This window comes from Vibrio sp. 970 (genome assembly GCF_033339075.1).
The window spans coordinates 115,344-173,014 of record NZ_JAWOTW010000008.1; the positions used below are offsets into that span (position 1 = coordinate 115,344).

The window sequence follows — 57,671 nt, forward strand, 5'->3', positions numbered from 1 at the left end:
CAGAGCAGTCTTACAAAATCATGGAAACACTGGTTGAGTCTGGCGCAGATGCCCTTGAACTTGGTATTCCATTTTCAGATCCGCTAGCCGATGGCCCAACCATCCAAGGCGCTAACATTCGCGCGTTAGATTCAGGTGCAACACCAGATATCTGCTTCGAGCAAATCGGTAAGATCCGAGCTAAGTACCCAGAGTTGCCTATTGGCCTTCTGATGTACGCGAACCTTGTTTACTCTCGTGGTATCGAGAACTTCTATGAGCGTTGTGCAAAAGCAGGCATCGATTCTGTTTTGATTGCAGACGTACCAACTAATGAAAGTGCTGAATTTGTTGCTGCTGCAGAAAAGTTTGGTATTCACCCAATCTTCATCGCACCACCAACGGCAAGTGATGAAACACTGAAGCAAGTATCAGAGTTGGGTGGCGGATACACTTACCTACTCTCTCGTGCAGGTGTTACTGGCGCAGAAACCAAAGCAAACATGCCTGTAGGTCATATGCTCGATAGACTGAACCAATTTGATGCACCACCAGCGCTACTTGGTTTTGGCATCTCTGAGCCTGCACAGGTGAAACAAGCACTAGAATCTGGTGCGGCTGGTGCAATTTCTGGTTCAGCCGTGGTAAAAATCATTGAAGCGAACGTTGAGCAGCCACAAATTATGCTCGACAAGCTAGGTGAATTCGTTTCTGCAATGAAAGCTGCCACTCAAAAATAATTTCAGTTTGATATGACACAACAACGCCCGCTTAACATTATGTTTAGTGGGCGTTTTCTTACTATCGCGTTTATACCACGTCATTTTTTGTTCAACGCCCGCACTTTCCAAATCTATCTCAAGCAGAGCACTCAAAGAGTGTTAAGCTTGGGTAACTTAACTAACTCAATAAAGCAATGTGCAGTAAGGTTGCTACATGGAAGAAGTCAAAACACTGCTAGCCAAATGTCCTGTACTATCAGGGCTGCCAGATAAAGGGCTTAGTGAAGCAGCGCAAATGACTAAGGTTCGCTGCTTCGACGAAAAAGCACTGATTTGCAATAAAGGTGCGCTTCAATCTTCTCTTATGGTCATAGCTCAAGGTGCAGTGAGAGTGAACTCAATTAGTTCAAAAGGCAAAGAAGTCACACTGATGATTTTCGAAGCTGGTGGCTGGTTTGGAGACAATGTTTTTTCTCCCGGCATGCCTCGTATTTTTGGTGCGACCGCGCATTCGGACGTGACTGTAATGGAGCTTCCTGGAGATAAATTTCGCCAATTACTCGCCAAATACCCTCAAAGTTACCCCACTATACTCGACTTACTTAGCCGCCGCTTGTGGTCTGCTATTTCTGTTATCGAAGATGACGCGATTAGAGGAATTGAAGAACGAGTCGCCAAAAGGTTGCTGCTACTTGCTGAATACCAACTTAATCAAGCGATCGATACTCGACCATGCGTTGTCAGGGTAACAAGAGAACATATCGCTAACATGATGGGGCTAACTCGTCAGAGTGTACACAAGATACTAAAACGATTAGAAAGTATCGGGATGCTAGAGCTAAACTATGGCTCAGTAACCATTACCAATCCGAAGCGCTTAGAAGAATACTTTAAAGAACTCGAGTAATAGATCCATTCAACAAACGGTAAGTATTGTCTAACGATAGCTAAAAACCTTATGCATCTAATTGGTCAAGAGCACAACACCATTTGCGCTTAGGCAAGTGGCGCTGTGACACAAAGACCATTGAATTGACTAAGCTATATTCAATTCAGATTTCAACTCACGTTTCAAAATCTTTCCTGTCGCACTCATCGGGAGGTGCTCACGAATTTCGACATAACGAGGATATTTAAACGAGGCTAATTGCTCTTTACCCCACTTTTGTAATGAATCGGCGTCAATGTATTCTTTTGGTTTAAGTATAACGTAGACTTTTATCTCTTCGCCATACTCTTCATTTGGAATCCCTATCACCGCGACCATTGAAACTGCAGGATGAGTCATGAAAACTTCTTCAATTTCTCTGGGATAAACATTAAATCCACCTCGAATGATCAGATCTTTCATTCTATCGACAATAAATAAATTACCTGAACTGTCAAAGCGGCCCACATCACCAGTATGGAACCAACCATTTTGTAGCGCAGATTCAGTAACTTCTGGGCGGTCAAGATATCCCTTCATAACATTATGACCACGCACAACAATCTCACCTTCTTCGCCTATCGGTAGTGCATTACCTTCAATATCGATAACTTTTACTTCGACACCTTGAACCGGTTGACCTACCGAGCCTGGTATGCGCTCCTGATCCAAATGATTAAAACATGCAATAGGACTTGTCTCCGATAACCCGTATCCTTCTAAGATCGGCACATTAAATGTTTCTTCAAAGGTTCGAAAGATTTCGGTTGGCAATGGCGCACCACCGCTTACTGCAACACGCAATGACGAGGTATCAAATTGATGCTGCACATGAAGCAGACCGATGTACATCGTTGGCACACCAGCAAATATCGTCACCCTATGTTTTTCCACCAGCTCAAGAACATGTTTAGGCTCAAACCTAGGCACTAACACCAATGTTGCCCCGCCCAAAACACTAGCATTTAAGTGGACGGTTTGACCAAATGTATGAAATAAAGGCAAAGTTACTAAGTGAATATCATCGGCCTGGCTGCCCATAATATTTTGTGCCACCAGAGCGTTCATTATGATGTTCTGCTGGGTCAGCTCAGCGCCTTTTGGTAAGCCTGTCGTCCCTGATGTATACAAAACCACACAAGTATCATCCGCATTACGCGGTATATAATCCGGCAACGGTTGGACATCGGCTATAAACGCATTGAGAGTTATTACACCATTCCAATAGCTTTGATCTTGAGATTGAGTCAGTACGACTATGCCTTCGCATGTATCGACTTGTTCAAAGGCTTTGACGCCCTCTTTTGCCATTGGCAGTTCTTTCGTCCCTTCAAAGCAGAAATAAAACTTCGCTTTTGAATCTTCTAAGTGATACTTAATTTCTCGCGCTTTCAAAAGCACATTTAATGGGACTGCAACCGCGCCAGCTTTTTGTATTGCATAATAAACAAACGCGAAAAAAGGAATGTTTGGGCATGAAATCGCAACGCGGTCACCTGGCTTTACGCCTTTATTGATTAAAGACGCTGCGATCTTGCCGGCGATCGCATTAAACTGCGCATAATTTATCTTTTCAGCGCCACATATCAACGCCGTTTTATCTGGTTTACTCGCAGCATTTCTTTGTAACGCAGCAGCAAGATTCATCATAGTCTCTTCACCTCTTACTTGTCTTTCTCGTCTAATCAGCTCAGGAGCATTAACTAAGCAAGTTATCCTTAACACTGGATCGTCAGCATTTGATTCTCACCAGTCATTACCATTTAACATTATGTTTACAACGCAATCAGGACTAAGAATGTAAAGCAATTAACATTTCAGAAGGCAAATTAATAAAAGTGTGAGCTTGAAAGAGATGAATTGTTATAAATATCACCCCAAGTCACTAAAAACTCTGACTGCAATAGCAAATACAAAAGCGGTTAAAATTAACAAAAAGAAAACAAATAAAGAAAAATAAACTTGAACAATCCCAAGCGTAACCCTTATAAGAAAAATCAATAGCAAACGTTTGCTACTGAACAAAACTTTATCGTTCGTCAATAAAATATCGATTAATCCATCAATAATACCTTGCTGCATATTGCCAATTGTAAACGATAAGTGTAAAAAGCAAGGCGAGATAATTATCCGTAAATCCATTTATGGTTAGTGGGTAATTTTAGGATTTTACATTTTATTAGCACAGAGGTTATGGAAGTGTTAAAAGAAAAGAGTTTGCTAAACAACATTGGCGTACAAGTCGTAATCGCCATGATCGTGGGCACAGCCGTTGGTGCCATGATGGGTCATGATGCGACAGTGTTCGCTCCTTTAGGTGCTATCTTTATCAACTTAATCAAAATGTTGGTTATTCCTTTGGTCGCTGTAGCCTTGATTTCTGGCGCCGCTGGTCTTGGGAACAGCCAGTCAGCAGGTAAAGTTGGTATCGTCACTCTAGGTTATTTTGGTTTAACATCCGCCCTAGCCGTTGCGCTTGCACTATTTATGGGTGAAGTATTCCAACCAGGCATGGGTATCGACGTCTCTGGCGTTGAAGGCATGTTCTCAGCAGAATACGCTTCAAAAGGTGAACTACCTACTTTCTGGGCAACCATCACTGGTATGATCCCAACCAACGTTTTCCAATCACTAAATGAAGCAAACATCCTACAGATCCTCGTTTTCTGTATGTTCTTTGGTATTGCGATTTCTAAGCAAGCAAAAGAACGTCGTGAACCAATCATCAATGGTGTTAACTGCATCGTTGACGCAATGGTTTGGATGATCAACAAAGTAATGATCATTGCACCTATCGGTGTATTTGGTCTGATGGCAGAAGCCGTCGGTACGTTCGGTTTTGGTGCGCTAATGGTGGTGTTTAAACTGTTCGTTGTTTACGTTGCCGCCATCCTAATCTTCGGTTTCGTTGTTTACCCAGCAATGGTGCATGTTTTCACGAAGACATCTGCGAAGAAATTCCTGTCTTCAATGAAGAAACCGCAAGCAGTTGCGCTTTCAACAGCGTCTTCTATGGCAACACTGCCTGTCACAATGGACACCTGTGAAAAAGAGCTGGGCGTAAAAAATTCAACTGCATCATTTGTTCTGCCTCTAGGCGCAACGATCAACATGTCAGGTAATGCGATTTACTATGGCTTGGTTGCTATCTTCTTTGCTCAACTGTTCAATATCGATCTAGGCATGGGCGCTTACATTGCAATTATCGTAACGTCTACATTGGGTGCGGTTGGTCAAGCGGGTGTTCCTGGCCCTTCTTTCCTAGTGGTTGCCGTGCTTCTTGCCGCTGGCATTCCAATTGAAGGTCTACCGCTGCTATTCGCTCTTGACCGTATTTTCGATATGATTCGTACAGCACTGAACATCACAGGTGATGCTGCATGTGCAGTTATCGTTGATGCGCTAATTGAAGAAGAAACGGCAGAAGCTGAGCTAAAAAAGCAAGAAGCCTAACCCTTTCTTGAATAGACCAAAAACCGCTCATAATGAGCGGTTTTTTTGTCTTTTCTTGCATTACGTAACTATACAAATAGAAACCGATGGCATAAATTTTTCAAAATGATATAAACCATTACAAAATATAACAAAACGTTAGAACTAGGTTATATCATGAGTCTTGAGCAATCTTTGGAATATCTCACCAAAACAAATTTGCCGATCGAATCAAAGCAGCAGGCACTGGTTGACTCAGTTATTCTTACCCTAACGAAACAAAAACGAGATGCTCTTTTTCAACAGGTTGCTCTGTATCGAATAAAACTGCTTAAATCTCTCTTTCCTAAACACGCATCAAAAAGTCTTTCTGCACTATTTGAGTTAATGGATTATCGAGATTTAGTGCAACAGTATCCGACAGGTTTCTCCAAAGAGATTCATTTACTTGAACAACTTGCCGCAGATTGTTACCCGCATTGGATGGTTTTCTGGTGTCAATGCGAGATCGAAGCAATCAAGCAAAAATATCCTTCAAACGAAGCTGCGATTCCTACTCCGCTTCCGTTTGACGACCACAGCTATACTAGCGTGTTAATTGAAGATATCGCAGATTGCGATCTTGAGGTAATGCTGCCAAATCATGCAGCGTTAATGCCGATTTCCGAAGCGATCACACTGAGTAATCTTGAGCTTTTCGTCCAAACTGAACAATGGTTTGAAATCTTGCCTCTTTTATCACTCTCGCAAAAAGGGCAGCACTTTGCGCTCTTGCTCAAATCGTCATCTTCACCAATCATGGTCTCCTCCGCTTTAGTGCAAAGCTGGCATCAACGAAATAACTGGCTCAGTTACTCACCACAGTTTAGTAACGAACAATGGCAGTTTTGCTTTCCTAATCATGGGTACAGTGTTCTCAATCAACTGGGTATTTTGGGGTGTCGTGCTCTAACTCATGAGCACACTCTTATTGAGTTTGATGCTCAGTTTCAATCTCGTGTAAAGAACACTGAAGCGGTTTGCGAAGTGCTGCGCCTTACGGTGGGAGGCAACATCCAACAAAAGCTGTATTTTTTGTATCTGGCGCAAAAAACAATGATGAGTGAGCTTTATAAAACAGGCTATAAGCTCGGCTTTACCATTATTGAGCAAGTATTTATGTTAAATTTCTATCAATCTATTGATTTAAGTGCCTACTTTCACTCAGGATACCGCGACATTAACGGTGACGGTACCAAGACATACCGCGGTTTCTGGAATTTAGGTATGATGGTTGAAGCATTTCAAGACATACAATTTCGCGACTACAAACATTGCGTACGAACAAAAAGAATGGATAAAAAGGTGAATGAGCATGCTTGATGTTCATTTGCATGGTCTCTTTTACCCAAAAGCAATGGCATTGTACGCGACTGTACTAATAGTATTCGCTTGGCTACTGTATTACTGCTATCGCCTAAAACAGAAGAGTGAATCAATCTTAGGCTCGCATCACGCGCCTTACATCGCTTATTCCAGCTGTGTCATTGTTTGGATAAGCAGCAACGCCTATTTCCATACCGATTTATTGCCAGAATTAGGCTCTGTTGGTGGTATTTTTATGGCTAAGTTAGCGAACTTAGCGTCTTTTTTCGCCTTTGCGTTTGCATTCTATTTTTCTTGCCAGTTAACCGCAGATGTTAAAAAAACAGCGGTCAAAGTCTGGCAAAAAGTCGTCTTTGTCGCACTAGCAACGTATTCACTGTACATCAACTTAGTGCCGAATCTTACTGTCGAAAATGTCACCATTAGTGGTCCAAGCCAGTTCGTCATTGAATTTGGCCCACATACCTCATATTTTTTCATTAGTTTGCTAGCTTTCGTGGTACTAACGCTGCTTAACTTGATTGCCATGCGCGCTAACAGCAGCAAGCTCACGCTAGCAAAAAGCAACTATATGATCGCTGGCATTTTGGTATTCATGTTATCTACGGCAGTGATACACCTTGGAATGACGTATTTCCTTGGCGACTTCTCCCTAACTTGGTTACCACCAGCACTTTCAATCAGCGAAATGTTGTTTGTGGGCTATGCCCTACTTACCTCCCGCTTCTACAGCGCTAAATATCTCACGTACTTAACGGTAAGCGCGCTCTTAGTCTGCGCCATTTTTGTTCTGCCGCTAGGGGCGATATTTATTCCTATCTCTGAAGATAACCAATGGCTTGTTGCGGTACCTTTATGCGCGCTTATCGGTATCAGTTGGCACTTGCTTTTTAAGCGAGTCAGTCGTTTCGCTTCATACTTTATTTATGGGAAACGACACACTCCCGTTCAGCAAATCCTTGGGTTAGAGGAAGAGTTTAAACGCTCAATAGATGATGCTATGCGTCAGTTGGCATCGTTACTTAACATACCAAACAACAAGCTACAGCTAGTCACTAGCAATTACACAGAAACGTTTTACGAAGAGTACCTGCCGTCAAGCAAGTCAGTTCTCGTGCTTGATGAGTTGTCTGAAGAAATTGATTATGCCTCCTCTTCTAAAGGGTCGATGAGAAAGCTCTACGAGCGTATGCGCTCAAGCAATACTGCGCTCGTTATGCCTCTCTTCGGTCGTGGAAAATCTGTTACTCACTTGCTGATTTCTTCACATAAAATAGATAATAAGCTGTTTTCTAATGAAGAAATCTCAGCTCTGCAAACGTTATTAGTTCGCATCCAGAGCACCATTGAAGCCGATAGAAAGGTACGCCAAAGCCGTGCGCTGGCTAACTCCATTGCACATGAAATGCGTAACCCTCTCGCTCAAGTACAATTACAATTTGAAGCTTTAAAACAGCATATAGAGTCAAACGCCTCACTGGATATGCTAAAAAGAGAAATTGATAAAGGTGAAGCCGCTATACAACGCGGTCGACAACTTATCGATATTATTTTACGAGAAGTTAGCGACAGCTCACCAGAGCATGAGCCTTTAGCTCTCACTTCCATACATAAAGCCATCGACCAAGCAGTAAGCCGTTATGGTTTTGAAAACGATCAAATAATTGAGAGAATTAACCTGCCACAGGCACACGATTTTGTCGCGAAGTTAAATGAGACCCTGTTTAACTTTGTCATTTTCAATTTGATTCGTAACGCTATCTACTATTTTGATTCTTATCCCGACAGTCAAATTGAGATTCGTACCCAGACGGGGGCTTACGAAAACATTCTGATCTTCCGAGATAGTGGGCCAGGTATAGATCGCAGTATCTTACACAAGATATTTGATGACTTTTTCTCGTATCAAAAAAGCGGAGGCAGTGGCTTAGGTTTGGGCTATTGCCAACGTGTTATGCGCTCCTTCGGAGGACGAATAGAGTGCCAGTCTGAATTGAGCGAGTTCACAGAATTCTACTTGTATTTCCCAGTCGTACCAAACGCACCAAAACCAGAGACATTGAGAGCACCGGACTTTGATAACTGGAAAGCAACTCCATCACATTCTGAAAATCATTCAGCTCAACACGTACAAGTATGTAAAGATGCACCAACAGTGCTCATTGTTGATGACAAAGAGGTGCAACGCACCTTGGTACAGATGTATTTAAAAAGATTGGGAGTCAACAGCTTACAAGCAAATAATGGAGCCTCTGCGGTAGAACTATTCCACTCTCACAAGATTGATCTCGTTCTTATGGATGTCCAAATGCCGGTAATGAATGGATTTGACGCAAGCCAACGGATTAAGCAAATCACATCCTCCGTTCCAATCATTGCCTTATCTGGTGAGTCTGGAGCTAGAGAGTTGGAGCTAATTTCGAAACTCATGGATGACAGACTCGAAAAGCCCACCACGTTAAATGCACTTCAAGTCGTCATCCAAAGATGGTTACAGAACGAGAATTTTGCACCTTCCAACACTTTTTAATTTGCAAATATAGAATTGGCACTAGATGTGCATTATTGGAGTAAATCGAATTATCCAGAAGGTCAAGCAGGCTGCAAAAGAGTAGCGTATGAGCTTGATAAGGAGATCGCCATGTTACTTCATCGACATACATACTACGGCCTGATTCATCACGGAATCAAAACACTGTTACTTGATCGCTTAGGCCACTATACAGAAGAAGAGTATCATCAATATCTGAGCCTGATGACTGGTAAATCCACTTGCTTCACGATGTCTCTCGAAGAGCTAGAAGCAACGGTCGATAACTTACTACGGGAAGGCTATTTAGAAGATGTAAAAACGCTTATTTCCCAATATCAACGTGTGGCTTAAGGTTTAAAACTCTCAACTTTATTGCCGCCTCATCGCGGCAATTTTTATTCCTTCCATATGCTGTTTCGACATGGAAGAAGCTTGCGGGCTGTACGATATACTAAGCGTTACTATTCTTACCTTAACTTCCTCAGTATTCACATCTTGTCAGATTCCGTTAGACTGTCTTCAATTCAACAATTAGGTAGATTTTGCCATCATGAAGCAGATCCTAGACTTTATACCACTCATCATTTTCTTCGCTTTATACAAGCTGTACGACATCTACGTGGCGACAGGTGCACTGATCGTAGCAACAGCCATTCAGCTTGTCGTCACCTACGCGCTGTATAAGAAAGTCGAAAAGATGCAACTAATAACATTTGTTATCGTTACTATCTTCGGTGGCATGACCCTTTTCTTCCACGACGACAATTTTATAAAGTGGAAAGTCACCATCATTTACGCGATTCTGGCGATTGGCTTAGCAGTGAGCCACGCATTGGGAAAATCAGCCATCAAAGGTATGCTAGGCAAGGAAATTACGTTACCTGACGCTGTTTGGGCAAAGATTAACTGGGCTTGGGTTGGCTTCTTCTCATTCTTCGCTGGCCTAAATATTTATATTGCTTACGAATTGCCATTGGATGTTTGGGTTAACTTCAAAGTATTTGGAATGTTGATCGCGACATTTGCCTACATGATTGTGACTGGCTTTTACATTTATAAACACATGCCAAAAGAACAAAAAAATAACTCATCCGATGTGTCCACTGATGATTAAAAACTCAGTTTTGCTATAATCCGCGACTTCACAGCGACCTTAGGGTCGCTGTTTTGCTCCATGTATCAGTAAACCGCTCAAACAACGTACCGTTTTCAGACCATTCTTGCTGCTGTAAACCAACTTTCTCTGGTCCGGTATCTGCGGTTTTTTAAGGACCTTTGGTTCTAGGTATTTACTATGTTGGCGCTTAGTTTGAGCGCCTTTAAGATTTAGGATGTCACAATGAGTCAAGAAATTAGCTCTCCGAAAGGTCAAATGCTGCTTCGTACCCTTGCAATGCCTGCAGATACAAACGCCAATGGCGATATTTTTGGCGGTTGGATAATGTCACAGCTCGACTTAGCAGGCGCGATTCTGGCAAAAGAGATCTCTTGTGGTCGCGTTGTCACCGTTTCGGTATCAAGCATTACGTTCAAAAAACCTGTTGGTGTGGGCGATGTCGTATGCTGCTACGGCGAATGCACTAAGATCGGCCGCACATCCATGAGTGTCGATTTGGAAGTATGGGTCAAACCCGTCAAAGCTCACGGTGTTGGCGAACGCTTCATGGTTTGTGATGCGACCTTCAACTACGTAGCCATTGACAGTGAAGGTAAACCGCGTCCGGTTCAGAATTAGTCAACCTACAACGCTAACAGTTAGAAAGGATCTCACATTTTCTGTTGTTCACTTGTGAGAGACACAAAAAAGGCGTTAAATTAACACTTTACCCTACCAATTAAGGAACTATGCTATGTGGTATGTCATCTTTTCACAGGACGTTGAGAACTCGTTGGAAAAACGCATGAGCGTTCGCCCACAACACTTGGATCGCTTACAAAAGCTACAAGACGAAGGCCGCCTTCTTACAGCTGGTCCGATGCCTGCGATAGATTCTGACAATCCTGGTGAAGCTGGATTTACGGGCTCAACTGTCATCGCTGAATTCGCTTCTCTAGAGGATGCTAAAGCGTGGGCAGAAGCCGATCCTTATGTAGCGGCTGGTGTTTACGATCATGTAATCGTGAAACCGTTCAAAAAAGTGTTTTAATTTATGAAAAAATTACTGTGTCTTTTCTTGGTATTTGGTGCTCTGGCTGGCTGTTCATCAACCGATGATAATCAGCGCCAACTTGAGCTTATGGCATCAAACCGAGCAGGAGTCTTGTCTGCGGGTCTCCCTTTAGAGTACGGTCCACTGCAAATAATGCGTGTCTCATCCAACAAAAATGTTGTAGAGATGATGATGATTTATAACGATGGCGCACTCGGTGCAAAGCCGTTAAATCAAGTACTGAATACCAGTATCTATACCTACTGCAGCAACCCAGAAGTTCGCAAGCAAATTGATATGGGCTTGATGTATCGTATTAAGGTACGTAATTCTCGCGGTCAGTTGATGGCAGATGAGTTGGTTTCCGCACAGACTTGTACTCAGGTGAAGTAGCTACAGTAATTTTTGTTGCTTTCGGCATGAGACGATGATTCGCTATTATTGGATAATCTGAAAACGAAAGTTAACAATTAAGAATAGAAAAACGGAGACCACAGTCTCCGTTTTTATTTGCTGCAACGATGTGTTACGCCAGCTCAGCACGGAGCTTCTTCGCCGCTGAAACCAGATTTGCCAATGCGGCTTCTGTCTCCTTCCAGTTTCGTGTTTTCAGACCACAATCTGGGTTTACCCACAAATGTTGAGCCGGAATTTTTTCTGCCGCTTTCTTGATTAAACCTTCAATCCATTCTTCCGTAGGAATGTTTGGTGAGTGAATGTCATAAACACCAGGGCCAATTTCGTTCGGGTAATTGAACTCTTCAAATGCTTTCAGCAGCTCCATATTTGAGCGAGATGTTTCAATGGTAATGACGTCCGCATCGAGTGCCGCAACCGAATCAATGATTTCATTGAACTCGCTGTAACACATATGAGTGTGAATCTGAGTTTCTGGTTTTGCACTTGCCGCAGAGACCTTAAACGCATTTACGGCCCATTCTAAGTACGCTTTGTGATCGCGTTTTTTGAGTGGTAAACCTTCTCGAATGGCTGGCTCATCAATTTGAATGATATTGATGCCTGCATCTTGCAGGTCAGACACCTCATCACGTAGTGCCAAAGCAAGTTGCTGCGCAATTTCTTGACGTGTGATGTCTTCACGTGGGAACGTCCAACATAAAATCGTTACTGGTCCAGTCAACATGCCTTTCATCTGTTTGCTGGTTAGCGATTGTGCGTACGTCGACCATTCAACTGTGATCGGTTTTTCACGTTCAATGTCAGCAACTACAATGGCAGGTTTCACACAGCGAGAACCATAACTCTGTACCCAACCAAATTTGGTCGTTTGAAAACCCGCCAAGTTCTCAGCGAAGTATTCCACCATGTCGTTACGCTCTGCTTCACCATGAACTAGCACATCTAGGTCGAGCGCCTCTTGACGTTTTACTGCGTCAGCAATATGTCCTTTAAGTGCTTGGATATATTCAGACTCAGATAATTGACCTGTACGATAAGCGCTGCGCTGCACCCGGATTTCATCCGTTTGAGGAAAAGAGCCGATTGTCGTTGTTGGCAACAAAGGCAAGCCCAATACTTCAGCTTGATGCGCAGCACGCTCCGCGTAAGGTGCGCTGCGCTCGGCAAGTGACGCAGTAATACTGTTTAAACGTGCTTGAACTTGTGGCTTATTCACATGCGTTGCCGTTTTACGTGCTTTGATTGGCTGGCTGTAGGTATCACAAGCGAGAATCGCATCTTGATCACCATCGAGTGCGCGGCCAAGCAAGGCGACTTCTGTTACTTTTTGTTTTGCGAACGCAAACCAGCTTTTCACTTCCTCACTGAGTTCTGTTTCCTGTTCCAGATCAACCGGGCTATGTAGCAAAGAGCATGAGCTCGCAACCCAAAGGTTGTCGCCCAGTTTTTCTTTTACTGGCTGTAGACGTTCAAGTTGCGCACTCAAATCCGAGCGCCACACGTTACGACCGTTGACCACGCCAGCAGACAGCACCCACCCCTCCGGTAGTTTGGCAACCACGTCGTCAAGCTGCTGAGGCGCGGCAGATAAATCGATATGTAAACCATCCACTGGTAGCTTTACAATTTTGTCTAGCGTATCGCTTATAGAGTCAAAGTACGTCGTTAGCAGCACTTTTACATCGCTTCGAATCACTTGGTACGCTAGCTTGAACGCATCAGCCCATTTGCTTTCTAGCTCCAGTGACAAAATTGGCTCATCAATCTGAACCCACTCAACACCTTGACTTGCGAGCTTTGCCAAAATAGCTTGGTAAGCCGTAAGCAATCGTGGCAGTAGCGTCAGGCGATCGAACCCTTCTTCTACCTCTTTACCTAAGTAAAGATAACTGACTGGACCAAGCAAAACTGGCTTCACTTTATGCCCAGCTTGGGTTGCTTCGTTGACTTCTTCAAACAGTTGAGGCCAACTCACTTCAAATGTATCGTCCTTGCTAAATTCAGGTACGATGTAGTGGTAGTTTGTGTTGAACCATTTAGTCATATCCGATGCTGCAGCGCCCGCACAGCCGCAACCCGCTTGAGATTGACCGCGACCCACTTTGAATAGCGTATCCAAATCAGGGAAACCGTCTGCGTGACGTTTTGGCACGTGACCCAGTAACAACGTGGTCGTCAGTACATGATCGTACCAAGCAAAATCGCCAGCGGTGGTAAAACTCAAGCCAGCATCTGTTTGCGTTTGCCAGTTTTTAGCGCGCAGATCTGCTCCAACCTTTTTAAGCTCTGCTTGATCAATTTCTCCGCGCCAGTATTTTTCCTGAACGAATTTTAATTCTCGTTTTTCACCGATGCGTGGATAACCTAGTACGTGCGTTGTTGTAGCCATGTCCCTATTCCTTTTTCAATCTTGTTTAATTTGTTTGGGTCAGAGTATCTTTCGTCATGAAAGATGTCTGGATGGCTAAACTATCGCTCTCATCTGCGGTTTGAACAACGTCCATTTATTCAACTTGTTTATTAAAAAAATTCATCATGAGGCGACATGATTCGCAAATAAACACAACAAATAGACGTCTAGACGTTTACATATCCATTTTTTGTCGTTAAGTTATTTACACGATTGCTATTCTGTTCATAGCGAGCAACAAAGGATGAAAGGAATTCATGATAGAGCTAAAACATTTGCGGACACTCACTTCGCTTCGAGACACTGGCTCTCTAACGGCAACAGCGACCGCTTTACATCTCACTCAGTCGGCACTGTCTCATCAGATCAAAGATTTGGAGGCGCGAATTGGAGGGCAACTGTTCCTGAGAAAGACTCGTCCGGTGAAGTTCACTTCAGAGGGAGAAATCCTATTGCGTCTTGCAGAAGATATCCTTCCGAAACTCGCAAGAGCAGAAAATGATTTAGCGAGCTTGAAAGAGGACGTCAATGGCCGATTACATATGGCCATTGAATGTCACTCTTGCTTCCAATGGCTAATGCCTGCACTTAGGGAGTACCAACTTGCTTGGCCTAGCGTAACATTGGACTTTTCCTCTGGTTTTGGCTTTGAACCACTCCCAGCTCTATTGGCAGGCGAACTCGATCTCGTTATTACTTCCGATATCCAACCTCGATCTGAAGTCCACTACGAGCCTCTATTCGACTTTGAAATGCGTTTAATTACCGCAACCAACCACCCATTGGCGGAAAAAGACATTATTGATCCGCAAGATCTCGCAGATCAAACCATGCTCTCTTATCCGGTTCAAAAACAAAGGCTAGACGTCGTAAAACACTTTCTTCAGCCAGCAGGAATAGAACCTGCGAAATGGAAGCAAGCCGACAACACTCTCATGTTAGTTCAGATGGTCTCTGCTGGATTGGGGGTGGCCGCACTACCCAATTGGGCGATTTCTGAATTTTCTCGCCAAGGTCTTATTACCAGTAAACCTTTCGGCCAAGGCTTATGGCGTCGCTTGTTTGCAGCAACGCGTCACTCAGAGAAAGAGAAGCGTTACTTACAAGCTTTTTTCGCAACCGCGAGGCTACAATGTAAAAGCCACCTTGACGGAATCAAGGTGGCTTAAAAGATTTGGATTATGAAAGGCTTAGCGTTGATATGCTTTAAATTGGTTAGTCAATGGATCGTACTGATAACCGAGCATATCAAGCTTGCCGACTACAGACTCTACATCCATCTCATACACTGATACTAACTCGTCAAAACTGTCGCACTCTAAACGTAGCTTTTCGTTGACGATACCTAGCAAAATAGTGCTGTCCAGATTACCTACATTGCTTAAATCCATCGCGACTCTCCTCTTCGACAAGGTATATAAACAAGCGTAGTAGTAATCACGCGAATTTAAAGTGAGTGCGATCTAAAACGTGATCACCTTATACCCAAGCACCAAGAAAGCACTTGGATATAAGCTGTCTAGCTTTGTCTTTAGAATAGAGGTTAAGCCGCGAGAGAGAATAAACCTTGCAGGCTCGTCATCGACGCGAGTGCTAGAAACAAGGCAACGCTCAGTTGCACCTTTTCTGGTTTCTTATGCGTAAAAATATGCCAACACCACACAATAATTGAAGAAATTAGCATAGCTAAAGACAGCAAGATTGGCTGTGTTGCAGCGTTCAGTGCAGCTTCATTTAACTGGTAAGAAGCAAACAACGTTGCGATGACTAATAGCATTCCAGACACAATGCCCGTAACTGGTAAAATACGGTGAAATGCCTGTAATCTGCTGCGAGCTATCGTAAGCAGCAATTGAGAAAATGACGCCCCAAGGAAAAATATCATTAGCGCCATCGCTATCGATGCTGGCCAGCTTGATTGCTCAAATACTTGAATACTCACATACGCAAAGGCCAAACCATTCGCTAAATGCATCGCCCATAGTGGCCCTTTTTCACGCGTTTTCTTGGTTTGAACCTGAGAATAGAAGTAGAAAATAGCAAACACGATCATAAATGCTTCAATGCGAAGTGACGCAACAGCGAGCCACAATACAGCTACTGCAGGCAACATTTTATGAAGACGTCCTCGCTGACCAGGACAAATATCGCCCTTGATTAGAAGCAAAGTCAGTAGCGCTTGTGCGCCAAATAGCATCGGAGGGAAAGTAACCAGCAATTGTTGAATCATGTTGAATGCACGCTAAAAAGTCATTTTGGGGGGCGATAATATCAAATCAACTATCGCCAAACCACCGAAAGTCGGCCCCCAAATGAGCTAAAACGGTAAGACAATTTTATTCACAGAGAAGCAAGATACTTCAACGCGTCTTCCTGCGTTAAAACTCCACGGTACTCTTCTTTGGTATTACACAATACCCAAGGGAAACGAATGCCGGTTTTAACCAACTCTCGAATAACAGAGACAGGTAAATCCTCATCAACCAACACAAATTCGGTGCTCATTATCTGATTAACAGGACGTTTCCAAATTCGGCTTTCTCGTTCAGTTTCTCGCTCTGTGCCCATCGAGGGCGTTAGGTGTAAATTCACCGTCTCTTTCGTAATTAACCCAACACAACGATTTTCATTGAGAACAACTAAAGGCAAGCTTGGATTCAAATTCATGTACTCCACTGCCAAGGAGAGCGGTTCTCCAGGGTCCATAGACCTGACTTGTTCATGGCTCAAAGATTGCAACACATCACTTTGCTTAGACTCAATCGCGATGTCAGAGAACAGATGCTCATAACTGTCCGCTTTATCCATCAAATCGACAGGCACGGCAGCAGAAAATAGAAAGCCCTGCATGTAATCGACACCGATTTCTGCCAATACTTGAAGTTCTTGCTTAGATTCCACGCCTTCAGCAACCACTTTTACATTCATTTGCTGTGCAAGCTCGGTGACCATTTTCACAATGTTATAGCTGGTGCTCCCTTTATGAATGTTCTTGATGAATTTTCGGTCTATTTTCAGTAAATCAAACTGCCCTTTTTCTAGATAAGAAAAAGAAGAATACCCAGTACCGAAGTCATCAATCGCGATCTCAATGCCCTCTTTCCGCACTTCCTCTAGAGCTCGAGTATGCTCCTCATCTTGTTCAAAATACGCGGTTTCTGTTAGCTCGATAGTTACTCGCTTAGGGTCTACACCACTGGCTTTAATCAAATCATGCGACCGCTGAAGGATCTGAAGAGAATCCAATTTCGTATTGAGGGAGCGATTGATGGTCACGCCCACTTCCTCGCCATAAATTTCTTGTAAGCGCGGAAAGTGCTTCAACGCAGCTTGGCAGACCACATCATCAAGTGCCGCTATGAGTTCTAGATCTTCAATAATAGCGATCATCTTTTGCGTGCAATACGCATCATTTTCATCATAGAAGCGTGCGAGAGCCTCGAACTTAACCACGCTTCCGGTTTGAACGTCGATAATCGGTTGAAAGTAAACGTCCACTAGCCCACTCTCTATTTGCGCCTCCAAAAACGCCTCGAGATGTTGGCGCTTCACTAATTCAGAGTGAAGTTCACTGTCGTAAAAGTTGAAATAGCTACCTTCACCGGAAATAGAGGACAACATTGCTTGCGCTGCATGTGCTAGCGCTTGTCTTGGTCGGTTCGTATCATAGCCAAGGATTGACACACCAGTTTGGCCTTTAACGATAGTGGCATGCATTTTTGTGCCCATTTCATTTCTAAGCTCATTAAAGAACCCTTTCATGGCAATTTGGATCAAACGAACCGGGCTCAACCATTGACAATGAGGGGTCTGCAAGCATACGACAAACACATCCCGAGATAACTGCCCCGCAATACTGGTGTAGCGACTTCGCATAATAAAATCTGCAAAACCTAATTGCTGTTCAAGCAAGTATCTCTCCGAAAACTTGGGTCTTAGTGTCATAACAATGTTGAGTTCTTTATTTCTGCTTTCATTCGCTAAGGTAGCTAATTGGAGTTCAAATTCTTTCCTCGTCGGTAAAAAGGCAGCCCAATCATGCTGTTGTTCACAACGATTTTTCATCCACAACAACGAAGCAGAAATATCCGTAGAAAATCCGAGATAAAGAATTCGTCCAGAGTGAAACGTAAGTCGGTAAATACAAAGATGATGAGCTTGGTTGCTACCGTTTGCTGTTTTGCTCAGCAAGTTACCACACCAACATCCTTCATCATTAATTTGCTGCCACAGCTGATCATAAAACGCTTGGCTATGGTGAGAGGTACTGAAAATATGAGTTTTAAGCCCAACCAGATCTCGGTTTTGATAACCCATTTGTAACTCAAAGGCACGGTTACAACCTAAGATGCGCGTATCTTCATCGGCAACTAAAACTCCTACATTCGGCAAATCAAAAATCGTTTCGAGGATTGTCGCTAACTCCTCGCAACCAGTGATTGTTAATTGTGGAATGATAGTGCCTTGGATAATGCGCTTATTGAGCCTTTCAAAACTAATAGTAACGTGCACTAAGTTAACGTTTTTTAGCATCATGCAACAAGAAAGCCGCCCCCGTCCGCCAAAGAGTTCCACTTCTAGAATTCGTTGTTTTAGCGTTTCTTGTTGCCCCATCAGCATATGATCAAACAAGTTATTTAGGCTAGTTACTGGCGTACTTATCCCAAATGCCTTTGCCATTCCTTGCTGATCACATTCGAACTCGCGAGTATCAATATCGTAAGACCACTCTATAACAGGAGTTAGACTGGAAGTCGTTTGCATTTTTGGATGCACTGTTGTCGTAGATTCACTCATACCCTAGCCCCTTTTTTTGTAATTAGCCCAAGGCTCAAAATTCACAGTCAATTCGCGACATTCCAATTGGGACCTGCCGATCCTCTTTATAGATGGATTGTGTCAACGATAAGCCTATCGACTTAGAACTATTTCCAGAGCAGCTCAGCCTTTTGCATTTAATATGCACCAATTTGATTATAGGCTTTACCCCATATAAGCACACCATTGCTTATGCTTTGTATTAAGATTGCGACATTTTTCATGAACCGATCTATAACCATGAGGCTTTCAAGGTGAAATTAGACAGAAAATCGCCGATAGAGCATTGATATTTTTACAAACCAAATAAAACTCGATGAACTAAGCTTGAATAGATGAGTTTGTTATAGATACCTGATAATCAAATCGCTATAATTCGCGCTCCCTGGAACAGAGAGCAAAATATGACCAATAACATCACTCCTATTCATGAGTACAAAAAATACTGGGCAGAGTGTTTTGGTACGGCACCTTTCTTGCCGACCAGTCGCAAAGAAATGGATGCCCTAGGATGGGATAGCTGTGACATTATCATTGTAACCGGTGACGCTTATGTGGATCACCCAAGCTTTGGTATGGCTATCATTGGCCGCCTGCTAGAAGCACAAGGTTTCCGTGTCGGTATCATTGCTCAACCAGAATGGCAAAATAAAGATGCGTTCATGCAACTTGGTAAGCCAAATCTGTTCTTCGGGATCACTGCGGGTAACATGGACTCCATGATCAACCGTTACACCGCGGATAAAAAGCTTCGTCACGATGACGCGTACACACCGAATAACGAAGGTGGTAAACGCCCAGACCGAGCAACGTTGGTTTACTCTCAACGTTGTCGTGAGGCATACAAAGAAGTACCTATTGTTTTAGGTGGTATCGAAGCTAGCCTACGCCGTGTGGCACACTACGATTACTGGTCAGATAAAGTTCGCCGTTCTGTACTGTTTGATGCAAAAGCAGACATCCTACTTTTTGGTAACGCAGAGCGCGCACTTGTCGAAGTAGCACATCGCATCGCAAACGGCGAAGACATCAGCACCATGACCAATATTCGTGGTACTGCCGTGAACTTGCCAGCGGCGCCAGAAGGCTACACGGTTATTGATTCTTCTCGCATTGAAAAACCTCGTAAAGAAGCGTTCGTACCAAAGAACCCATACGAAGTAGAAACTCAGTGTGAAACTAAAAAAGACGAGCCAGTTGCACAACCAATCACAATTCGCCCATCACGCCACGATGCTGCGACGACTGCGGTCCGTTTACCTTCGTTTGAAAAGCTAAGAAACGATCGCATTCTTTATGCGCATGCAAGCCGTGTACTGCATTTAGAAACGAACCCGTACTCTGGTCGAGCGTTACTTCAAAGCCATGGTGATCGTGAACTTTGGGTAAACCAAGCTCCAATTCCATTGACGACCGAAGAGATGGACTTTGTGTTTGGCCTGCCTTACGCGCGTGTTCCTCATCCTATGTACGGCAAAGCAAAAATTCCTGCGTACGACATGATCAAGACGTCTGTGAACATCATGCGTGGTTGCTTTGGTGGCTGTTCTTTCTGTTCGATTACCGAGCATGAAGGTCGAATCATTCAAAACCGTTCGAAAGAGTCTATCATCAACGAGATTGAAGAAATTCGCGACAAAGTTCCGGGCTTTACCGGCACAATTTCCGATCTTGGTGGCCCGACTGCAAACATGTACCGCCTGGGCTGTAAAGATCCAAAAGCGGAAGCGAACTGTCGTCGTCCTTCTTGTGTATTCCCGGGCATCTGTAACAAGCTAAACACAGACCACAAACACACGATCGATTTATACCGCGAAGCGCGTAAAGTTGAAGGCGTGAAGAAAGTGATGGTTGCATCTGGCGTACGTTACGACCTTGCGATTGAATCACCAGAATACGTGAAAGAGCTCGTGACTCACCACGTAGGCGGTTACTTGAAGATTGCACCGGAACATACAGAGAAAGGTCCTCTTGATCTAATGATGAAGCCAGGCATGGGTACGTACGATCGCTTTAAAGAGATGTTCGAGAAATACAGTGCAGAAGCAGGCAAGAAGCAGTACTTAATCCCTTATTTTATCTCTGCGCACCCAGGCACAGAAGACGAAGACATGCTGAACCTTGCTCTGTGGCTGAAAAAGAACAACTTCGAATGTGACCAAGTACAAAACTTCTACCCTTCGCCAATGTGTAACGCAACGTCGATGTACTACTCAGAGACAAACCCTCTGAAACGCGTGAAGTACAAAAAACGTGAAGATGTACCTGTAGCAAAAGGTGAACGTCAACGTCGCCTACATAAAGCGCTGTTGCGTTACCACGATCCAGCAAACTGGCCAATGATCCGTGAAGCCCTAGTCAGTATGGGTAAAAAACATTTGATTGGTGACAAACAAGGCTGTCTCGTTCCTGCAGAAGACATTGAAGCACAAACACCTGCGCAACGTCGTAAATCTGGTCGTCACGGGGCAAACCGCTTTGCAACCAAACATACCAAAAATCAACCAGGCTTCGGTGGTCATTTGAACAAACGCTCTGAAAGCGGTTCAAAAGATGGTAAGCCATCTGGTAACCGTAACGGTTCTGGCAAAGCTACAGGTGGTCAACGCCCTGCAAGCAACGGCCAACGTCCTAGCGGCAACGGTGCAAACCGCCCGGCAGGTAGCAAGCCGCAAGGCCAAGGTCGCCCGCAAGGACAAGGCAAACCAGCTGGTCAACGTAAACCAAAGCGTCGCTAATTATTTAGAGCTTAAATACTAGAAAGGGCTCCAGAGTTAACTCTGGAGCCCTTTTGTTTTGTCGGCTCATTGAGGCATCACTCACAACTCAAACTTTGATTCAATCAATACAAAAAATGGTAAACACCAACCAACTTATTGGAAAAACAAACAATTATTTGATTGAAGCAAAACCATAAAAATCTAACTCATTGATTTTTAATTGCTTTATTTTGGTGCGATATTTGCGTAATAGAATAAAACTCTTAAACATGGGCTAACGATGAATAATCCACTTCCCCCAAAAACTTCTATGTTCTGGTATGACAACAGCTATACCTATGAGGAGGCCGTTCAGGCATTTGAAAGCGATGGTACACTGAAATCGCTGAATATCGTTCCAACCACGGAATCCGATGATCTTGCTGGCTCCCCCCCAGAGCGCAGTATGTTTTGGGAGGGAGAAACAAAAAAAATCGATCCGCCACCGCCGTCTGAACCAGAGCCTCTCAATTTAAAAACTGAGAAGGAAGCAACGGAAGCATCACCTGCGCACTTTATCCCAGTCCGCTATGCCATCGATCAGCTAGAAACAGAAGAGACACAACCTTTTGGTTTGCCTGAAGAATGGAAAGGCCAAGGCCCAGCCAAACTCAATACCGTTGGTTACACCCTGCGTCAACTGCGCGACGGTTGGCTGTATGTCTATGATGCAATCAACAAAAGCTTAGACGAATACAAAATCAAAGGAACGCAATTCACGCTCTATAAGTTGGGAGAATCAGAAAGCCCAAAATCAGAGCAGCGTGGGACACCACAAGATGCAAAGGCCTTCCTTACTTACGTCAACGGAAGCGTACTATCGATTTGCTTCTCTGAGCACCGCTGGACATGGCACACGTTCATGCGCGTACTTAACAATCCGAGTAATCATATCGATCGCATGCAAACCATTGTTCTGTCCTCAAACGAGAATCAGCACAACATTGCACCAATAGATAAGTTAACCCAAGTCGCTGATATTGAATCTTCTGCCGTCGATGATGGTCGCTTTGCGGATTCTGGCATCGCCACCAAAGCAGATGAAGATGGTTCTGTCTTTAAACCTGTCGCAGTCGAAAGCGATTTAACCTCTGCGATTCCAGAAGAAGAATCAGGCTACTTCGTCGCGATAAAAGATTACGCCGCAGACATTCAAGATATGTCACTGCATTTTGTTGGTGCCGCAAGCCCTTACCGCCTTTTCACTGACCAGTTTTCAAACCAGTGGAACTTGATGCAGACCGCCATGCAACTGTGTATGTTTGGTGCAAGTGACGAGATAGACATGCCAGCTAGCGTTAAGCGTAACGGCGAAGAGCTGTCGTTTTATACCGAAATGGCTGACTATTATGACTCCTCTCACCAACTTGATTTGGCAGAGCAGAACAAAAGCTCAGTTCAGTCCGGCTATCCTGCTAAATTTTCCGCTGGAGCGATTGAATCACACCAACATACCCAAAGTGACATTGCTAAAGCGATACAGGACAAATATCGAATTTCTGCGAGCCGTTTTGGTAAATACGAACAATGGATAGCGACTGAACACTGGCGTCAGCAGCTCAACTGGAAGCAAATGCTGAGCGAGATGCAAGAGCTGTCAGAACAAAAAGAAACCATGCTAGCCCAAGTGGTTTCGGTCAAACGCGACTTTATCGCAGTAATGGAGTCCTTAACGCCGCATCATCTCGAAAGAACCTTCGACCTATACAGCGAAGACACGCAGTACAGCTTGTATCAACTACACAAGCAAGCGGTTGAGTCATTTACTTTGGTGATACAAGAAGAAGACCGCCAATGGGCTGAAAGCCAATGGGAGAAACCAACCAGTTTACTTGCTCTCTATGCCTCTGGGTTTAGTCGTAGTTTATTTAAAGTGATGGAGAAGAATATTACAGAGGCGCTTGATGAACAGTCGATCGTCTCAGGAAATCCTGATCCTGATAATCAGTTGATGGACCAGATATCTGATACCAGCAACCGCGTGAATATGTACTCTAAGATCATGGACTTTGTTTCCAACCCAAACACTGCGGAAACAGCCTTTCTCAAAGATATCGCCAAAGGTTTCCAAGAGCTGGATATTATTTTTAAATCTGCAATAGGTGCGCTTGCAAAAGGCGTTGTAGAGTTTGGTGTTAGCATGACCTCACAAGTATCAATTTCGCTGATGCCTGTTTTCGCTAAACCTCTGAACCGTCATAGCTATTATTTATTTGCCGTTATTGCAGAACATATGGCACACAATATGCCCGTAACAATAAAAGAAGGTTACGCTCACGATTTTAAAAAATGGAAAACACGCGTAAGTGATTATCTGATTAAGCTCGAAAAAAACGATGCAATCATTGCTGACTTCCAGAAAAATAACCGCAAAGCTGACTCTAAATACACAACAGCTTTAAAAAATAAAAAGACTATTAAGAAGGCTCTCGCTGTAGCTACATTGGAGTACCCGCAGTACATTGAGTTACCTGATGATCTACCTCAAAGAACCATCGAGCTTAGAACGCGGATCGTGATGAATAAGCTCAATGATTTGAATAAACTGTTCGAGAATGCCGGTGGTCTAGGCTTTCTGGCATTAGTATTTAACTGCATCGCGCTTGGTGATGCCATGAGCAGTATCCAAGACACAGGGTTAACATCCTCAGATGAGTTCTTGGATATCCAGCAAAAGCTTTTTTATACAGCCAACGCTTGGACGGGAATTCGTACGGGTAAATTATGGGATAGTGTGAAGGGTGATCCTCGGTTAAGGTCACATTCATATAAAGCATTAAAAGAGTTAGTAAATAATAATGCCCGTGGTTTTGAAAACTTGATCTTAGATGACTTAAAGGTATTCAATAAATGGCTCGCGATTACAGGGGCTTTAGGTGCGTTAGCTTCAGGTATTGAGGCTTACCGTTCTTGGCAGAGGATCGATGACGTTTATGGTCTCGAGAGCAAATTATATTTAGCAAATACCGTAACACTTGGTTTAACTGGTGCGATTGGTGCGTTTCAGTTCTTAGGAGCCTCTACTGGTACTTTTTCGACTAACTTGCTTTTTGGAGGCCCAGTAACGGCAGCTTTAGTTATTCTTACAGTCACATACCTAGCTATCAATTATAAGTTGAATAAACTGAAACAAGATGATTACCAAAAATGGTTAGATAAACTGCCTTGGGGTTATCACCCGTCTCGCACTCAGTGGAGCCAATCTTCGAACTTACCCGAGAGAGAAAAGCATAATTCATCATTGGTGCAGCAAGCACTGTTTGACTTACAATCTATTATTCAACAGCCTACGGTATACCATCAACCTATTGAAAAAGTACAGGCTTATCCAGGCTATACACATCGTGAGTTAGTTGGCTTGGAAGTGCATATTCAACTGCCACGGCGTGCTGCAACGAATGGTATTACAGTGACTACCAACACCAAGGCAACAGAAGATGATTTGACGTCCGGCTCGTGGCATCACAACGCAGATTTAGTTACGCTACAAACTCAAGACCAAGCGAGCAAAGAATCACTGGTGTACAAGGTAACATTGCCAATTAAAGAAGCAGACCAATACTTTGCAATGCAAGTATCATATGATGTGGAAGATGATGCTCCAGCCAAGCGTGAGTATTGGTTCCAAAATAGCGTAAAACAGAGTGCAACTTATCGCGTGATTTCAGACAATACCAAACAAAATATCATTAAAAAATCACTCACCACCGTTGTTGGCACATTAGGTTTTAAGGAGTAACCCTTGGCATATTCACCATTTTACATCACCCCAGAAGAGTTGGCAGTTTATCAAGAGGCGCAAGAGCAAGAAATACTCGCAGGCGATAATGTCAGAACATGGCATAAGTATGATGTAGAGGAACCATTTCGCTATTACTTTAAACTTTTTGCGCTTCCATTTGTGATCGCCCCATTCCTACTAACTTTGTTTATACACACGAGTGACACGGTTGGCGTAACTATTTTTTCTTTTATTTTGTCGGTGATGGTGTCTGGAGCCTTTTACCTTACGATTGGCCTCGACTATCGCTATGACTATATTTTTTCTGACAAAGGCTTTGTGATGAAGAAACGTCGCAACATGCCTAAGTGGGTGAATACCGCCACGCAAGCCGTTGGCTGGATAGGTGCAGTGGTTTGTGTGGTGATGGTAGCGGTCGTTGGCCCGATGGCGTTAGCAGGAGCTGGAGCTTTTATATTAGTCTCCTTTAAAATGCTTAAACGTCAGCCTGATGAACCAACAGAAGTGAGGGTCGGAGAACGTGAAGACTGGCTCTTTGCTGATTACAATAAGAAAAGAAAAGTAATTAAGTTCTTTTTTAAGCATGACACATGCGAATATATTAATATAGAACATACTAAGATTTCACGCTTACACAACCGATTCCACTATTACGTATTTTTCAAAACCGTGTCTGACTTAGAGTCTATGGTCAATCAGCTAGCCACGGAATATAAGCTTGACTGTACAGAAGTCGCCGACCACAAAAAGCTATTTGAAGCTAAGCCAGAGGCTAGACTGTTTGGTACGCCAGTTTGTTATAAAGAATATCAAACCGATGAGGTATTTGATTTAAGGGCGTCAAATGCCCCGCTCCCAGAGCGAGAGTACCTATATAACGGCAAGTGGCAAACCGAGTCTGAAATCGAACAATCAAAATCTGAACTAACGGCAGCCAAGGTATAAACCTTGGCTTGTTTACCTTTTTACATCCCCCCATGAAAAGCTTTAGGTTTACTCTGATGTACAAAAAGAAAAATTGGTTCAAATAACGAATTTTTAACTCGAGGATAGGATAGTAAGCCCGAACCTTTCTATCCTCAACTAAACACCCATTTTGCACTGAGTAAATAGTTACTCACCATGCCTGCCAATATGCCTAAGATCAAAGCCAAATAGACCATCACCCCTTGCGTTCCTAGCGCGAGCGTTACGCCTTTGAACACAATAAAGTTCGGCAAAGCACTGATACAGGCACTCGCCATAAATTTTTGCCATTGAGCGAAAGGGTTGGTTTTTTCTGCTTGAGAGAAAGTCAGCCAGCGATTGCCAAGCCAAGTCGTGGTTGCTGCAAACAAAAATGCTATCCCACGAGCCAGCATCAACTCCAGACCAAACCAATGGAACAACACAGAAAAGATAAGAGTGTCGACCATAAAGCCGACACCACCTACCAGAGCAAACCTTGTTAACGAAGCAAACCTTTCTAAAGAAGCAAATCTTGGTAATTTGCACATTCCGTTACCCAACCACACAGGTGTAGAGTGAGCGTTTCGATTTTGCTGTGAACTCGTTGGTACAACTCAACGCATTTTCATGAATCATGCTATCCACTTGCTGCGATTTACCAATCAGGTGGAATTTCTTCAGATTGTTTAAGTCATTCTTATCTTCAAGCTTTTTCGCCTGACCATGACTATAGAACTGGCCTGAGAACGGGCGCTTACCAATGTAGAAGACTGGAGCGTTGTCATTAATTTGCGCGAAGATGATGCGGTCGCTGCGGCTATCTGCTTTGCCCATATTCAAAACCAACATCGCAATCATAAGCAGCGCTGGCAACACCGCTGCCGTTCCGGTCAGCCATTTGAAATCGTGTTTATCCACCAGCATCGCAATCAAGATACCCAATGCAGGCACACCCGGTAGCACGTAAGCAGGCAAAATATTCCCAGCCATGGTGAACAAGATCATTGGGGAAATCAGCCAACACATCAGGAAGCTAAATAAACCTTGATGATCAGTTTCAATGGCTTTGAGCACCTTACGACGTTTCCACGCCAAGATAGGCAATACAATTGACCAAGGCGCAGCCGATTGCAGCCAGAATACCCAGATCATCCCACGTGGTTGATCATGAGCAGAGCCATACAGGTCCCCTTCCCAACCGCTGACAACAAAACGCTTAAAGTGCTCGCCAACAATGAAGTAATCAATAAATCCAGGCGTCGCCATTTCAGCCATGATGTACCACGGTAGAGCAATCGCCAGCATGAGCGCCAACCCCGACACAATTGGAAAACGCTGCCACAAGGCTTTGAAGGCACCAAAGAAACCATGCTGAATCACGAGCCAAGGAAATACTGCGATGCCCATGATCACGATCGCCACTGGACCTTTTGCTAACAGCCCACAAGCCAAGCCAAAGAAACCGAGGTAACCCCACAATCGGCTGTGTTTGTCTTTGCCAAGCCAGCAATAGTAAAAACCGACCATCGCCATGGTCATTGCCAACGTCAGTGCCATGTCTGTCATCACCGCGCCCGCCGCGATTGAAAAGATGCCACACGTCGCCAATACCAACGCTGCGATGACAGCATTAAAGCCTGCGCGATGCGCCATGAAAGCAACAAAAACAATTGTCGCAACCCCCGCCAACCAATGAGGTGCGCGCACTGCAAATTCATTCAATCCAAACAGCTCAATGCCATAAGCACTCATCCAAGTGAACAGGGGTGGTTTCCCCCAAAAAGGCACGCCGTAATCAAACTGTGGGGTAAGCCAATTGCCGGTTTCCACCATTAAGCGTGCCATTTCGCCGTAGCGGGCTTCTGTGGTGTCCATCAAAGGGTAAGCGGCAAGTGAAATAAGACGGAGTAAAAGAGCAAACGCCAACAACAACCACAGATGGGTTTTATTAATACTCATGATTACGCGGTTTCTCCCAGTTTAAACTTCATGGTTTGGATGGATTGATGTTTTGCAGGCTGCTCGTAAACAGACTGAACAAGATAAAGAGGACGTTGCTTGGTCTCGACAAAAATGCGGCCAATGTATTCGCCCAAAAGGCCAATCGACAGCAGTTGCACACCGCCCAATGCAAGTTGGACGACCATCATGGATGGGTAGCCAGTGACAGGCTCACCAAACACAACGGTTTTTATCACTATGAATGCGCCATAGATAAAGGCACTGAACGCCACTAACGCACCGGCAAGTGTCGCTAAGCGCAAAGGACGAATGGAAAACGAGGTAATGCCGTCCATTGCAAGGCCAATCAGCTTGAGGTAGTTCCATTTTGTTTCACCACAGAAACGAGCGTCACGCTCAAACTGAACCGTCACTTGCTTGAAACCCGGCCAAGAAAAAATACCTTTCATGTATCGGTTACGTTCCGGCAGCGCATTGATGTGTTTGACCACTTTTGCGCTCAGTAGACGGAAATCGCCCACGTTCTCCGGCACATCCAATTTCGCCATGCTATTAAGCACTTTGTAAAAGCAAGCGGCCGAGAAGCGTTTGAACCAAGTTTCACCGTGGCGTTCACTGCGCTGCATGTTCACCACGTCATACCCTTCACGCCATTTTGATACCATTTGCGGGATCAACTCCGGTGGGTCTTGCAAGTCGGCATCAATCACGATCACCGCTTCACCTTGGCAGTGTTCCAGACCCGCACTCATGGCGGACTCTTTGCCAAAGTTACGGCTTAATGCAATACAACGAACGTCGCTAGAAGATTGAGAAAAGTTTTGCGCGATCATTAGGCTGTCGTCTTTGCTGCCGTCGTCCACATAAACGATTTCACAGCGTTCTGGCATTTCATCCAAAACGGCGGCTAAACGACGATGAAATTCAGGTAAGACTTCTTGCTCGTTAAAGAATGGCACCACAACAGACAAAACTGTTTTAGGCTCAGTGTGTTGGCTCACCTTTGAAAAGGTTGCAGCGTGAATGTTGAAGGTTGACATGCTACTCTTCCACTAAATCCGATGAATGAATCCAGTCTACAAACATCAACGTGAAAGAGATGTTATTGACATCTTTTTCACGCCCTTAGTGAATAATGTTCGGTTAAAAAGAAGTCTTATTTTCGAACACCTGCCCACTTGGAGAGAAATACATGAAACGCGTACTTTTAGTCGAAGATAATCGAGAAATCGCAGGCATGCTGTTCGATTATTTTGAGTGTGCAGGTATGGAACTCGATTATGCAGACAACGGCGAGCTCGGCCTGAAACTGGCGATGGAAAACACCTTCGACATCATCTTGCTCGACCTCATGCTGCCACGCATGGATGGCCTGACCATGTGTAATAAACTTCGAGACGCGGGCAACAACACACCGGTACTTATGCTGACGGCGCTCGATAGCCGTGACGATATGCTCAAAGGCTTCCAACACGGTGCGGATGACTATCTGACCAAACCTTTCGATCTGGATATTCTTGAAGCGCGCATGATGGCACTGATCCGCCGTTACCGTGGCACTGTCGCATCGAGTAAGTTGGAATACGGTGAAGTTTCTATCGACCAAAAAACACGTAAAGCTTACCGCCAAGATAAACTGCTAGCGCTAAACCCAACCACTTACACCATTCTGGAAATGCTTGTGAAAAGCGCGCCAGACGTAGTGACACGCGAAGAAATCGCCTTCCAACTTTGGCAAGAGAACGAGCCGAACAACGACGTTCTGCGCAGCCACATTTACCAACTGCGTAACCAACTTGATAAGCCATTTGAACAACATGTGCTTATCACCGTGCCGAAAGTTGGCTTCCGATTGGAGACTGGTGCATGATCAATCGCTTACTTGCTAGCACGCAAAGCACACAAAGTATGACAGGGCGACTCGCTCTGTTTTTCTCTTTTGTGTCGGTCGTGATTGGCATCTTCTGCTTTTTGTTGATTACCGGCTCCCTGCTTTGGTCTGAAGACCGCGTGGGCGAGCGTCGTATTATGGTCGACAAAAAAGAAGCGATTGAACATTTCCAGTCCCACCCAGAGCAAGGTAGTATTCAGCTTGACCTGCTCACCACCGCATACAACGACATCTCATTGGTTGCCGAGCGCTACCAAAAATACCTGATTGGTCAAAAGCACTTTCTTGATGAAGTAGAAGACGGTGAATACTCGCGCATGGTTTACATGAGCACTTACACCTACAAAGGCGTTGAACATCCCGTTATTCTGGTTTCCTTGATTGATGAAATCGAGATCACCTCAGAGGAATTCATTCTCGTCGTCGCTATGGTGCTCTCCATTGTCGCCGTATTGGTGTTCCTGTTTGGTAGCCTGCTGCTGCGTTTATCACAGCGCTTAATTGAACCCGTCAATGCGCTTAAAACCCAACTCGATCATCACCAAGGCGATGCCACGCAGACCTTTAGTGTGCCTGAGGGCTCGGCCAAAGAGTTCCAAACCCTTGCGGATGAGTTGAATGAGTACCGCCACAAAATCAACCAAGTCATCAAGCGCGAGCAAGCCTTTGCACGATACGCAAGCCATGAACTGCGTACACCGTTAACCGTGATGAAAGGCTCAAGCAGCTTACTGGCGAGAAGTACGAACACGGATTTCCAAAACCGCCAAGTGAACCGAATTCAGGATGCAACGCAGCAGATGTCGACCATGGTGGATGCCCTACTCGGCTTAGTGCGTTACGAGCGTAATGCAGATGATTCACCAGTACGCAGCATCACCGAAGAAGAACTCAACCAAATCATCTTCCAAAGCCAAGCTCAGGCGGATGAGAAAGCACTCAGCTTTAATGTACAGATAGACGGCAACCCAAGAACGCGCGCGACGAATGCCGTGTTGACCATTATTCTTGGCAACCTGATTCGCAACGGCATCGCCGCGACACCATCGGGATCAATTCATATCAGCATGGATGAAAACACCATCTCGGTGCGCGATGAAGGTGAAGGCTTTTCAACCATTCCACATTCTGATGGGCACGGATTAGGTTTGATGATTGTGGATGATTTGTGTCAACGCTATGGCTGGCAATTTAAGATTGGTACACATCCAGAAGGTGGTTGTGAGGCAGTAATTGATCTTGCGTCAGAGCATCAGGAATAACCGAAATGGTTGTACTGAAACACAGACTTTTTATCTGGGTTTAATGGCGTTACACTACGCGCCCTTTTTAACGGCAAGGTCGCGTGGTTGGACACGTCAGCAGTCACATGAAACTCTCTGAAAGCCCGATAACTCAACACAACTTCAACGGTCATACGTTTTTTCTTAAGCGTGATGACATGCTGCATTCTCACTTTTCTGGGAACAAAGCACGTAAGTTTATGACGTTAATGGAAGAGCAAAATCCCGACGTCACCACGTTAATAAGCTTTGGCTCCGCTCAATCTAATGCCATGTACTCGCTAGCGGCTCTCGCCCAGATTAAAGGTTGGGCATTTGAGTTTTATGTTCATCACATTCCATCTTGGCTAAAAAGCTCCCCCATCGGAAACTATCGCGGCGCTCTCGATTTGGGTATGAAAATCACCGCCATGCAAGACATCGGTAGCGAACTTCACCCTAGTGAATACATCCACCAGGTACGAAGAGTAGATGAGTCGACATTGCTGATTCCAGAGGGTGGACGTTCCCACCTCGCTGAAGCTGGCATCAAACAGTTAGCACGAGAAATTCTTGATTGGACGCGATTGAGAGGTAAAGAGCAGTTTACGGTCGCCCTGCCATCAGGTACTGGCACGACGGCTTTATATCTTCATAAACATTTAAGCCCACACGGCATAGAAGTGCTAACTTGCCCTTGCGTAGGCGATGCAGATTACTTAACTGAGCAGTTCAACCAGCTCGGTGAAAACAGCCACCCAACCATTTTAACCGTGCGCAACAAACACCATTTTGGTCGCTTGTACGAAGAAGATTACATCACATGGAAAGCACTCTTTGAGCAAACCGACCTCGAATTTGACCTGTTATACGACCCGTATATGTGGCAATGCCTCACCCCTTGGTTGGAAGAGAACACAGATAAAACGGTGATTTATATTCACCAAGGCGGGTTACTTGGCAACGAGTCGATGTTGCCAAGATATCAACGAGAATTTGAATAGCGTGTTCAAATAAAGTTGTTGCTGATTACAGTGATTCCACTATTTGATGAGCGCCAGAATTTCTTTAAATTCAGGTGCTCGGCAATCTTCGACCATTTCATACAAACACATTTCTAACCCAGTGAGCACCACACCGTTAGCGGTTAACTTCGCAAGAGCGAGCGCTTTATTGGCAGCGGTTCGGGAAGAGACACAATCCGTGACTAATTCAACGCGATAACCGGACTGGCGCAGAGAAACCGCGGTTTGATAGACGCAAATGTGGGATTCAATACCGCAAACCAACCAGGTATCAACTTTCGCGTTCTCCACCGCGACCTTAAACGTCGCCTCTTTGCAACCATCAAACGTGTACTTGGTAATAGGTAAATGCGTGCTTTCAAGCACTTCACGAATCGGCTCCGCGGTTGGGCCCAACCTTTCTGGATTCTGTTCTAGCCACAGAATAGGCAAATCTAGTGCTTTGGCGCCCTTTACCAGTTTCGTGATATTTTCAATCAGTGCGTCGCTTTCATGCATTAATGTAGCGAGTTTGCCCTGAACATCCACCACAATCAGGCCCGTGTTTCCTTTCGATAACATTTCCATCTCCTATCTTGTGCGACCACAAACCATACTCAACAAGTTGAGCAACAGTTAATGTATCAGAACCCTTTCATGTTAGAGCAATAAAACCTAGAAAGATGACCTTCGCTCACACATTTGCCCTTAGGTAAGAGTGGTTTGAACTGACTATTTAAATTTCTCTCGAATTAGTTCAATCAAGGCTTTGACTTTATTGGGCAGAAATAAGGCCGAGGGATAAATCAGAGTAAGATGCTGCTTCGGATGCGCGAATTGAGGCAGCACCTCGACCAACAAACCGTCTCTCAGTGCAGGCTTGGAATGAATTTGAGGAATAAACGCGATGCCGTTTCCTGCTATCGCCATCGAGCGCAGCAAGTTGAGGTCATCCGAACGCAACGCCACATGCAGATCTGAATCGAGCAAATCGGCATTGTAACGATTAGTTAAAAGGCGATGCTGCTTAAGATCTTCCACCGTTTTTACTGGCGGATGCGATTCTAGATAGGCTTTTGACGCAACAAAGTGACTACGATAAGGCAAAAGACTGAACTGCACATAGCTGTCATCGGTGACTTTGACCACGCTCGGAAGAAGCTGTAAATCAAACGATTGACGCTTGAGATCGACACTCTCTTGATGGTTTTCAATCTCGACCGAAATCTCCGGATACCGCGTTGTGTACTCAGTGATGATCGCGTTAAACGCGGCAGAGCTCATCAATGCGGAAGGAATGGCTAAACGCACCTTGCCCGTCAGCTCTTGTTGATATTCGTGCATGGCATTTAAACCTTGCTGAATATGGTCAATAGGCTGCCCCACCAACTCAAACAAGCGTTTTCCATGCTCCGTCAACTCAATGCTGCGTGTTGTGCGGATCAAAAGCTGTACCCCGAGCGATTTCTCTAATTCTTGCAGGCGACGACTCACTTTTGAGCGTTGTAGTTGATTCGCCTCTGCCGCTGCACTTATACCGCGGTGAACCACCGTCTGAGTGAATAGGTAAATATCATCAAAACTAACGTTCATTGTCCTATTTTTAGGTCATTCATGTTCGTATTATCATTCTACTGAATTGTGGGTGACTTCTCTATAATCCGCTATCAAATATGTTTAACGGAACTTGTAATGACGGCTGAACAAAAATTCAAACACTGGATGCGAACTTTGATTGTCCTGTTCATCGTACTATTTTTGTACATTATCATTGCTGACCGCCACGCCCCCTTAACGACCGAAGGACGAGTACAAGGATACGTTGTCCAAGTCGCACCCGAGGTATCTGGTAAAGTGACCGACGTTCTCATCGAGAATAACCAGTCCGTTCAAAAAGGCGATGTGTTGTTTACGATTGATGATCGTAAATACAAGATAGCACTTGAACAGGCGGAGCTGTCTCTGCAATCCGCTTATGAAAAAGAAGCAACACTGTATTCTCAACGCGAAGCCGCTCTTGCCAATATTGCCCGCGCACGAGCGACATTTGATAATGCACACCGCGAGTACAACCGCTTACTGACACTATCGAAGCAGAAAGTCATCTCTCAATCGACACTCGATAATGCCTTTGCCCAAAATCAGGTATCACGTGCAGCGCTTAAAGCGGAACGACAAAACTTAAAAGTCATTGAGGCGCAATTAGGCGATCAAAAAGGTCAAAGCACCGCCGTTCGAATTGCCAAAAATGGCATCGAAAAGGCGCAACTTGATTTGGCAAATACCGCGGTACTCGCTCCCAGTGATGGTGTCGTGACCAACCTGCAACTAGAAGTTGGCACGATGGCAAACACCAACATGCCATTGCTGACATTTGTACCAACAGGATCACTTTGGGTAGCCGTTGATTTTCGTGAAAAATCCGTCGCGAACGTAGACAAGACTTTCCACGCCTTGGTCACATTTGATGCCAACCCAGGTTCAGTGTACGACTTTGATTTAGCTAGCCGCGATTACGGTGTAGCAGCCGCACAACAAACGCCTAATGGCGCACTAACCAAAGTAGAAGTGAACAACCGCTGGGTACGTGATGCACAGCGTACACGAGTGAACCTAACCAGCAGCGAAGAGTTACCACCAGCACTGTTTGTCGGCTCTCGCGCTACCATTGTTTTATACCCAGACAACAGCATTTTCTGGCAGTTGATGGCGCAAGCACAGATTCACCTCGCAAGCTGGTTCCACTTCATTTACTAGGCGGCGACAATGAAAACCTTACGAATTTGGTTCGGCTGCTCTTTAGGGCTCGCGCTAAGCATGATCTTCGGTTGGTCTTACGGATTTTTTGCCATCATGATGCCGCTGTTTATATTGGGCAGAATGGACAACTTTAATCTTTCGGCTTTATTGATCGTGTTTTTCTCTGCGGTGTGGACAACCATACAAGCCACATTTTTGCTGGAATACTTGCAGTTTCATCCAACATTAATGACCGTAGCCGTCGGAATCATGATGCTGTTCAAGTGTATTGCAATGATGAACCAGAAAACCTATTTATTTGGTTACATGGGGCTGTTAGTGGGTTCAATTGTGTTGAATTTTGCCAGCTATAACTTCATGGATATTGAAGAGTTCAATGTCAACATGTGGGTGATGGCGTTCAGCAATATTTTTGTTTGCGCATTCGCGTATTGGTTGTTCCCTGAGCCAAAGTCCCCCACCGAGCACATTGAGATGTCGACCCCAGTGAAAAGCGATATTGACTACATCAGCCAAGTTGCCATGGGTTGGGTAGTGGCGATGGCGGCGTTTATCGTATTCCAAGTAGCGGACTTATATGACTCGTTATCCGCACAAGCTTCCATTTTGATCATCCTAACCCCAATGACTTTAGCAGGCTCGCTCGCCATGGCAAAAATTCGCATCATCGGCACCGCACTAGGCTGCATCGCAGGGATGGCTGTTCAGCTGATATTGGGCAGTTGGTATGGGCATGGGCTACTCTTTTGGCTCGCCTTTACCATTGCAATGGGGCCATTCTGCTTGTGGCTCACAAAGGGGCAAATTAAAGCGGCTATCGCGTTTTCTGCCATGTCTGCCCTATCGGTTCCGCTGACGACTTCATTGGTGCCAGAACAAAAAGACGCGTTCTTTTCGATCTTGTACCGTTTCAGCTCGATTTTCGTTGCTGTTCTGCTCACCGCGATGGTGATGTGGGTGGTGCATCACTGGATTCGTGTGATATTGCTAAAGCATCCTGAGATGAAGAACGTGGAGTTGAATTAAATCTGGCCGAGGCTGGAAACGGGAAATGTATGCCGCTCACTTTACTGTGAGCGGCATTTTTATTTAAAACGGTCACCCTGAACATCGAGGAACGAGCGTGGTTCAGGATCGACTCACCGAGTGCTGTGAAGTTCTAAAGTTATCGTCATTTCCTAGCGAGCTGTAATCAGATTCCTAGTCTCGTCTAGACTCGCTGGAATGACGCTATCTTGAAACTGCTCTAATACCTAGGGTTGTGGCGAGCAATGCATTTTCCAACATCCGTCATCCTGAACAGCGAGGGACGAGCGTGATTCAGGAGCTACCCACCGAGTGCTTTGAAGTGCGAAAGTTATCGTCATTTCCTAGCGAGCAGTAACCCGATTCCTAGTCTCACTTAAACTCGCTGGAATGACGTTATCTTGAAACTGCTCTAATATCTAGGGGTGTGGCGAGCAATATATCTTCCAACATCCGTCATCCTGAACAGCGAGGGACGAAGTGATTCAGAATCTACTAATCACGTGCTTTGAAGTGCGAAAGTTATCGCTATTTCCTAGCGTGCTGTAATCAGATTCCTAGTCTCGTCTAGATTCGCTGGAATGACCCTACCTTAGAGCTGCTCTAATACCTGAGGGATGGCGAGCAATGTATCTTCCAACATCCGTCATCCAGAACAGCGAGGGACGAGCGTGATTCAGGATCTACCCACCGAGTGCTTTGAAGTGCGAGAGTTATCGCTATTTCCTAGCGAGCTGTAACCCGATTCCTAGTCTCGTCTAGACTCGCTGGAATGACCCTACCTTGGAGCTGCTCTAATACCTGGTGGATGGCGAGCAATGTATCTTCCAACATCCATCATCCTGAACAGCGAGGGACGAACGTGATTCAGGATCTACCCACCGAGTGCTTTGAAGTGCGAAAGTTATCGTCATTTCCTAGCGAGCAGTAACCCGATTCCTAGTCTCACTTAAACTCGCTGGAATGACGTTATCTTGAAACTGCTCTAATACCTAGGTGTGTAGCGAGCAATATATCTTCCAACATCCGTCATCCTGAACAGCGAGGGACGAACGTGATTCAGGAGCTACCCACCGAGTGCTTTGAAGTGCGAAAGTTATCGTCATTTCCTAGCGAGCTGTAATCAGATTCCTAGTCTCGTCTAGACTCGCTGGAATGACTCTAACTTTAGTTCATGGTGCGGAGCCTAAGTATTAATATCAACCCACCAACTCTTTACGAATGATCTCCGCACCCGCACTTAACGCATTGAGCTTAGCGGTCGATACTTCACGAGACAAAGGCGCCATACCGCAGTTGGTACATGGGTAAAGCTTGTCGGCATCAACGTACTTCAACGCCTCTCGCAGTGTGTTCGCCACTTCTTCTGGTGTTTCAATTTCGTTGGTAGCAACGTCAATCGCACCAACCATCACTTTCTTACCACGAATCAACTCAAGTAACTCAATAGGCACTCGTGAGTTATGACACTCAAGCGAGATAATATCGATATTTGACTGCTGCAATTTAGGGAATACTTCTTCGTATTGTCGCCATTCAGTGCCTAGCGTTTGCTTCCAATCTGTGTTCGCTTTGATGCCGTAGCCATAGCAGATGTGCACTGCAGTTTCACATTTCAGCCCTTCAATCGCACGCTCTAAACATGCAATACCCCACTCGTTCACATCATCGAAGAACACATTGAACGCAGGCTCATCAAACTGAATGATATCGACACCTGCCGCTTCAAGCTCTTTCGCTTCTTGGTTGAGGATCTTTGCAAATTCCCAAGCCAGCTTTTCACGGCTACCGTAATGATCATCATAAAGCGTATCGATCATCGTCATAGGGCCTGGCAGTGCCCACTTGATAGGTTGCTTAGTTTGCTGACGCAAGAACTTTGCATCTTCAACAAACACGGGCTTTGTGCGGCTTACTGGGCCAACCACCGTCGGAACACTTGCTTCATAGCGGTTGCGAATGGTCACCGTTTTACGGTTTTCAAAATCTACGCCGCTTAAATGCTCAATAAAGGTCGTCACAAAATGTTGCCGAGTTTGCTCTCCATCACTGACGATATCAACGCCTGCCAGCTCTTGTTCTTGCAAAGCGACACGTAGCGCATCGCGTTTGCCATCAATCAGTTCTTCACCTTGCAGTTTCCACGGCGACCAAAGTTTTTCTGGTTCCGCTAGCCAAGAAGGTTTCGGTAAGCTCCCAGCCGTTGAAGTCGGTAATAGTGTTTTCATCGTCATTCCTTTCTAGATTCTCGTTATCGATTACGCGTAGCTTGCAGACCATTGTTCAAGCACAGATTGATAGGGTTTGATGAAATGCTCCTCGGCAAATTTCCCTTGTTCAACTGCCAGTTGGCTGCGCTCTTCTCGGTCGTAAACGATTTGAGTTAGCGAGTGGTCTAGGTTTTTTAGGTTTGGCTGGTAGCAATTACCGGCAACCGCGTTGGCATTGTAAATCTCAGGTCGGTAAATCTTCTGGAATGTCTCCATCGTGCTAATCGTACTGATAAGCTCTAGGTTTGAATAATCGTTCAACAAGTCACCGAAGAAGTAGAATGCCAATGGTGCAACACTGTTTGGCGGCATAAAGTAGCGCACCTGTAAGCCCATCTTTTTGAAGTACTGCTCCGTCAACGAAGATTCGTTCGGCTGATATTCAAAGCCCAAAACAGGATGTTGGTTTTCAGTACGTCGGTATACTTTGTTGTCCGATACGCTCAGACAAATCACTGGCAGCTTTTTGAAATGCTGTTTGTAAGACTCAGAATTAACGAATGCTTTGAACAGTTTGCCATGCAAATCACCGAAGTTCGCTGGGATGCTGAACTGTGGCTGGTTTTTGTTGTGGTCCAACAGCAAAACGCTAAAGTCGTAATCACGCACGTATGAAGAGAAGTTGTTGCCCACAATGCCTTCGATACGCTCGTTAGTGTTGTGGTCAACAATGTTAGTTTTGAGCACTTCAATCGATGGGAAGGCTTCTCCACTACCTTGGATATCCATATCAACGGAGATGATTTCAAGTTCAACGGAGTAGCGGTCACCTTGCGCGTTATCCCAATATGCCAACGCATTAAAACGATTGTCGATCATTCGGAGTGCATTGCGCAGATTCTCTCGGCGGTAGTTTCCGCGAGCCAGATTAGCAAAGTTGGTAGTGATTCGCGTGTTGTCTGATGGTTGGTAATTCTCATCAAAGCGAATGCTTTTGATAGCAAATGTGAAATCGTTATTCATCGTGAGTTGGTATCCTATTTCCTTAGATAAAGCAGACTTTTCCTAACTCTGTGCATGGGGACATTTTTTGTTTTTTGGTTTTCCCAATCGTTAGGTTGCACAGCACTTACGACGAACGGTTAGTACAAAAATGACCGTCGCAGTGCCTAACACCAGAGCAGTCCTTTTTTTATACTTGCTTCACGAGTTGAGTAATATTGGTATTGTTTCACATTGAACATGAAGGAAATTCATAGTGGCAGTTCCAACCCTGAGAGAGCTATCGTAGATACTGTTTTTCATTGACACCAATACACGTAACTTGGCGAGCATATTGCCAATATGTGTAATTAAGAAACGGATAAGAGATTAGCAGTACGTAAACCAGTTTTAAGCCGAGAAAACGCATTGTATAAACAATACGCCAACTGGAATATAGGACAGCGTAACTTAAATAGCACTTTTCACACTCCATCGTTTATTCAAGCATTCGTTTAATTAGAAGTACGTTACATCTTATATTCTCGAAACATGATTATTTAATAATCTTATTTATTTCTTTTTCTATCTTTATCATCTTAAACGTAAAGTTTAATTTCCTGCTGTAAAAGCACATATAACTTCATACACGAACATGGCAACTTCATTGACGGACTTTATCACTAAACTATTACATTAAGCTCTAAAAAAATAATAACAAAAAAAACATAAGACACTGTTTTAATTTGAATTAAAACCATAAACCCGAGATGACCACATAACGATACTTTACTTAGTTTGGTATAACAAAAAGCCCTAAAAATAACATGGCTAACATTTATAAAATTCACTTTTATCAATAAAAAAGCTCAATATAACATTAGAAAATCAAAATTAAGCAATAACTTAAAAAGGCAAGACTTAATAACCAAATTCTTATTTATTATAGTTGAGAGGTGAATTTAAAAACTATGAGACATTAATCCCACGAATCTATCCTTTTTCTTTTTTTAATAAAAAACAAGATGCACTATTTCACCGCTCATTTATTGAGCTTGAATTTATAACCTGTCCATAATTATAAAGTGCCCATCAAGATAGTTTAAAACAAAAGTCTTTATGGGCTGACTAATAGGAAACAATAATGGAAAAACAGCATCTTTCCGCGAGTATTATCGCACTCGCTTTACTTGGTTCTTTAGCACCAGCACATGCTGAAGATACATTAAAATCTTACACTTCGACGTTGCTTCAGCTTGATGATGGTGATGCACGCTCGAAAAAAATCCGCTTAATTTATTCTTTAGAAAATGTCTGGAACCAATCTTTACTACCAAATGGCGCTAAAGAAGCTAAGTTGATCCTAAATGGCGGCTCTGGCTTCGACATGACTAATGTTCCAAACAAAGAACAAATCTATGGTTTTGCCACTGGGGGAGATTACCGTTACACCGTTCCAACGGCTTTTAAGCTAGCACTGAGCTATTTAAATGGCGCCCCTTTACGCCACATGAGCCATGCTCCCGAAAACACCATTGCAACGGCATCTGTCAGTGAGTCTCTAGATTTTAACCTTGGATTCAGTGCTTCTACTTCTCCAAATATTAGTGGGGGAATCTCCTGGAGCAACCGTGTAACGTACGACCAGCCAGAGTTTCAAACGGTTGCCGATTTTAACCAAGCTAACGAAAGCATTAATTGGTTAATTGAAAACAAGACTATCCGCCATAATACGCCAGCTAAAGACTGGTTATTGTATCGTTGGACCAGTTGTGACATGGGTAATTTGATTGATTACAATGAGTTACCTGTCGTTATGCGTTCAGACTTTAAACCACAAGTCGGCGTCGTATATAGAAAAAATGACATTCAAGATGGCCTAGATACATCAGAGGTCAAGCTGGTTGCTGGTTGGCGAAAAACCAATTACTACTTTGGTCGCGACTGGTGTAGCTGGTATACCACACCAGAAAATACCTGGAAGAAAAATCGTGATAGCAGTCAATGGACAGAGACTAGCCGAGCCGTAACTATCTCTTGGAATGACGATCTCTACCACTAACTTATTAGCCTGCGGCCACGGAATAAATAAGTGGCCGCCGTATTTACTAATGAAATAAACGGTAAGACATGACACATGACAAGTAACAAAAAACTCTTGACTGGATCGGCGCTAGCACTTGGTGCAGTACTCGCCATATTTCTGATTAATTCAAATAACAAGAATGCCCAGACCGAACCTGTTGCAAGACTTGACGAGCAAATCAAGACAGAAGACGCTGCGACAATAAGTGTAACGCCTCCTGAGAGCAATGCTGCTCAAAAGGTGGTTACCACTCCAACACCACAAAGTGGCAATGATGATACTTCCGACGTCATTCCAGCTACACCTTGGATATCTGCCCCATTAAATGAACTGAGCAATGAACTGTACGATTTTATTGAAGCTGAACAGGTAAGTTACATCAGTACGACCGACTATCCATTCGACGAGCAAAAGCAAAAACAATTGCGAACATTAGCTAAGCAAGGGGTTCCTATCTTGTTTGACAATACGGAGTCATCCTATTTGGATAGCTACGGTGTCAGCGAAACCAAAGTCGTATCAGAGTATTTTGGTACGGCGTCTGAAGGTGATGTCATCATCGCTACCGGAGTACAGAATGCAGATGGCAGCATTCATTATCTAGTTTTGCCTTTGAAGAGCAAAGATCTCAACGATAACAGTAAATTGATTAAGGACACTAAGCTCGCAATCACTCTACTTAAAGAACAAAAGCATGACTTGATAAAAGAGAGACAAAACGAACATCGCGAATAAAAGTAAAGGGAGATAGCCTCTGTATCGCTATTTCCCTTAAAACTCAGTTCTCAATTAAGAAAAGCTCATTTCTCCCTACTTACCGGCACCCTATCCGAAATTACCTTGCCGTCTTTGATGGTGATGATGCGTTTAGTGCGCTCTGCCAGAGCGTTATCGTGCGTCACGATGATCAATGTTCTGCCTTCAGCGTGAAGTTGATTGAACAAGGCTTCAATCTCTGCGCCGGATTTTGAATCCAATGCACCCGTTGGTTCATCCGCTAAGATGATTTGCGGATCGTTGACCAAGGCTCTGGCGATAGCAACTCTCTGCTTTTGACCACCAGAAAGCTGGTTTGGTTTATGGTCTAAACGATCCCCTAGCCCGACTTGCTCTAGCAATTTAGCTGCGCGCTGGCGACGTTCTTTGGCTTTGATGCCAGAGTAAACCAACGGCAGTGCCACGTTATCAAGCGCCGTCGCGTATTCCAATAAGTTAAAGCTTTGGAAGACAAACCCGATCTTTTGGTTACGAATGCCAGCCAACTCATTCGCACTTAAACTTGCTACGTTTTGGCCGCCAAGTTGGTACTCGCCATCGGTGGGCTTATCTAAACAGCCGAGCATGTTCATTAGCGTTGATTTACCCGAGCCAGACGGGCCAAGAATCGAAAGAAACTCACCTTGATTAATGGTTAAGTCTACGCCGTCTAGCGCGCGAACTTCCGCCTCCCCGCTTGAGTAGTATTTACAGATGTTGGTCAGCTCAACAAGCGGCTTGTTCGACATGTTCTTTCCAGAGTTATTGTTGTTATTCACTTTGTAGCGCCTCCAACGGGCTGACTTTTGCGGCTCGGTTTGCAGGTAACCATGCAGATGCCACACCAATGATCACTAAGGTGAGGATGACAATCGCGACAACGACCCACGACAACTCAGGGACAGGTTTACCCAGTTGTTCATAAAAAGCATTGCCCTCTAAAGGAATGGAACTGATGGCAGACACCAGCGCGTACGTCACGGCTAACCCAAACGCCCCCCCCATCATCATTGTCAATAAAGACTGTACTAAATAGTGCATGCGAATAGCCGTTGGGGTTGCACCGACTGCCATGCGCACACCGATATCACGCGTAGATCGCTTTACGGTTGCATACATCACATTGGCGATGCCAACACCAGCAACAGCTAACGTCACGAAGCCGATAATGCCAAGGAGACTCTGCAAACCTATCAGAAACTGCTGCATACTCTTTTGCTTAAGGAACATATCATCGACTTGGACGACCTGTTCATCACTGACACTTGCCCCGTGTTTACGGGCAATCACTTGCCTGATCGTCTTTGCTAAGGCTTCTCGGTCTACATCCGCTTGTGGCTGCACATTGATGCCACCAATTTCACCGTTGACATGAAATCGCTTCCACGTCGCTAACGGCACAAAGCTGGAATAGTTGATAAGATCCCCCAGTTCTATTTGGGCGCTGTTTTTCTCCAATACGCCCACAACAGTGAACTCCTCATTGCCGATTTTTACCTTTTTCCCCACAGGGTTGACTTGCAATGTGACTGTCGCAAACCAACTAAAGTCCTCATTCGGGTTGAATAAGTCGGCTGCCAGTTCATAACCCAGTACAACGACTTTGCGCGTCTCTTTTTGATCGAGTGGGTTTAACCATCGTCCCCCCGCCATCGGCACCAAATTGGTCATGGATTGAAACTCGCTCGTGACCGCTAACGGCTCTTGCCATGAGCTTCTGTCACCAACGGTGATGCGCTCTTTCCACTTCGCAGTTGGCGCAACACTTTTTACATCGGGTAACGCTCGAACGACCTCTGAATCGTCCATTTTTAATGTCAGAAATTTACCTTGGTGAAAAGCACCGTGGTCGACGGTGGCCATCCCTCCGGTCAAATAAATCAAGTTGCCGTTACCATTTTGTGCGGTTTTCAATACGCCCTGACGAATACCCTCACCTACCGCCAACATAGCAGCGATACAGAGGGTCGCCCACGCTACAGCCAGAATGGTCAAACCCAATCTCAGCTTTTCTGCAGCCATTTCTTGGAAAATTTGTCTCATCGGTAACAACATGACTAGGCCCTCGCACTCAAAGCAATGACTGGCGTGAGACGCGATGCTCGCCTTGCTGGGAAATACGATGCCATCAATGCCAAGATAAGCGTCACAAGTAAAGACCAAGCAATGGAATCTGGCGTGATCACAGGCAAACCAATCCATTCCGGTAATGCCATGCTGCTTAAGACAGATACCACGGCATACGAAAACATCAGACCTAATGCCGTGCCCACGGCTACCAAAATAAGCCCCTCAAGAATAAACTGACTGAGTATGGATTTTTGAGTCGCCCCGATCGCCAAACGCACACCGATTTCACGCGTGCGCTCCGTGACAGATAAAAACATGATGTTGGCAACGCCAAGCGCACCGACCGCCATGGTCATCGCGCCACTCGCTCCGAGAAAAATCTGAATGCCACGCAAAATTCCACTGATGACCGCCGCACCTTCACTAAAATCGGGTAATTCGACCGCATCTTTATCACTTGGGTCAAAATGAAGCTGCTTGGCGAAAAAGTTCACGATATTTTGTCGAAATGACGATGCATCCATCCCTTCTCTCGGCTTCATCAATACCATCCAAGGTTTCGCATCCCACAAATCGCGGTACGTTGTTTGAGGAATGAAAACCGTGCGGCTATCGCCGAATGAAATGCCAGTGTCCTCACCAACGGTTATCCCAATCACCAAAAACGGAATGCCGTTGACTTTGAGCCTATCCCCGATTTGGATTCCACCCATTTGCGCAATTTGATCGCCTAACACCGCCACGCGAGTGTGGTTGTCCATATCACTTGGTGACAGGTTTCTCGAACCGGATTGCAGCTTGCGTTGCATTAAAGGAAAGTAAGACGTATCAATACCGCTGACCGTACTCGATAAATTCTGTCCTTTGAGATTGGTGATATTCGCATCCCATTTGGCGTAAACGCTCGACGCCAGTTGCACGAAGCCCGACTGTTTGATCATGTCGACTTTTTCTTGTGGAATATCAATTTGTCGCCTTGAAGGTAATCCTTGCCACGGTTTACTGGTGCTCGATGGAAACACCACTTGCACATTGTTGATCATAAATGAAAACGACTGGGTCTGATGGCGATAAAAGCCTTCGCCAAGTGCGATTAACACCACCACAGAGATCACGCCCCAAGCAATCGCGATAATGGCTAGCACGCTCTTCATGCGGTGCGCCATCAACGTTTGCCAAGTTTGCTGCAACAGGCTGCTCATGAATGAAAAGCCCGAGAGATCAACGCCATGGTATCGTCATCGAGTTTCCCTGCGGTTTGCAGTAAGCCGATTCTCTTACGCCAATAGCTGTACAAGTTGGTTTGCAGACTGTTTTTCGCCTCAAACAAGCTGTTGTGTGCACTGATAACTTCCGACACTTCAAGCAGGCCAGCATCGTAAAGTTTCTCTTTGCTTTGCAACACTCTGGCGCGCGACTCAACCAGCTCATTCGCTATTAAAACTTGATTCCAATTGATATCGACCCGCGTAAACTGCTGAATAACTCGTTTCTGAATATCAATTTCCACTCTACGCATATCTTGCTTGGTGCTTAAAATGTTCAACGATGCTTCGTCCACTTTCGCTCGCACTGCACCATTGAGGTCAATCGGCAAACTCAAACTAATCCCAGCGTTAAACTCGCCGTTTGAACGATTGTCACCATCGCTGTAGCCCACACTGCCTTTGACGGTCGGGTAGTATCCACCTTTAGCTGAATCTTTCGCGAACTCGCTCGCTTTCACCATCTGCGCCGCCACCAACAGCTCTGGACTGCTGTCTTTCGCCAGCTTTAGCCATTGCTCCTGGGAGTCCACCAACATCGGCGGCTGAATTAAAGAATCCGTTCGAATTTGGTCGACACTCTCCGGCATTTGATTGATTAACGCGGCAAGCTCTGCTTTTTTCACTTCGAGATCGGCTTTTGCATTGAGGATACTTGCTTGCTCAGAAACTTGATTCGCTCGCATTTCTTCGACATCAACCGACTTCACTTTGCCTGCTCGATAGCGTTTCTCGATGATGTTGAGAAGCTCCTTCCCTTCTTCCAGCTTGGACTGCGCTAATTTGAGGTCGCCCTGTGCGCTTGCCACATCTAGGTAAGCAGTGAGAAACTTCTGCGCAAGCTCGTTATGCGATTGAGATAGCTCTAACTGTGCTTTGAGATAATTGGCATTCGCTTGATCCAGTTCCGACCACAAACTGCTATCCCAAATAGTTTGAGATAAGGTAGCACCGTAACTGTTGGAATGGCTTGAGGACTCATTCCAATCCGCTGACGCACTAGCACTTAAACCCGGTAATAACGCACTGCGGCTACTCTGTACGCCAACCTCGCCAAGCTGGACGCCGATTTTCGCTTTTTCGTAATTTGGATCGTTCTGCTTTGCTTGTTGCCAAGCTTGTTCAATAGAAATTGCGTAGGTCGGCAAACTGAGCGTGGCAGCCAACAATGCAAAGGCGATTGTTGATCGTTGCAGCTTAACCATGCACCGCTCCCATCATACTGTTGTCGATAACCTCTTCATCAAGCTCCACGCCGTCAAGCACTTCGACATTGATGCCATCTGACAGACCGAGTTTCACAGGTTGTTTATGAAACCCTTGTTCTGAGCTATCGGGGATCAGAACATTCGGTGCGTCACCATCAAATTGCAGAGCGCGCTCCGGTAGCGTGAGCACGTTTTCAGAAGTCTTCAGAATGATTTGAGCCGTCGATGAAAAACCAGAACGAAGCAACACATCTTGTGGGATCTTGAGTTCTCCCACCTCAACCTCAAAACCGTTATCAAAACTTTTTGCCGAGGTATTGCCCTCTGGTGAGTTGAGGTTCTCAGATTGAATCGCCACTTTGGTTAGCACACCAGAAATCGCCACATCAGGATAAGGCGCAACCGTCAACATAACGGGCATTCCCGGAGACAACTGCGCAGCATCATGCTCACTGACGCTACCTTTAAAAATCAGACTGTTCATGTCGGCCAATGACATCATTTCAGTCGCGGCTTGGCTTGATTGAGTCGAAATGATCGGCTCTCCGACCTCAACTTTCTGGTTGAGTACCGTGCCATCAATTGGCGCGTAGATCGTCGACGTTAAACGCGCATCGCCGATCGACGCCTCACCACTGCGGATGAGTTCGAGATTCTGGCGCTTTTGCAATACGTCCGCTTGCGCAGATTTGACTGCCGAGCGCGCACTTACGTATTCGTCGTAGTTACTTGGAATAATATCCTGCTTGACCAAGCTTTCTAAGTTGGACATTTTTTGTTTGGCGGATTCCAGATCGGCTTCGCTACGCATGAGTTCTGCCGATGCATCCGTTAATGCTTGGGGGGTTGGGTTTGGACGCACTTTGATCAGCGGTTGGCCTTGCTTCACCTTTTCACCAACTTTCGCGTAAATTTCACCGACGATACCGTCGATTTGTGACTTGATAGACACGGAGTGTGCAGGGACAATTTTACCAACAGCCACCGCTTGTTTTTCAATCGTGCCTTTTTCCACAATCAATGTAGGCAGCAATTCTGGTTGAGCAGCAGATTGGAGATAGAAATACGTACCACCGCCGAGCAGCGCGAAGCTCACAGCGGAGACAAACCAACGTTTCGTCATTATTTATTCCAACAATTATTGGGTAGTCTAATGACTACTCCTAAAACACAAAGTTGAAGGAATAATATCCTGCTTTAATAGCGGTTTGGTTGTCACAGTTGGTATGGTTTTGTCAGTCGGCTCTGACAATCAAAAACTAAAGAATCATTCAGCAAAGACGTTGTCTACGATGGCGACTAACAAGCTCTGTAACCGCTCGTTTCAACCGCCACCCTTTTCATTCTGAACAATGTGCAAAATGGCGCTGTTCAATATCCTCCAATCGCATATCCATACAGTCTTGCGCCTCACGTCCTAGAGCAGGAAAAACTGCATGCGCTTTTAAAATGCCTTGGCTGATAAAGCCGCATTTCTCCAACACACGGATATTCGCGTGGTTGCCAATATGCGGGGCGGTGCGAATGCGCGTTATACCCAAGCTTTGCAGGTAGACAACGCCAAGTTTGCAGGCTTGGGTTGCATAGCCTTTTCCCCGATAGCGAGCAGAAATACCAAAATGGATTTCACTGCTGTCTTGCTCAGGTATCAGCACCAGACAACCAATAGGAGTTTGAGAAGTGAGTTCTTCAATAGCGAAGACTAAGAGATTGGGAGACTTTTGATCATATTGAGCACACCATCTTTCGATAGCTTCAAGGGTTTGATTAACATTTTGGTGGGCTTGGCGATTGAGGAAGCGGCATGCTTTCTCATCGCCTAAATAGTTTTCAAACAGGGGAGCAGCGTCTGTTGTTTTGAGGTATCTGATTGCCACTTGTTGAGATTCAACTCTCATCATGATTTAGCTCTGATAAACATTCGGTTTCCAGATTTGCATAAAGTTTTCTACTGGAGCAATAGGAGTGAACCCAAACTGTTCGTACAACCCATGAGCATCGCGGGTTGCAAGCATCATACGGCGTAAGCCTTGTAGTTCTGGATGAGCAACAATTTCTGAGATCAACCACTTACTGATGCCTTTACCACGGTGTACCTCCATAACAAACACATCGGCAAGGTACGCAAACGTGGTACGATCGGTAATTAACCGAGCAAAAGCAACGAGTTGATTTTCATCATCCAAAACCGCGAAACAGAACGAATGGCGCAATGACTTCTCAAGGCGTTCTCTTGGAATGCCCTTTCCCCAGTAACTGTTTGAAATGAACTCGTAGATAACGTCTAAATCCATGTCATCTAACGACGTAGTAATTTGAAATCCTTGCATTGTATCCCTCAACATTGATTTATATTTTCTTAGCCACACAGACAAGCGAGTTGGCATTCGCCTCAAATGCTTGCGCTGACCAAGACTGGTACTTCTCTATGATTCTGAATCCCGCTTGTTCAAGGAAAACCTCTATGTCTTCCAGCGGACGATATTTTAAATCAATGCTGGAATACTCAATCGTTCCACCTTCAAAATGGCGCTCTTTCTTCAAATACATGATGGATGTTTGCAAGTCATACTCGGCCTTCATACCTAAATAATTCACTTCACCATAGGTTGGAGAAACATAGGTTTGCCACAGTGCCATCTCATTATCCAGTTCTAGATTCTCTGGCGTTGGTAACCGCGTATCGAAGACAAATCGCCCACCTTTTTCGAGGTGTCTTGATATTGAGCTCAGTGCACCTGCTAGCATCTCATCACTTAAAAAGGCTTGGAATGCATTCCCTGTCATTATGGCTAGGTCAAACTTCTTACCTAACGAAAACTGGGTTGCGTCGAGATGAAGAAAACGCAAGTTACTCCTGCTTTTGGCTTTGTCCTTTGCGTGTTTGAGCATCCCTTCAGAAATATCAATGCCAATGGCTTCGTTGAGTTGCTCAGAGACTGGAATCGTGACAATGCCGGAACCACAACAGACATCCAGTACACTTCGAGCATTGGTTTCTTCGATTAACCTTGTGATAAAAGCAATGTCGTGATGGTAATGCTGGTCGTATTGAGCATCGTATTCAATGCCAGACCCGAACTCGGTTAAATCTTGTGTTTTCAAAAACAATCCTTGTTTGTTACTTATTTCAGCGGTGTGACTTTTTCAGCTCTAGCATCAAGTATCGACACACATAACCAACACCAGATACGTAACCAATCACATTTTCTAGGGAAACCACTTCCAACCCCGCTTGCTGACAGAGTTGCTCAACTTCACTTTCGGTATATGCCGTATGCACGACCGATCCACTATAAGTATTTCGAGGCAAATCTTGTCCATCCGGATCGTGGTATTGAAAGCTGATAAAACATCGTCCATTCGCAGTTAGCTTATGCGAAATGCACTCCAGAAGTTGTTGAGGCTCTGCTAGAAACTCAGTAAAACCAAGTGCGGTGATAAGGTCGAAGGTTTGTTCAAACAAAAGGGAAAATGGCTCATCGAGATTATGAACCGCGACGCTTTGATAGAGGTTAGTTTGGCGCGCTTTATCAACCATTTTGGACGAGATGTCTAAGCCATGGATGGCGAGTTCTGGATAGTGACTTTTTACGACATGGCCGATACTGCCAGTCGCACAGGCTAGGTCGAGAACCGAGCCTTGCTCGATGGGAAAGGTTTTTAACTTCTCAGAAATCCAACGTGGACCGACGTAGTGACTGTCATCCACCAACTTTTGATAACGATCCGACACATCATCATACATTTTTGCTACGTTCATCGTTTCCTCCTTGATAACCAGAACGATGCTCGAATGTAGCACGCAATAAGCATCTAGACACTTATTGGTTAACTAGTTCTTTATGGTATGTGACCGACTGGTTGTTTAGGACAACAAAAAAATCCGATACTCAATATTTTGAATATCGGATTGTTATTGCGTTATCGAGCTAACCAAATTCTCGCTAATATTCCTATCGGAGTAGTAACGCCAGTTGTGACGGAGGAAATTTCACCATTTCTTAAAACATAAATGGTTGGGGTCACGCTAATTTTCCATTCGCGCATAATATCGCTTGAAGGATCGTTTATGTTTTCGAAACGATATTCTTTTGCCCTCATAAACTGCGCCACACGCTCATTCGGTCCCGACGATCCAGAAACGCCAACTACGGTGTAGTCATCACTCAGCCAACTCACGCTTGGGCTTACAAATTTACAAGCGGGACACCAAGTCGCCCAAAAATAAACAACGACAGGTTGTTCATAACTTTGCGCGATTGCATCGAAGTATTCACCATCGCTCAATACGGAGCTCAATGGTGGTGACTCCTGTTTAGGAATATCTTTAGTGCGATACCAATCCATCGCGATAGAAATCGCGGTGACAATGAGCACCATCTGTACGATTTGAATGAGCCAATATCGGAATGTTCTACGCTGCTTTGTCGAACTCATTGAATAGCTCCCCCACTCGCTTGCTTCACCGCACTTAAAACAACATCATCAGTCAGAATCACAGGTAACGGGATACCTTGTGGCGCTGCCGGGCCATAGACGATGTTAAACGGCACACCGTAACGCCCATGAGCTCGTAAAAAGTCAGTTACCGAGCCGTCCGGATGTGTCCAATCCCCTTTTAACGTCGCTACATTAGGGCTTTGCAGCAATGAGTAGACAGGATCTTGCCAGATCACACCGATCTTGTTCGCTTTACACGTGACACACCAATTCGCAGTGACATCCACAAACACCACTCGCCCATTATTGACGTGATCTTCAATCGCCGAGTTAGAAAGCTTCTGCCACGCTAAGTCCTCAGGAAGCGGTGTCGCCCATTGGTCGGCAGTGATACTACCAAGTAGCAGCCCGCCAGCAATTAAGATAAGCGATGCAGAGCCGGATAGCACGAGTGCTTTATCGCCATGAACGCGTTTAACGCGAATCATCAGAACAATAAACGCGACTAAACCGGCGAAAATGACCCAAAACACTGGGAGGTGATTGGCCATCAAAGACAGTAGCCAAACGCTGGTGGCCAACATCATCACACCAAATACGTTTTTGACCACGTTCATCCACTGACCCGGCTTCGGCAATTTAAGCGCAATACTTGGGAAAATTGCCACCATAATCCAAGGCAACGCCATCCCCAACGCTAAGGCGGTGAAAATAGCAAACAGCGTAACCACATCGGCACCCAAAGCAAACGCCACGGCCGTTCCTAGAAAAGGCGCGGAGCAAGGCGTCGCAAGCAATGTGGCAAACATACCTTGAACATAGTGACCAACTAGGGAGTTATCACCTTTCGAGGCTAGCCATGTATTGGTACCCGATGATAGACGGACTTCAAACAGCCCCAGCATATTGGCCCCAAACAAAGTGGTGACCAACACCATCAAACCTAAGAACCAAGGGCTTTGAAATTGCACGCCCCAACCAATGGCATTACCTGTTAGCTTGAGCACCAAAATAAAACCAGCGAGAATCCAAAACGACGTTAAGATGCCAAGTGAAGACGCAACAAACTGAGCGCGAATTTGACGACGCTCGATACCTTGAGCGGCAACAATACTACTTAGCTTCATCCCCAAAACCGGAAGAACGCAAGGCATAATGTTAAGAATTAAACCGCCGAGCAACGCGAATAGAAAAACACTCGTTAGAGACGTGCTCGGCAGCGGTTCAACTATTGCCTCAGCAGTTGCTTGAGTGGTTTCTTCTGCTAGTAAATTGGTGTCTTTGATGGTCACAAACAGCGACTGACCATCTAACTCCACATCGCCCAGCAAAGTATCAACGATATAGCTCGCGGTGACGATGTTTCCTTCTGGATGCATTCCTTCAAGCTTGAAGCTATAGTCTCGCGTTGCTTCATCGACACCATCCACCAGCACTTGTGGTTGTTGCCAACCCTGACTGTTCTGTAGCTTGATTTGTAGTTTCGATTGGTTCGCATCCCAACTCGCCTGAGTAACATCAATAAACGGCGATGGCTGCGGCACGTTACTCACTGCTTGAGCGTAACTGAACATCACGTCTTCATCGACTTTTAGATCAGAAGGCAAGAACGTCAATTGAATTTGATAGTCGGTCAGCACACAAATCGTCGTACAAGAAGAAAGTGTCAGTACCGCATCAATCGTGACAGGTTTGGACATGTCTTCGACGTGCAGCGTCATGGGGAACAAAGTGTCGCCTTTATACCCAAGAGTCTCGATACCTAATAGTTCGAATTTTTGTGGGTGCGGCCATTGCCAATCCACTTTGGATAAATTTTGTGAATTTTGCCAATCAATAGATGGTGCTACGCCGCCCTCACCAGGTGAACGCCAGTAAGTTTTCCAGTCCCCAGCCAACTTGACGTCCAGATAACCAGTAATTGTTTTGGCTTGCGGATCTTGTTGACCAGTGAGCACAAAGCGCGTTTGCACTGGAGGATGTTGTGGGTTGGTTAGCCAACCTGTATCAGTAGTTTGAGCTGAAATACTCAGAGAGAGCAAACTCAAAGCAAGCGTCATAAAAAACATGGACGCAAACTGAGTCAGTTTAGTAATTTGATTCATAGTGATTCCTAGTTAAAAGACAAAGGTGCTAAATAACTGACGCTAGTGGTCAGAAAGCACGCTTTTATTCTCGGAACACACAGAAAGTCAGATGGACTCGATACTTACGGCCTATCGGTTCCGTCCAATGTTGCGCACCAATATAGGCACTGCACAACCAAATTGCCGAAGCAAAAAGACCCACAAACAGAACAACAATAAATACATCGAGTTGATGTTGAGAAAACTGAATTAACTTTTCAGACAATTCGCACTTGCTGGTTTCTTTAGTATCAATCGACTTGACGCTCGAACGCTCATCAGTAAGTGAAACCGCGGGCGATTCCGTCTCATATTTCATAGAGCATGACGAGGCAAAACCTGAATTTTGCATCAGACACACAACGACCACCCAGCCAATAATCGCCAGTAGCCATTTTGCCCGCTTATGTGGCGTGTGATGTCGTTTAGTCAACAAACTCATAAGAATTCAGATAAAGTAAGAACGAAGAAGGTAATACGCGAGTCGTCATAAAGCTCAAGTTGTATCCTCTAAATAGCCTTAAGAGGCTTCACTCGGTAAGCTTTAATCTAGCTTGCCATAAATATATGCCAACTCTGCGACGGTTTTTGCCGAGAACTTCTTCAATAGATTAGCTCGGTGTACTTCAACCGTTCGCATTGCTATGCAAAGTTCGTCAGCAATACGAATGTTGCGCTTTCCTTCAATGATCAAACGTAAAATGTCTTTTTCTCTAGGTGTGAGCGATTCATAAGCCGATTTAGCTGCTGCCATATCGAGGTTTGTGGCAGACTGCGCCTGTCCCTGTAAAATGGCTCGTGCCAGTTCATCGCCTTTGACTGGCTTTTGGAAGAAATTGACCGCCCCAGCTTGCAATGCATCGACCGCCATCGGGACATCACCATGCCCTGTCAGATAAATAACGGCTAACGGGCTGTTGGCTTTATTTAAAACTTGGTGCACTTGCTGACCACGAAGGTTGGGCATTCGGCTATCAAGGATCACGCATCCGGCCTGATGAATGTTCACTTTATCGAGAAAAGATTGCCCATCAGCAAAAGTCGTCACCTTGAACTCATGCTCTTCCAGCATAAAAGCGAGCGAGTCACGCACCGATTCATCATCATCGACTACAAAAACAGGTAGCTGCTTTTCACCGCTGCTCATTGAATGCTCCTATGCCTAGTTCAGATTAGTTTTGATATGGAAACACAAGCTCAACCAAACAACCATGTGGTGCTGTCGAGCTGATGACAAACTCGCCACCATGCATTTCCATCACATCGCGACAAATGGCTAACCCTAGCCCAAGCCCTTCTTCTTTGCTACTCACAAACGCTTGAGTCGGATTCTCTTGCTGCAACCCTGTACCATTGTCTAACACTCGAATAGAGAGTTGATTGATTTGGTAATCGCAATGCAGGGCAATTTTACCTTGATAGCCTGATGAGTGATATTTCTCTTGGAACAAAGTACACGCATCAATCGCGTTGCTGATCACATTAACTAAAACCTGTTGTACGCCAACTGCATCGACAAGTAACGGACGAATGTTCCCTTCTGTACTGGCCACAATAGAAATGTTTTGCTTCTGCATTCTAAAATGGAGCAACTCAATCGTGTCATCAATGAGTACTTGAAGATCGCACGACGTTTTGTCGACACTGCGCTTGCGAATCAACGTTCTTAATCGCTGAATAATTGCATCGGCTCTTTCAACTTGGCCCTGTATTTTCTCAAGTACAGGGACAATATCTTCATGTGGGCGTTTTTTGGCCAAGCGAAGTAAACCGCCTTCACTATAATTGCGAATGGCTGCCAATGGCTGATTGAGTTCATGAGCAAGACTAGTGCCGATTTCTCCGACAATCGCGACCCTTTGTGAATGTTCTAACTGTTCACTTTTCTCTTTTAATCGTAACGATGTCTGCTCCAACGCTTGCTTACTCTTGCTAAATCGATACTCAAGCCAAAAGTGGTACGCGTTCAACACAATCACAAACATGAACAGCGCCCATGCCCATTCTTGATGACTACGCAGCCAGCGTAGAGCCTCACTCCACCAAGGTTGTTGCAACGGATGGAGATCCAACGCCTGATACAGTTTGTCGATACTCAGCAAGCTGACGGGGGACGTCCAACCTGACGCGCCTGCCGCAATAACCGCAGGGTGTTCAGGTGGCATCGCTAACAATACTTGCGCAATCTGTTTGGCAATCTGAGATGAGCCGCGCTCTGTTTTGGCAAATGACCAGTTCGGATAAAGCGGTGTGGAAACAGCGCATAACGAACGCTCGTTCGGCTGTTGATTTAAAACTCGGTAATTACTCGGTTGTAAAAGCCCTTCACTTAACATCTGTTCCAATAAACAAGCAGGGACAACGGCCGCTTCCACATTGCCATCACGTAATTGATACAGGTTGGCATCAATAGGAAAACCAAGATAGCGGACATCAGAAAAGAAATCGTTTGGATTAAGACCCATTTTGACTATTTGATAGCGCATCGTGAGATAACCACCAAAGGCTTTTTCTGATACCGCTGCAACGGGACGTCCTGAGACATCTTGCACCGTTTGATAACTTGAATTGGCTCGAACCACAAGCGCCGAACCAATGCCGTAATTCGAGTTTTGTGGTGCTCTGCTGGTTAGCGTTGCCATCCACGACAGCGCGTATTGCCTGCCCAATCGCACTGCCTGACCTGGGTTGGTTAAGATGAAATCTATCTTCTGAAACTTCACCGCTTCGCCCATTTCATCCAAGTTAAGGGGATGAAGGACAAAATGCACATCGGAAATTTGCTGATTGAGCCAATCAATGGTCGGTTGCCATCTCTGCTCAGCATAAAGATGACCACGTATCGCTAACACGCCCACTTCGACTTTTTGCTTGGCCTGTGGCTGCTCTGCTTTTTGCTCTTGCATTCCTTGCAGATCTGCTTGTTCAGAAACTGCGCCCTGAGCCAAAGATGCAAAGGCAACTAAGCAAAGAATCCAAAGCTGAAGCCACAGTGCTTTTTTCATGATGAGTCGAATCGTTCCGTCAAGAGAGTACAACAAGAATAACAGCTACCTTCCCTAAACCACATTTGTTTTAGATCAAGTTTGATCTGGGTATGTGGAAATCCACAATATAAGCCTCGCGGCGCATTTCTCACAATGGAATCAGTCAATTCAAATACAACAAAAAAGCAGGTGAGTTATGGATTCCACCAAACGTCGCTTTCTCAGCGCGGTCACAGCCGGAGCCGCGTTAATTCCAGTCGCAGGCATTGGCACGGCAACTGCGGGAAACATTATTCGAAATAATCAGTCCGCTGACCGAAAAGGACAAGTCGGCAAGCGTTATGCCATGGTGGTGGATTTGCGTAAATGTGTCGGATGCCAGGCTTGCACTGTGGGTTGCAGCATCGAGAACCAAGTGCCTATCGGTCAATTCCGAACCACCGTAAAGCAATACGAAGTTACGTTAGATGATAGCTCTACAGCCACGCGAGAAGCGAAAGCCTTTATGCTCCCTCGCCTTTGTAACCACTGCGAAAACCCACCCTGCGTGGCTGTGTGTCCGGTTCAAGCGACCTTTCAGCGCGAAGATGGCATCGTCATGGTGGATAACAGTCGCTGTGTCGCCTGCGCGTATTGCGTACAGGCTTGCCCTTACGATGCGCGTTTTATCAATGAGGACACCCTCACCGCAGACAAATGCACCTTCTGCGCTCACCGTCTAGAACAAGGCCTATTACCTGCCTGCGTGGAAACCTGTGTTGGCGGAGCACGTGTAATTGGTGATTTAAATGATCCAACAAGCGAGATTCGCCGCTTAATCACAGAACATCAGGACGACATCAAAGTGCTGAAACCCAATGAAGGTACCAATCCACACGTGTTTTATATCGGCATGGATGAACGCTTTACCAGCCATATCGACGGACAACCTGCCATTTACGACCCACAAGGAGAGCACGCATGAACATCACCGAAGTGTTAGTCCAACCTCAAGCAATGGCTTGGCTCCCGTGGGCGGTGCAGTACTTCTTTTACATCGGTTCTGCTTACGCTGCCGCTATTTTGTTCCTAATCGCCCTATTATTTGAGCAACACACCAGTCATCGGTTACGCGCCGCGCTGGTGCTAACGATGGCCATCGGCGCTATCGTAGGCCCGTTGGCGTTAACTGGCGACCTTCACCAGCCGGGACGAGCTTGGCATTTTTACGTGCACATCACGCCGTGGTCATGGATGTCTCTAGGCTCGCTGTTCCTGCCTGTTTTCTCAGGTTTAGCGGTAGTGACTGCATGGCTGTATCTCCGCGAGGATCTGATCAACTTACGTAATCAGCCAGGGAAAGTACTGCCTCTAATTTCAAAGCTGTCACTGGGTGACTGGGTGCTCTCTCGTAGAGTCATGCTTATGGTATCTGTTATCACGGTGCTA

General features: G+C 45.1%; 49 protein-coding genes (2 of these 49 cut by a window edge). 23 read left to right on the forward strand and 26 right to left on the reverse strand.

Features of this window, described 5'->3' with window-relative positions:
• Window positions 1-719: the 3' portion of a tryptophan synthase subunit alpha gene (trpA, locus tag R7Q11_RS13760; protein ID WP_025767264.1), read on the forward strand. 88 nt of this gene lie to the left of the window's left edge; 719 of the gene's 807 nt are visible here — the last part of the coding sequence; the start codon falls outside the window, past its left edge; it ends in the stop codon at window positions 717-719.
• 196 nt (window positions 720-915) lie between these two features.
• The gene (locus R7Q11_RS13765) at window positions 916-1,608 is read left to right on the forward strand and encodes a Crp/Fnr family transcriptional regulator (protein ID WP_225466517.1); all 693 of its coding nucleotides are present in this window, start codon (window positions 916-918) and stop codon (window positions 1,606-1,608) included.
• 129 nt (window positions 1,609-1,737) lie between these two features.
• Here R7Q11_RS13765 and R7Q11_RS13770 read toward each other — a convergent pair whose 3' ends face one another.
• Complete coding sequence (locus R7Q11_RS13770; RefSeq protein WP_225466518.1) at window positions 1,738-3,279, reverse strand: long-chain-fatty-acid--CoA ligase; 1,542 nt, start codon at window positions 3,277-3,279, stop codon at window positions 1,738-1,740.
• 543 nt (window positions 3,280-3,822) lie between these two features.
• Between R7Q11_RS13770 and R7Q11_RS13775 the strand changes: the two genes are divergently transcribed.
• From R7Q11_RS13775 to R7Q11_RS13810, 8 genes are all read left to right on the forward strand, one after another.
• Entirely contained in the window at window positions 3,823-5,082 is a 1,260-nt protein-coding gene (locus tag R7Q11_RS13775) for a dicarboxylate/amino acid:cation symporter (protein WP_005376774.1), read from the forward strand.
• Window positions 5,083-5,238: 156 nt separating this feature from the next.
• Entirely contained in the window at window positions 5,239-6,423 is a 1,185-nt protein-coding gene (locus tag R7Q11_RS13780) for an acyl-homoserine-lactone synthase (RefSeq protein WP_225466519.1), read from the forward strand.
• The gene (locus R7Q11_RS13785; protein WP_225466520.1) at window positions 6,416-8,956 is read left to right on the forward strand and encodes a hybrid sensor histidine kinase/response regulator; all 2,541 of its coding nucleotides are present in this window, start codon (window positions 6,416-6,418) and stop codon (window positions 8,954-8,956) included. Before R7Q11_RS13780 ends, R7Q11_RS13785 begins: the two co-directional genes overlap by 8 nt.
• Window positions 8,957-9,067: 111 nt before the next feature.
• Window positions 9,068-9,310: a hypothetical protein gene (locus tag R7Q11_RS13790; RefSeq protein WP_005376770.1), complete on the forward strand. Its 243-nt coding sequence runs from the start codon at window positions 9,068-9,070 to the stop codon at window positions 9,308-9,310.
• A 199-nt stretch (window positions 9,311-9,509) separates the two neighbouring features.
• Window positions 9,510-10,073, forward strand: a complete 564-nt coding sequence (locus R7Q11_RS13795; protein WP_149192439.1) for a septation protein A — start codon at window positions 9,510-9,512, stop codon at window positions 10,071-10,073.
• A gap of 225 nt (window positions 10,074-10,298) precedes the next feature.
• On the forward strand, window positions 10,299-10,694 hold the full coding sequence (yciA, locus tag R7Q11_RS13800) for an acyl-CoA thioester hydrolase YciA (protein ID WP_005376768.1): 396 nt from the start codon (window positions 10,299-10,301) through the stop codon (window positions 10,692-10,694).
• A 115-nt stretch (window positions 10,695-10,809) separates the two neighbouring features.
• On the forward strand, window positions 10,810-11,106 hold the full coding sequence (locus tag R7Q11_RS13805) for a YciI family protein (protein WP_005386727.1): 297 nt from the start codon (window positions 10,810-10,812) through the stop codon (window positions 11,104-11,106).
• A 3-nt stretch (window positions 11,107-11,109) separates the two neighbouring features.
• On the forward strand, window positions 11,110-11,502 hold the full coding sequence (locus R7Q11_RS13810; protein ID WP_005386726.1) for a GspS/AspS pilotin family protein: 393 nt from the start codon (window positions 11,110-11,112) through the stop codon (window positions 11,500-11,502).
• A gap of 133 nt (window positions 11,503-11,635) precedes the next feature.
• Here the strand turns inward: R7Q11_RS13810 and metE are convergent, their stop codons facing one another.
• Entirely contained in the window at window positions 11,636-13,918 is a 2,283-nt protein-coding gene (gene metE / locus R7Q11_RS13815; RefSeq protein ID WP_225466521.1) for a 5-methyltetrahydropteroyltriglutamate--homocysteine S-methyltransferase, read from the reverse strand.
• Between the two features lie 278 nt (window positions 13,919-14,196).
• On the opposite strand from metE, the gene metR reads away from it, so the two are divergent.
• A complete protein-coding gene (metR, locus tag R7Q11_RS13820) occupies window positions 14,197-15,108 on the forward strand; it encodes an HTH-type transcriptional regulator MetR (RefSeq protein WP_065274681.1) in 912 nt (303 codons plus the stop codon).
• A 21-nt stretch (window positions 15,109-15,129) separates the two neighbouring features.
• Here the strand turns inward: metR and R7Q11_RS13825 are convergent, their stop codons facing one another.
• From R7Q11_RS13825 to R7Q11_RS13835, 3 genes are all read right to left on the reverse strand, one after another.
• Complete coding sequence (locus R7Q11_RS13825; RefSeq protein ID WP_005376762.1) at window positions 15,130-15,330, reverse strand: DUF4250 domain-containing protein; 201 nt, start codon at window positions 15,328-15,330, stop codon at window positions 15,130-15,132.
• A gap of 152 nt (window positions 15,331-15,482) precedes the next feature.
• On the reverse strand, window positions 15,483-16,169 hold the full coding sequence (locus tag R7Q11_RS13830; RefSeq protein WP_225466522.1) for a hypothetical protein: 687 nt from the start codon (window positions 16,167-16,169) through the stop codon (window positions 15,483-15,485).
• A gap of 110 nt (window positions 16,170-16,279) precedes the next feature.
• Complete coding sequence (locus R7Q11_RS13835) at window positions 16,280-18,736, reverse strand: EAL domain-containing protein (RefSeq protein WP_225466523.1); 2,457 nt, start codon at window positions 18,734-18,736, stop codon at window positions 16,280-16,282.
• Window positions 18,737-19,161: 425 nt separating this feature from the next.
• Between R7Q11_RS13835 and R7Q11_RS13840 the strand changes: the two genes are divergently transcribed.
• From R7Q11_RS13840 to R7Q11_RS13850, 3 genes are all read left to right on the forward strand, one after another.
• Window positions 19,162-21,495 (forward strand): YgiQ family radical SAM protein, encoded by a 2,334-nt coding sequence (locus R7Q11_RS13840; RefSeq protein WP_025767256.1) that lies wholly within the window; start codon window positions 19,162-19,164, stop codon window positions 21,493-21,495.
• 262 nt (window positions 21,496-21,757) lie between these two features.
• Window positions 21,758-25,255, forward strand: coding sequence for a T6SS effector BTH_I2691 family protein (locus R7Q11_RS13845; RefSeq protein WP_225466524.1), 3,498 nt, complete (start codon window positions 21,758-21,760; stop codon window positions 25,253-25,255).
• Window positions 25,256-25,258: 3 nt separating this feature from the next.
• Window positions 25,259-26,203, forward strand: coding sequence for a hypothetical protein (locus tag R7Q11_RS13850; RefSeq protein ID WP_213870276.1), 945 nt, complete (start codon window positions 25,259-25,261; stop codon window positions 26,201-26,203).
• A gap of 134 nt (window positions 26,204-26,337) precedes the next feature.
• Here the strand turns inward: R7Q11_RS13850 and R7Q11_RS13855 are convergent, their stop codons facing one another.
• From R7Q11_RS13855 to R7Q11_RS13865, 3 genes are read right to left on the reverse strand one after another with little or no spacing between them, the layout of a single operon-like run.
• Window positions 26,338-26,754 (reverse strand): GtrA family protein, encoded by a 417-nt coding sequence (locus R7Q11_RS13855; RefSeq protein WP_213870278.1) that lies wholly within the window; start codon window positions 26,752-26,754, stop codon window positions 26,338-26,340.
• 4 nt (window positions 26,755-26,758) lie between these two features.
• A complete protein-coding gene (locus tag R7Q11_RS13860; protein WP_045412049.1) occupies window positions 26,759-28,165 on the reverse strand; it encodes an ArnT family glycosyltransferase in 1,407 nt (468 codons plus the stop codon).
• A 2-nt stretch (window positions 28,166-28,167) separates the two neighbouring features.
• A complete protein-coding gene (locus R7Q11_RS13865) occupies window positions 28,168-29,208 on the reverse strand; it encodes a glycosyltransferase family 2 protein (RefSeq protein ID WP_115386170.1) in 1,041 nt (346 codons plus the stop codon).
• Window positions 29,209-29,360: 152 nt separating this feature from the next.
• On the opposite strand from R7Q11_RS13865, the gene R7Q11_RS13870 reads away from it, so the two are divergent.
• The 3 genes from R7Q11_RS13870 (at window position 29,361) to R7Q11_RS13880 (ending at window position 32,325) form a co-directional block, all read left to right on the forward strand.
• Window positions 29,361-30,038 (forward strand): response regulator transcription factor, encoded by a 678-nt coding sequence (locus R7Q11_RS13870; protein WP_005389368.1) that lies wholly within the window; start codon window positions 29,361-29,363, stop codon window positions 30,036-30,038.
• Window positions 30,035-31,321: a sensor histidine kinase gene (locus tag R7Q11_RS13875; RefSeq protein ID WP_225466525.1), complete on the forward strand. Its 1,287-nt coding sequence runs from the start codon at window positions 30,035-30,037 to the stop codon at window positions 31,319-31,321. The genes R7Q11_RS13870 and R7Q11_RS13875 overlap by 4 nt, the downstream gene beginning before the upstream one ends.
• Before the next feature lie 107 nt (window positions 31,322-31,428).
• Window positions 31,429-32,325: a 1-aminocyclopropane-1-carboxylate deaminase/D-cysteine desulfhydrase gene (locus R7Q11_RS13880; RefSeq protein ID WP_225466526.1), complete on the forward strand. Its 897-nt coding sequence runs from the start codon at window positions 31,429-31,431 to the stop codon at window positions 32,323-32,325.
• A 39-nt stretch (window positions 32,326-32,364) separates the two neighbouring features.
• On the opposite strand, the gene R7Q11_RS13885 is transcribed toward R7Q11_RS13880, so the two are convergent.
• Together R7Q11_RS13885 and R7Q11_RS13890 are read right to left on the reverse strand one after the other, a co-directional pair.
• Window positions 32,365-32,907 (reverse strand): hydrolase, encoded by a 543-nt coding sequence (locus R7Q11_RS13885; RefSeq protein WP_005457944.1) that lies wholly within the window; start codon window positions 32,905-32,907, stop codon window positions 32,365-32,367.
• A 150-nt stretch (window positions 32,908-33,057) separates the two neighbouring features.
• Window positions 33,058-33,918 (reverse strand): LysR family transcriptional regulator, encoded by an 861-nt coding sequence (locus R7Q11_RS13890; RefSeq protein ID WP_086046918.1) that lies wholly within the window; start codon window positions 33,916-33,918, stop codon window positions 33,058-33,060.
• A 99-nt stretch (window positions 33,919-34,017) separates the two neighbouring features.
• Between R7Q11_RS13890 and R7Q11_RS13895 the strand changes: the two genes are divergently transcribed.
• Window positions 34,018-35,082, forward strand: a complete 1,065-nt coding sequence (locus R7Q11_RS13895; RefSeq protein WP_161441098.1) for an HlyD family secretion protein — start codon at window positions 34,018-34,020, stop codon at window positions 35,080-35,082.
• 9 nt (window positions 35,083-35,091) lie between these two features.
• Window positions 35,092-36,111, forward strand: coding sequence for a DUF2955 domain-containing protein (locus tag R7Q11_RS13900; protein ID WP_086046920.1), 1,020 nt, complete (start codon window positions 35,092-35,094; stop codon window positions 36,109-36,111).
• Between the two features lie 1,199 nt (window positions 36,112-37,310).
• Here R7Q11_RS13900 and R7Q11_RS13905 read toward each other — a convergent pair.
• Together R7Q11_RS13905 and R7Q11_RS13910 are read right to left on the reverse strand one after the other, a co-directional pair.
• Window positions 37,311-38,339 (reverse strand): methionine synthase, encoded by a 1,029-nt coding sequence (locus R7Q11_RS13905; protein WP_031780992.1) that lies wholly within the window; start codon window positions 38,337-38,339, stop codon window positions 37,311-37,313.
• 30 nt (window positions 38,340-38,369) lie between these two features.
• Window positions 38,370-39,344: a DUF1852 domain-containing protein gene (locus R7Q11_RS13910; RefSeq protein WP_025767248.1), complete on the reverse strand. Its 975-nt coding sequence runs from the start codon at window positions 39,342-39,344 to the stop codon at window positions 38,370-38,372.
• Between the two features lie 1,102 nt (window positions 39,345-40,446).
• Between R7Q11_RS13910 and R7Q11_RS13915 the strand changes: the two genes are divergently transcribed.
• A complete protein-coding gene (locus tag R7Q11_RS13915) occupies window positions 40,447-41,364 on the forward strand; it encodes a leukocidin family pore-forming toxin (protein ID WP_005376731.1) in 918 nt (305 codons plus the stop codon).
• 75 nt (window positions 41,365-41,439) lie between these two features.
• A complete protein-coding gene (locus tag R7Q11_RS13920; protein ID WP_225466527.1) occupies window positions 41,440-42,123 on the forward strand; it encodes a topoisomerase I in 684 nt (227 codons plus the stop codon).
• Between the two features lie 65 nt (window positions 42,124-42,188).
• Here R7Q11_RS13920 and R7Q11_RS13925 read toward each other — a convergent pair whose 3' ends face one another.
• From R7Q11_RS13925 to R7Q11_RS13990, 14 genes are all read right to left on the reverse strand, one after another.
• Window positions 42,189-42,893: an ABC transporter ATP-binding protein gene (locus tag R7Q11_RS13925; RefSeq protein WP_130545155.1), complete on the reverse strand. Its 705-nt coding sequence runs from the start codon at window positions 42,891-42,893 to the stop codon at window positions 42,189-42,191.
• A 22-nt stretch (window positions 42,894-42,915) separates the two neighbouring features.
• A complete protein-coding gene (locus R7Q11_RS13930; RefSeq protein WP_225466528.1) occupies window positions 42,916-44,199 on the reverse strand; it encodes an ABC transporter permease in 1,284 nt (427 codons plus the stop codon).
• A gap of 2 nt (window positions 44,200-44,201) precedes the next feature.
• Window positions 44,202-45,416 carry an ABC transporter permease gene (locus R7Q11_RS13935; protein WP_149192479.1) on the reverse strand — a complete coding sequence of 405 codons (1,215 nt, stop codon included), beginning with the start codon at window positions 45,414-45,416 and terminating at the stop codon, window positions 44,202-44,204.
• Window positions 45,413-46,684 (reverse strand): TolC family protein, encoded by a 1,272-nt coding sequence (locus R7Q11_RS13940; RefSeq protein WP_191115999.1) that lies wholly within the window; start codon window positions 46,682-46,684, stop codon window positions 45,413-45,415. Before R7Q11_RS13940 ends, R7Q11_RS13935 begins: the two co-directional genes overlap by 4 nt.
• Window positions 46,677-47,810, reverse strand: a complete 1,134-nt coding sequence (locus R7Q11_RS13945) for an efflux RND transporter periplasmic adaptor subunit (RefSeq protein ID WP_064354161.1) — start codon at window positions 47,808-47,810, stop codon at window positions 46,677-46,679. The genes R7Q11_RS13940 and R7Q11_RS13945 overlap by 8 nt, the downstream gene beginning before the upstream one ends.
• A 217-nt stretch (window positions 47,811-48,027) precedes the next feature.
• Complete coding sequence (locus R7Q11_RS13950) at window positions 48,028-48,588, reverse strand: GNAT family N-acetyltransferase (protein ID WP_086046924.1); 561 nt, start codon at window positions 48,586-48,588, stop codon at window positions 48,028-48,030.
• Between the two features lie 3 nt (window positions 48,589-48,591).
• Window positions 48,592-49,017 carry a GNAT family N-acetyltransferase gene (locus tag R7Q11_RS13955; protein WP_161440840.1) on the reverse strand — a complete coding sequence of 142 codons (426 nt, stop codon included), beginning with the start codon at window positions 49,015-49,017 and terminating at the stop codon, window positions 48,592-48,594.
• A gap of 19 nt (window positions 49,018-49,036) precedes the next feature.
• Window positions 49,037-49,792 (reverse strand): class I SAM-dependent methyltransferase, encoded by a 756-nt coding sequence (locus tag R7Q11_RS13960; protein WP_086046926.1) that lies wholly within the window; start codon window positions 49,790-49,792, stop codon window positions 49,037-49,039.
• A 25-nt stretch (window positions 49,793-49,817) separates the two neighbouring features.
• Entirely contained in the window at window positions 49,818-50,450 is a 633-nt protein-coding gene (locus R7Q11_RS13965) for a class I SAM-dependent DNA methyltransferase (protein ID WP_005376705.1), read from the reverse strand.
• Between the two features lie 161 nt (window positions 50,451-50,611).
• Entirely contained in the window at window positions 50,612-51,127 is a 516-nt protein-coding gene (locus R7Q11_RS13970) for a protein disulfide oxidoreductase (protein ID WP_064354164.1), read from the reverse strand.
• On the reverse strand, window positions 51,124-53,235 hold the full coding sequence (locus tag R7Q11_RS13975; RefSeq protein WP_225466529.1) for a protein-disulfide reductase DsbD family protein: 2,112 nt from the start codon (window positions 53,233-53,235) through the stop codon (window positions 51,124-51,126). The genes R7Q11_RS13970 and R7Q11_RS13975 overlap by 4 nt, the downstream gene beginning before the upstream one ends.
• A gap of 64 nt (window positions 53,236-53,299) precedes the next feature.
• Window positions 53,300-53,698 (reverse strand): hypothetical protein, encoded by a 399-nt coding sequence (locus tag R7Q11_RS13980; RefSeq protein WP_033905718.1) that lies wholly within the window; start codon window positions 53,696-53,698, stop codon window positions 53,300-53,302.
• Window positions 53,699-53,800: 102 nt separating this feature from the next.
• A complete protein-coding gene (locus R7Q11_RS13985) occupies window positions 53,801-54,403 on the reverse strand; it encodes a response regulator transcription factor (protein WP_033905719.1) in 603 nt (200 codons plus the stop codon).
• A 25-nt stretch (window positions 54,404-54,428) separates the two neighbouring features.
• The gene (locus R7Q11_RS13990) at window positions 54,429-56,261 is read right to left on the reverse strand and encodes a sensor histidine kinase (protein ID WP_042523068.1); all 1,833 of its coding nucleotides are present in this window, start codon (window positions 56,259-56,261) and stop codon (window positions 54,429-54,431) included.
• A gap of 178 nt (window positions 56,262-56,439) precedes the next feature.
• Between R7Q11_RS13990 and dsrO the strand changes: the two genes are divergently transcribed.
• Together dsrO and nrfD are read left to right on the forward strand one after the other, a co-directional pair.
• Complete coding sequence (gene dsrO / locus R7Q11_RS13995) at window positions 56,440-57,207, forward strand: sulfate reduction electron transfer complex DsrMKJOP subunit DsrO (RefSeq protein ID WP_042523070.1); 768 nt, start codon at window positions 56,440-56,442, stop codon at window positions 57,205-57,207.
• Window positions 57,204-57,671, forward strand: the 5' portion of a protein-coding gene (gene nrfD, locus R7Q11_RS14000) for an NrfD/PsrC family molybdoenzyme membrane anchor subunit (protein ID WP_042523072.1). Its footprint extends 663 nt past the window's final position; only the first 468 of its 1,131 coding nucleotides appear in the window; it begins with the start codon at window positions 57,204-57,206; the stop codon falls past the right edge of the window. The genes dsrO and nrfD overlap by 4 nt, the downstream gene beginning before the upstream one ends.

What these genes read in the sequence shown, in the direction of transcription:
- R7Q11_RS13980 (WP_033905718.1), bottom strand. Translation starts at nt 53,698, where the DNA reads ATGAGTTTGTTGACTAAACGACATCACACGCCACATAAGCGGGCAAAA.
- R7Q11_RS13840 (WP_025767256.1), top strand. Translation starts at nt 19,162, where the DNA reads ATGACCAATAACATCACTCCTATTCATGAGTACAAAAAATACTGGGCA.
- yciA (WP_005376768.1), top strand. Translation starts at nt 10,299, where the DNA reads ATGAGTCAAGAAATTAGCTCTCCGAAAGGTCAAATGCTGCTTCGTACC.
- R7Q11_RS13885 (WP_005457944.1), bottom strand. Translation starts at nt 32,907, where the DNA reads ATGTTATCGAAAGGAAACACGGGCCTGATTGTGGTGGATGTTCAGGGC.
- R7Q11_RS13890 (WP_086046918.1), bottom strand. Translation starts at nt 33,918, where the DNA reads ATGAACGTTAGTTTTGATGATATTTACCTATTCACTCAGACGGTGGTT.
- R7Q11_RS13930 (WP_225466528.1), bottom strand. Translation starts at nt 44,199, where the DNA reads ATGTTGTTACCGATGAGACAAATTTTCCAAGAAATGGCTGCAGAAAAG.
- R7Q11_RS13955 (WP_161440840.1), bottom strand. Translation starts at nt 49,017, where the DNA reads ATGCAAGGATTTCAAATTACTACGTCGTTAGATGACATGGATTTAGAC.
- R7Q11_RS13990 (WP_042523068.1), bottom strand. Translation starts at nt 56,261, where the DNA reads ATGAAAAAAGCACTGTGGCTTCAGCTTTGGATTCTTTGCTTAGTTGCC.
- R7Q11_RS13780 (WP_225466519.1), top strand. Translation starts at nt 5,239, where the DNA reads ATGAGTCTTGAGCAATCTTTGGAATATCTCACCAAAACAAATTTGCCG.
- R7Q11_RS13940 (WP_191115999.1), bottom strand. Translation starts at nt 46,684, where the DNA reads ATGGTTAAGCTGCAACGATCAACAATCGCCTTTGCATTGTTGGCTGCC.
- R7Q11_RS13880 (WP_225466526.1), top strand. Translation starts at nt 31,429, where the DNA reads ATGAAACTCTCTGAAAGCCCGATAACTCAACACAACTTCAACGGTCAT.
- metR (WP_065274681.1), top strand. Translation starts at nt 14,197, where the DNA reads ATGATAGAGCTAAAACATTTGCGGACACTCACTTCGCTTCGAGACACT.
- R7Q11_RS13845 (WP_225466524.1), top strand. Translation starts at nt 21,758, where the DNA reads ATGAATAATCCACTTCCCCCAAAAACTTCTATGTTCTGGTATGACAAC.
- R7Q11_RS13805 (WP_005386727.1), top strand. Translation starts at nt 10,810, where the DNA reads ATGTGGTATGTCATCTTTTCACAGGACGTTGAGAACTCGTTGGAAAAA.
- R7Q11_RS13920 (WP_225466527.1), top strand. Translation starts at nt 41,440, where the DNA reads ATGACAAGTAACAAAAAACTCTTGACTGGATCGGCGCTAGCACTTGGT.
- R7Q11_RS13835 (WP_225466523.1), bottom strand. Translation starts at nt 18,736, where the DNA reads ATGAGTGAATCTACGACAACAGTGCATCCAAAAATGCAAACGACTTCC.
- R7Q11_RS13855 (WP_213870278.1), bottom strand. Translation starts at nt 26,754, where the DNA reads ATGTGCAAATTACCAAGATTTGCTTCTTTAGAAAGGTTTGCTTCGTTA.
- R7Q11_RS13905 (WP_031780992.1), bottom strand. Translation starts at nt 38,339, where the DNA reads ATGAAAACACTATTACCGACTTCAACGGCTGGGAGCTTACCGAAACCT.
- metE (WP_225466521.1), bottom strand. Translation starts at nt 13,918, where the DNA reads ATGGCTACAACAACGCACGTACTAGGTTATCCACGCATCGGTGAAAAA.
- R7Q11_RS13770 (WP_225466518.1), bottom strand. Translation starts at nt 3,279, where the DNA reads ATGATGAATCTTGCTGCTGCGTTACAAAGAAATGCTGCGAGTAAACCA.
- R7Q11_RS13775 (WP_005376774.1), top strand. Translation starts at nt 3,823, where the DNA reads ATGGAAGTGTTAAAAGAAAAGAGTTTGCTAAACAACATTGGCGTACAA.
- dsrO (WP_042523070.1), top strand. Translation starts at nt 56,440, where the DNA reads ATGGATTCCACCAAACGTCGCTTTCTCAGCGCGGTCACAGCCGGAGCC.
- R7Q11_RS13945 (WP_064354161.1), bottom strand. Translation starts at nt 47,810, where the DNA reads ATGACGAAACGTTGGTTTGTCTCCGCTGTGAGCTTCGCGCTGCTCGGC.
- R7Q11_RS13935 (WP_149192479.1), bottom strand. Translation starts at nt 45,416, where the DNA reads ATGAGCAGCCTGTTGCAGCAAACTTGGCAAACGTTGATGGCGCACCGC.
- R7Q11_RS13870 (WP_005389368.1), top strand. Translation starts at nt 29,361, where the DNA reads ATGAAACGCGTACTTTTAGTCGAAGATAATCGAGAAATCGCAGGCATG.
- R7Q11_RS13830 (WP_225466522.1), bottom strand. Translation starts at nt 16,169, where the DNA reads ATGATTCAACAATTGCTGGTTACTTTCCCTCCGATGCTATTTGGCGCA.
- R7Q11_RS13925 (WP_130545155.1), bottom strand. Translation starts at nt 42,893, where the DNA reads ATGTCGAACAAGCCGCTTGTTGAGCTGACCAACATCTGTAAATACTAC.
- R7Q11_RS13985 (WP_033905719.1), bottom strand. Translation starts at nt 54,403, where the DNA reads ATGAGCAGCGGTGAAAAGCAGCTACCTGTTTTTGTAGTCGATGATGAT.
- R7Q11_RS13865 (WP_115386170.1), bottom strand. Translation starts at nt 29,208, where the DNA reads ATGTCAACCTTCAACATTCACGCTGCAACCTTTTCAAAGGTGAGCCAA.
- R7Q11_RS13810 (WP_005386726.1), top strand. Translation starts at nt 11,110, where the DNA reads ATGAAAAAATTACTGTGTCTTTTCTTGGTATTTGGTGCTCTGGCTGGC.
- R7Q11_RS13765 (WP_225466517.1), top strand. Translation starts at nt 916, where the DNA reads ATGGAAGAAGTCAAAACACTGCTAGCCAAATGTCCTGTACTATCAGGG.
- R7Q11_RS13785 (WP_225466520.1), top strand. Translation starts at nt 6,416, where the DNA reads ATGCTTGATGTTCATTTGCATGGTCTCTTTTACCCAAAAGCAATGGCA.
- R7Q11_RS13875 (WP_225466525.1), top strand. Translation starts at nt 30,035, where the DNA reads ATGATCAATCGCTTACTTGCTAGCACGCAAAGCACACAAAGTATGACA.
- R7Q11_RS13965 (WP_005376705.1), bottom strand. Translation starts at nt 50,450, where the DNA reads ATGAACGTAGCAAAAATGTATGATGATGTGTCGGATCGTTATCAAAAG.
- R7Q11_RS13825 (WP_005376762.1), bottom strand. Translation starts at nt 15,330, where the DNA reads ATGGATTTAAGCAATGTAGGTAATCTGGACAGCACTATTTTGCTAGGT.
- R7Q11_RS13950 (WP_086046924.1), bottom strand. Translation starts at nt 48,588, where the DNA reads ATGATGAGAGTTGAATCTCAACAAGTGGCAATCAGATACCTCAAAACA.
- R7Q11_RS13915 (WP_005376731.1), top strand. Translation starts at nt 40,447, where the DNA reads ATGGAAAAACAGCATCTTTCCGCGAGTATTATCGCACTCGCTTTACTT.
- R7Q11_RS13970 (WP_064354164.1), bottom strand. Translation starts at nt 51,127, where the DNA reads ATGAGTTCGACAAAGCAGCGTAGAACATTCCGATATTGGCTCATTCAA.
- R7Q11_RS13860 (WP_045412049.1), bottom strand. Translation starts at nt 28,165, where the DNA reads ATGAGTATTAATAAAACCCATCTGTGGTTGTTGTTGGCGTTTGCTCTT.
- R7Q11_RS13895 (WP_161441098.1), top strand. Translation starts at nt 34,018, where the DNA reads ATGACGGCTGAACAAAAATTCAAACACTGGATGCGAACTTTGATTGTC.
- R7Q11_RS13975 (WP_225466529.1), bottom strand. Translation starts at nt 53,235, where the DNA reads ATGAATCAAATTACTAAACTGACTCAGTTTGCGTCCATGTTTTTTATG.
- R7Q11_RS13900 (WP_086046920.1), top strand. Translation starts at nt 35,092, where the DNA reads ATGAAAACCTTACGAATTTGGTTCGGCTGCTCTTTAGGGCTCGCGCTA.
- R7Q11_RS13790 (WP_005376770.1), top strand. Translation starts at nt 9,068, where the DNA reads ATGTTACTTCATCGACATACATACTACGGCCTGATTCATCACGGAATC.
- R7Q11_RS13910 (WP_025767248.1), bottom strand. Translation starts at nt 39,344, where the DNA reads ATGAATAACGATTTCACATTTGCTATCAAAAGCATTCGCTTTGATGAG.
- R7Q11_RS13795 (WP_149192439.1), top strand. Translation starts at nt 9,510, where the DNA reads ATGAAGCAGATCCTAGACTTTATACCACTCATCATTTTCTTCGCTTTA.